Origin of the sequence: Streptomyces sp. NPDC048002 (genome assembly GCF_040653275.1) — a bacterium.
Lineage (GTDB): Bacteria > Actinomycetota > Actinomycetes > Streptomycetales > Streptomycetaceae > Streptomyces.
Window position 1 is genome coordinate 110,772 of sequence record NZ_JBEZNL010000019.1, and the last position, 40,493, is coordinate 151,264.

The window sequence follows — 40,493 nt, forward strand, 5'->3', positions numbered from 1 at the left end:
CGGCGAACAGCCTGGGGTGCGGCCCCGGCGCCGCCGGGGTGGGCAGGAAGCCGGCGAACATCGCCTGGTGCGAGGCGTAGGTGAAGCTGCCCGGCGCGTGACGCTTCTCCCAGCGGCCACCCGGCAGATGGCGGGCGAGACGGGGGATGCGGCCCTCGGCCGCCAACTCCTCGGCCACGTCGTGACGCAGGGTGTCGAGGGTGACGAGGAGGATGTCGTGGTCGCCGACGACGTCGTTCATGTCGGGCTCGGTCATGCGCTGTTCCTGTTCGGTACGGGTTCGGCCGCGGGTACGGGGGCCGCCGGGTGGCGTTCGGTGGTGCGCAGGACCGCGGCCACCTGCGCCCCGTAGGTGTCCAGGCCCTCGGCGCCGCTGCCGGGCAGGCCGGTCAGCCCCGGCAGCAGGTCGCCGAAGGCGTTGACCTCGCCGACGAACGAACGGCGCCAGCCGACGGCCGGGAGCAGGTCCACCCCGACACACAGGGTGCGCGGGAAGCACGCGGCCGCCGCCTCGCACACCTCCAGCACGTCCGACCAGCGGCCCCCCGACGCAGTTACGGCCGCTCTGGCCCCGTCGAGATCGCCGCGGCGCCCGCCCAGATGGAGGTTGGTCAGCGGCGAGCGACTGGTGCGCACCACGGCATGGGTGGCCCTGCCCGCCACCACGACCACCCGGAGATCGGCCGCGCGGCCCGCCTGGCCCGCCTTGGGCACCCAGCGTTCGAGGTGCAGCCCGTCGGGGGCGAGGGCGTCCACGACCGCCGCGACGTCCCGCTCCCGCTCGTAACGCCGCAGCTTCAGGGAGTTGTACAGGCGGCCGTCCGCGGTCAGTTCGACGGAGGTCGTCGCCCTGACCCGGCCGCCTCCCGCCTCCACGGCGAGGACCCCGGACGCCGACGACCCGTGGGCGGGCTTGACGAAGAGCCTCGACATCCGGTGCTCGCGCATCAGCGTCCGTACGTCCTCCCAGCCGCGCACCGGCGCGCCGTCCGCTCCCGAGGTCGGGGACGCGGGCACGGGAACGCCCGCCGCGTCCAGCACGGCGTGGCAGAGGCGCTTGTCGAACAGCACGGCCAGCTCACCCGGTTCGTCCAGCCGGATCCCGCCGCGCAGGGTGCCCAGCGCGGCCGTGAATCCGGCGTACCAGCGCGCCGAACCCTCCACCCGGGTGGGCTCGACGGCGCCCCGCAGCATGCGGTCCACCTCGGGCCGCTCACCGGGGGAGTCGACGCGGACGACCTCGTCGGGCGCGAAGTCGGCTCCCCGCCCGCGCAGGACGTCCGCCCACGCCACCACGCGCGGGCCGGTCAGGCCGGCCGCGCGCACCGCGTCGGCGAACAGCGACACCCGCCGGTTGCCGGGGTTCCCGACCACCGCGAAGCGCACCCCGTCCGCCGTCTGCAAACCGCCAGTCCTCACTCGCCCACGGCGACGTAGCGCCAGACCGTGCCGTCGTCCTCGGTGTCCTCCTCCGCGTCGTCACGGTCGAGGTCCACCTCCACGCCGGCCGTCTCCAGCGTCTGCCGCACCCGCTCCTCCACCGCCTGGCTCAGGTAGTGGTGGTGCAGGTCCAGCTTCTTCAGGTGGGACAGCGGCTGCCCGCCCAGCAGCGCCGCGGCGCCCTCGTCGGTCAGCACGCCCATCGACAGGTCCAGCACCTCAAGGCGGGCCACGACGGGCGCGGCGGCGACGGCAGCGGCCACCGCGTCCTGCATCTCGCTGTTCCGCAGGGCCAGGTGACGCAGGCTCGGCAGCCTGGCACCGGACAGCAGCGGCTCCAGATCGGCCGCCTCGCTGTCGCCGCCGTAGTCCGGGGTGCCCAGCCACAGGTCGAGGTGCTCAAGGGCGGGCAGATCGCTGGCGCCGATGCCCCGCACCACCTCGGCGGGCAGCCCGCCGCTCTCCACCACCAGGCGGCGCAGCGCCTCGTGGCGCAGGCCCTTGAACTCCAGGCCCGTGCCGCCGCGCACCCCGAACTCCTCCAGCCCGGGGAAAGCGGCCAGCAGCGGCGTCACATCGGTCTGGTGGATCCAGGAGATCTCGCACTCCTCCATCACCAGATCGCCCAGGAACAGCGCGCGCAGCGCGGGCAGCCGGTCCCGGGCGGCGAGCAGGGCCTCGATCACGTCCGAGGGGTCGGTGTCGTACGCCTCCTCCCAGGCGCCCACGATCAGGGCACGCACCCGGGTGGTGTCGACCACCTCGCGGAAACGGGCGAAGGCCGCCGTCCAGTTCTCGTCGGAGTCGTACACATCGGCGCCGATCCGCCAGGCCACGGACTCCGGCTCGGGCAGCTTGTCCGTCGGATCGCCGGGGCCGGGGAACGCGTACGCGGGCAGCCGGTACAGCTCTTGCAGGTGGTCACCGATGGTCATGCGGCTGCTCCTGGGGAGTTAAGGGCGTGCGGTCCGTGATGCCGCAGTTCTACCAACCGCCACTGACAGCGTCGCAGGGAGGGGCGGCTTCGGGCGTCACCCGGCGGGACGGCGTTCGGGGGCGTTGTCAGTGGCGGCCCCTACCGTCGTGTTCAGGAGGCCGGTGCGCGGTGCACCCGGCGGTGAGGGGACAGCCATGTACCGGCAGGGAGACGTACTGATCGTGCCCGTGGAGGAGGGCGCGGTCCCGGACCACGTGGCACACGCGCCCAGGGAGCGGCGCGACGGGCGCGGCCGGCTGGTGCTGGCACTCGGAGAGGTCACCGGGCACGCCCACGCGGTCGTGGGACCGGGGGAGTTGGTGCGGGAGCCCGGACCGTTCGGCCCGCTCCTGCTGCACCTTCCGCAGGGCGGCCGGGTGGTGCACGAGGAGCACGCGGCGATCGCCCTGCCCGCCGGCTGGTACCGGGTGATCAGACAACGCGAGTACGTGCCGGGCTCGGTCCGGATCGTCGCCGACTGACCGTGGAACAGCGCGACCTCATGGAGGGGCAGATGACGACCATCGAGACCGACGGCGGCACCGACGGGCTGCGCGCCTGGCGAACCCGGGCCACGGCGACCGGACCCGCCGACCGCGCCCGCGCGGAACAGGGCGTACGACGCGCCTACCGGCAGGCCGGACTGGCCGAACCGGAGGCCGTGCTGTGGGCGGACTCCCCGCGCGCGGCCGTCACCCTGATCCGGCAGCTCACCGACCGCGGCCCCGGCGTGCGGGAGGAGATCCGCAGTGCGCCCTGGGCACGCGAACGCCGCCGCCTGCACGACGAGTTGGGAGCGAAGGGCTGGTCGGCGCACTGGGCGGCGACCGGGGGACGGCTGTGGGAGTCCACCCAGGTCCTCGTGGACCGGATCAGAGCCGGAGTGATCCAGGACCTGGCCGGCCGGGACACCGGAGCCGAGGCCGCCGAGGTACGGCTCCTGCTGCTGGACGCCGTCCTCGGACAGCACGACGCGCCGTGGCTGGCCGCCTTCCCCGCCGACGCAGGACCCCTCGGCGCACTGACCGAAGTGTGCGGCAGCGCGGGCTGGTGGTGGCCCTTCACCCGCGTCGCCGTGGTGTCGGAACGCCCCGTGGAACTCCACCGGGACGAGGCCGGCCGTCTCGACCACGGTGACGGGCCCGCCCTCGCCTACCCCGACGGCTTCGCCCTCCACGCCTGGCGCGGCATGCCGGTACCGGCCGCCTTCCTCGCGGAGCTGCCCGCGCTGACCCCGGCCCGTATCCGGGAGGAGGAGAACGCCGAACTGCGGCGCGTGATGCTGGAGTACTACGGCTACGACCGCTACCTCACCGACTCCGGCGCCCGCCCCCTCCACCACGACGAGACGGGCACCCTGTGGCGGATCGACCTGCCCGCGGACGAGCCGGTCGTGATGGTCGAGGTGCTCAACTCGACCCCGGAGCCGGACGGAACCCGGCGCACCTACTGGCTCCGGGTGCCCCCGTCCACCCGCACTGCGAAGGAGGGCGTGGCTTGGACCTTCGGGATCGGCGAAGAGGTGTACGCGCCGGTGAAGGAGACCTGAGTCAGGTGGGGGTGATCAGACCTTGGCCTCGGTCCAGTGCACGCACTCCAGGTCCTGTCCGTGCAGCTCGTACTTGAGGCAGATGCGCGAGCGGATCACGAGGGGCTTCTCGTCCAGGTCGTGGAACTCCGTGACGACCCGGTCGCCCTCGATCGTCGACACGGCGTACTTCCGGGTGTAGTCGATGCCCATGATCTCTTCGAGCGCCAGGCTCGCCAGGGCGTACCTCCTGGCGGCTTCCGGGTGTTTCCGGAAGACCTCCGTGATCTCGCGGAAGAACGCGGTGTCCGACTTGGTGTCGTACTCGGTGGCAGTCACAGCCGCCATCTCCTTGAGTGGCAGTGTCGGAGAACCCCCTGTTTCCAGGCTCCTACTTCCCCCACCGGCACGCCAGTCGGGGCGGTGCGGCACCGGGTGACCGACCGCACGTCAGGACCGTACGAGCGGCTTGATAGCCTCAGCGGGCCAGTCGAGCCACACCCGAGGCCAGGGAATCCGGTGCGAATCCGGAACTGACGCGCAGCGGTGAGGGGGACGGGCGGGGCACGACGCCACTGGGAGACCGGGAAGGCGCCCCGACCGAGCGAACCCGAGTCCGAAGACCTGCTGGCACCTTCGCGCCCCGGTGCGGAGGGACTCCGTAGGCAAGGCTCCGCGTACGAGCCCCGACCCCGAGGCACCCCCATGCTCCGTACCACCCCTGCCCTTCTCCTCACGTCCGCCCTGCTGCTCACCGGCTGCGGATCCTCCTCCACCGGCGACGACGCGAAGCCGGAAGGGGCGGCCGCCGCCGGCTACCCGGTGACCCTCGACAACTGCGGTCACCAGGTCACCCTGCAGTCCGCTCCCCGGCGGGCCGTCTCCCTCAACCAGGGCACCACCGAGATCCTGCTCTCCCTGGGCCTGGCCGACCGCATGGCCGGCACGGCCACCTGGACCGACCCCGTGATGAAGGGCCTGGGCGCCGCCAACGCCACCGTGCCGCGCCTCGCCGACAACAACCCCTCCTTCGAGAAGGTCCTCGACGCCGAACCCGACTTCGTCACCGCCTCGTTCGTCTCCACCCTCGGCAAGGGCGGGGTCGCCACCCGCGAGCAGTTCGAGAAGCTGGGCGTACCCACCTACGTCTCACCCTCCGACTGCTCGGCCGGCAAGGACAACGACAGCGGTGGCGACGGATCGCGCAGCGAGCCGCTCACCCTGGAGACCGTGTACGGCGAGATACGCGACCTCGCCAAGGCCTTCGGCGTCGACGACCGGGGCGAGAAGCTGATCGCCTCGCTGGAGAAGAGGGTGAGCACGGCCACCGCCGGACTGCACGCCTCGGACGTGTCCCTCATGTACTGGTTCGCCAACTCCCAGTCGCCCTACCTCGCCGGATGCTGCGGCGCCCCCGGAGCCATCACCCGCGCCGTCGGTGCGCGGAACGCCTTCGACGACACCCACGACGAATGGCCCCAGATCGGCTGGGAGACCGTCGCCGACCGCGACCCCGACGTCATCGTCATCGGCGACCTGACGCGCAAGCAGCAGACCGCCGAGACCGCCGAGGCCAAGATCCGCTTCCTGGAGACCAACCCCGCCACCCGCAACCTCACCGCGGTGAAGAAGAAGCGCTACGTCCTGCTGAGCGGGCAGTCCATGAACCCCTCCATCCGCACCATCGAGGGCATCGAGCAGGTGGCGGCAGGTCTGCGGGACTTCGGGTTCGCGAAGTGACCGCCCGTACGCTGCTGTTGGCCGGCGGCGGACTGGCCGCACTGCTCGCCTCGGTCGCCGTGGCCGTGACCATCGGACCCGCCGACATCTCCACCGCCGACGTGTGGGCGGCCGTCGCGGCCCATCTCGGCCTGGGGGAGAGCACGCTGGCGCCGCTGCGGGACGGCATCGTGTGGAACCTGCGGATGCCGCGGACCCTGCTCGCCGCCGTGTGCGGGGCGGGCCTCGCGGTGTGCGGGGCGGTGATGCAGTCGCTGCTGCGCAATCCGCTCGCCGACCCCTTCGTGCTGGGGGTCTCCTCCGGCGCCTCCACGGGCGCCGTCGCCGTGGTCGTACTCGGCGTGGGCGGGGGAGCGGTGTCGCTGTCGACGGGCGCCTTCCTCGGAGCACTGCTCTCCTTCGGCCTGGTGCTGTTCCTCAGCCACACCCTGGGCGGCAGCACCGACCGCGTCGTCCTGTCGGGCGTGGCGGCGATGCAACTGTTCTCGGCACTCACCTCGTTCACCGTGCTGATCTCCGCGGACGCCGAAACCACTCGCGGAGTGCTGTTCTGGCTCCTGGGCTCGCTCACCGGCGCCGACTGGGGCCAGGTACTGCTGTGCGGCGCCGTACTCGCCGTGGTCCTGGCCGTGTGCCTCGGCCACGCCCGCACCCTCGACGCCTTCGCCTTCGGCGAGGAGGCCGCCGCCGGACTCGGGGTGAACGTCGCCCGGACCCGGCTGGTCCTGCTCTGCGCGACGGCACTGCTCACCGCCGCCCTGGTCAGCTGTGTCGGCGCGATCGGCTTCGTCGGCCTGGTCCTCCCGCACGCCACCCGCGTCCTCACCGGCTCCGGCCACGCCCGCCTCCTGCCGGTCACGGCGCTCACCGGCGCCGTCTTCCTGGTGTGGGTGGACACCCTCGCCCGTACCGTCCTCGAACCCCAGGAGGTCCCCGTGGGCGTGGTGACGTCCCTCATCGGCGTGCCCGCGTTCGTGGCGGTGCTCTACCGGGGAGGGAGGCGCGCATGACCGGCCTGCACGCGAACCGCGTCCAGCGCCGCATCGACGGCAGGACCGTGGTGGACGGCGTCACCCTCGCCCTGCGCCCCGGCGAGACCGTCGGCCTGCTCGGGCCCAACGGCTCAGGAAAGTCGACGCTGCTCAGACTCCTGGCGGGCGTCCTCGCACCCACCGCGGGAGTCGTGACCCTGGACGGGCGCCCACTGCCCGAGGTGGGGCGCCGGGAAACGGCACGCCGGATCGCGACGGTCGAGCAGCACGCCCACACCCAGACCGAACTGACCGTCCGCGAGGTCGTCGCCCTCGGACGCATCCCGCACCGCCGCGCCTGGACGCCCGCCACGGCCACCGATGCCGAGGCCGTCACCGAGGCCCTGACCCGCACCGGCCTCACGGACCGCGCCGGACAGTCCTGGCACACCCTCTCCGGCGGCGAACGCCAGCGCGCCCAGATCGCCCGCGCGCTCGCCCAGACACCGCGCGAACTCCTCCTCGACGAGCCGACCAACCACCTGGACATCCAGCACCAGCTGGACCTCCTCGAACTGATCGTCGGCCTGCCGGTCACCACCGTCGTCGCGCTGCACGACCTCAACCTCGCCGCGACCTACTGTGACCGACTCCTCGTCCTCCGCGACGGCCGAGTCGTCGCGGAGGGCACCCCCGCCGAGGTCCTGACCCCCACACTCATCGAACAGGTCTACGGTGTCCGCGCGGAGGTCAGCCAGGAGCCCGGCCACCCCGTGATCCGCTTCCTACGGCCGACCACCCGGAACGGCCCCACAGGCAACGGCCCCACAGGCAACGGCCCCACAGGCAACGGCCCCACGGACAACGGCTCCACAGGCACGAGAGGGAAGACGAGCGATGCCCCGACAGCGACCTGAGCGAGCCGCCGCCCCGGCCTCCTCCGCGGCGACGACCCCGTGCCGGGTCGTGGTCTGCCGGGACTGCTGCTGCGGCACCCCGAAGATCACCGGAGTGGATCACGAGCGGCAACTCGCGCGCCTCGCGGAGGAGGTGCCCGTGCGCGTCGCCGACTGCCTCGACGTGTGCGAGCACGCCAATGTGATCGTCGTCCAGCCCTCGGCCGCGGCACGGGCCGCCGGCGCCCGCCCGGTCTGGCTCGGCCTGGTCAACGACGCCGACGCCACCGAGGACATCGTCACCTGGGTCCGTGAAGGCGGCCCCGGAGTCGCGCCCTGCCCCGACATCCTCGACCTGTACGCCTTCACTCCGCCGAGGAGGCAGGGGTAAGGCAGGCCGCCCTGGGAAATCCGATGGATTCCGTCTCGCGGCCCCAGCACAATCCCCGGGGAACCGACCGGGAGAAGGGCCGCTTGCTTGGACGTGTTCGTGTGTGCCGGGTGCGGCACGGAGCTGACCGCGCCGATGTCCGGAGTCGCGCTCCCCGTCCACACCCACTTCGGCGGCTGGGAGGAACTTCATCCCCCGCTGATGGAGCCGGGGACGTACGCGGTCGAGGCCCGGCCCACCGGGCCGCCCTGGCGGCTGTGGGAGGACGTCGACGAGGAGACGGCCGCCCGGCAGGGCGTGTACACACCCGTGTACCGGGTCTCCTTCGGCGCGCGCGACCGGATCGTGGTCACACCCGGTGACTCCCGGTCCATGACGTGGATCCCCGAGCGCTGCGAGGGTTACTGCCGAGGTGTGGACGGCAGGGACGGTCCGAACCTGGCGTGCGGGACGTGCGGGCGGGCCGTGGCGACACGCATGGACGACTGCGGGCTGTGGCAGGCGGTCTGGCTGGAGCCCGACGCCGTCGTACGCCGCCCCTCGGGCCTCCCGGCCGGCCCGCCTCCCGGGTGGCGGGACGTGGAGCGTGCCGAACACCGGGTCCCGCCCCACGAAGCCGACGGGTCGTGGAGCCGACGCTGGGAGGCGGCCCTCGGGGTCATGCTGGCCCACCTCGTCGTGGCGACCATGGGCCGCCCGGTGACGCTTCCTCCGGGCCCTGTGACCGAGTTGCTGTCGCACGCCGTCGGCCGCTGCCTCCCCACCGGGCCCGCACCACGGTCCGTGGGGCTCGCAGGGCCGGGAATCGCGGTGCCCCGGCCACGCCCCGACGTCCTGCTCGTCCCCCGTCACCCCCTCACGGGCGCACCCTGGCGCCCGCCGGGTGACGAGTGCGTCGTGGTGCCGCTGGACAGCGGCGTCTGGGCGTACCTCTCCGACCCGGACGACATCTCACCGATTCCCGCGACCGGCGTCCTGCCCGAGGGCGTCCTGCGCGACGACTATCCTCTGCCGCCCCGCCCCGGGTACCCGTTGCTGCCCCACCGCCACGCCTTCGAACTCACCCTGGCCGGTCTGCCCGCCGCCCGTGAACTCCGGCTGCGCATGTCGTAGTTGTCGCTCTTCGCCACGGCGTCAATCCTCGGCGGGCACGACACGGGTCACCTTGCCCTTCAGGTCGGCTTCCAAGTAGCCGCCGGTGTAGTCGTCGGCGCGGTAGACAGCCAGTGTCAACGGAGTGTCGAAGGTGTCCCACGCGGGCCGGACGACGATGTAAATCGAAGTGGGCTGCGGCACGTTGAGATCCTTCTCGGCCCGCTTCAGCAGGGCCGGAATGACGTCCCAGTCGAAGGCGTCGAAGGTGAAGGGGTGCTTGCCGCTGCCTATCGTGCTGCTGATGATGCCCTTCTCGACGCCCCGGTCGGGGCGGTACGTGTAGGTGTCGTACTTCGTGTCGCTGCCCTTGACCATCATCTGGGCGTGCACGTACTCGGGATAGATGGTCAGGTCACCCGCCCGATTCGTGCCCGTCTCCGCCTCGATCTCCGCCAGTGCCGTGCGGATGCCGTCCGGGGTGAGCAGGCCGTTCTTCGTGTCGTTCGCGGCTGCTGAGGCGGAGCCCGTCGCGTCGGGGGCCGTGGTCGTCGGGGTCTTCGTGGCGGCCGAGGACGCACCTGTCGAGCCGGAGGCCGTGTCACGGTCCTTCTCGCCGCCGTCCGGGAGCAGGGTCCACACCAGCACGCCCACCAGCACCGTCCCCACCACGGACGAGGCGACGGCCAGGCCGCGCCTGGAGCGGCTCTCGGGCCGTTGCGGCGTAGGGCGGGTGGGACCCGCCGGGTAGGGGGTCGGGGTGCCGTACGCCGGGGGGCCGAAGCCGGTCGGTGGTGGGCCGAAGCCCGTCGGTGCTGATGCGGTCGTCGGGTTCGGCGGGGGTGCCAGATGGTACGAAGTCGTCGCGGGCGCCGAGCCCGAGGAGCCGAGCGGGGTGCCCTCGGCGGCCGCGAGCATGCGGTCGGCCTCCGCGGTGTCCGGGCGCCGGGCGGGATCCTTGACGAGCATGGCGTTCAGGAAGCCGGTCAGCGGGCCGGAGCGCTGGGGTGGGGGGAGTTCCTCGCTGAGGAGCGCCGCCAGCGTCGCGAGGGTCGTGCCCCGGCGCAGCGGGTGATGCCCCTCGACGGCGACGTACAGCATCATCGCCAGCGACCACAGATCGGAACCGGGGCCGCCCTCACCGCCGGAGATGCGTTCGGGAGCCATGAAGTCGGGTGTGCCGATGAGGGAACCGGTCGCGGTGAGGACCGTCGACTCCCTGATCGCCGCGATGCCGAAGTCGGTGAGGACGGGCCGCTGGTCGGGGCGGAGCAGGACGTTGGCGGGCTTGACGTCGCGGTGCTGGATGCCGACGTCGTGCGCGGCACGCAGCGCGGCCAGTACCTCGCGGCCGAGCCGGGCGGCGGCGACGGGCGTCAAGGGACCCTGTTCGAGGCGGTCCTGGAGGGATCCACCGGTGACGAGTTCCATGACGAGCCACGGATAGGCGTGTTCGCCGCCGTCGACCACGTGGTGGATGGTCACGACATTGGGGTGGTCGACCCGGGCCAGTGCCCTCGCCTCGCGCAGCACCCGGGCGCGGAGCATCGCCGCGGCCTGCGGATCGTATTCGGCCAGGCCCGGATCCTGTGGCCGTACCTCCTTGAGCGCGACGGCCCGGTCCAGGACCAGATCGCGCGCCCGCCACACCATGCCCATACCGCCGCCGCCGAGCCGTGCCTCCAGCTCGAAGCGTCCGTCGATGACCCGTCTGCCGGATTCCCCGTCGCTCATGGCCTGGAGCCTACGAGATGCCGGTGACACTCCCACCGCGAGGTGGTACCGCACCGCGAGCCATTTCCGGCCCGGGCTCGGCCCCGCCGCCCGATCGCGGCTATATTCCCGCACACGGCCGACCAGGATCATGCCCGGTGCTGCGCGGCCGTGTCCGCACGAGCCGCCGAGACCGTGTCACCCACCCTCAGGGAGAGTCACCGATGCCCCGATCGACCTGGGCCCACAAGTTGCGCCGTACCGGCGTCCTCGGCGCGGTGGCCTTCACCGCCGTCGTCGCCGCCTCGGGGTCGGCCGCGGCGCACGCGGAGGTCGAGGCGGAGGGCGCGCGGGCGCTCGACCAGAACGTCGAACTCACCTTCACGGCGGCGTCGGAGTCCGGTTCCGCCGGCATCAGCAAGCTGGAGGTGATCCTGCCCGAAGGCATCACGCCCGAGGACATCAGCTACGAGAGCGGGCCCGACGGCTGGGAACTGGCCCCCACGGAGCGCGGGTACACGGTCTCCGGGCCGAAGCTGAAGGTGGGTACGGACGTCGAGTACGTCGTGACCGTACGCCAGTTGCCCGACGCCGAGTCGCTGATCTTCAAGACGCTCCAGTCCTACAGCGACGGCCAGATCGACCGCTGGATCGAGGAGGAGGAAGAGAGCGGTGGTGACGGTCATGGCCACGGTCATCCCGCTCCCCGCCTGGAGCTGAAGGCCGCCGCGCCCGGCGCGGAGTCGGTGAGCCCCACCCCCACGGAGGAGCCGACGACCGCCGCGCCCTCCGCCAGTGCCGCTCCGGGCGGCACGGCGGGCGAGGAGGTGTCGGCGAGTCCGGCGGCCGAAGCCGGCGAGGAGGGCGACGACGGCATGTCCCTCGCCGTACCGATCGGGATCGGGGCCACCGTGCTTGTCCTGGCCGGGGGTTGGTGGTGGTTCCGGAGCCGCCGTGCCACGAGCGCCTGAATCCGAGTGCTACGCGTCCGGGTCCCAGGCCAGGAGTTGGTCGAAGAGGTGCGGGTCGCCCTCGGCCTTGAGGGAGTCGACGGGGATACGGCCGTAGAGGGCCAGGACCATTTCACCGGCGGTGCCGTGCAGTGAGGCGTCGGCCGTCGAGGTCGGCGTCGTGGGGGCGTCGTAGATCTGGGCGCGTAGGTGTGCACGGTGATCTCCACCGCGAGATCAGGCGCCGAGGAATCCCGGCGACTGCAGGTCGAGTTGGCGGCAGAAGTCCACGTTGAGGCCGAGGATCTCGGTCATCGGGGCCGGCGCTCGGGTCGTCGCCGCCAGGTCCTCCTGGGCCTCCGCGGACCAGAGAAACGGTAGACGGTGATTCCCTGACCGGCCTGGAGAGCGGCCGTCTCCTCCTGCCAGCCGGGCCAGCGGAGCCCTTCGTAGAACTGGGCCCGCCGCTCGGAGACGATCCATGTCAGCCAGGTGCCGTAGCCCATGCTCAGGGCTTCCCATCCAGGGAGTCCGGGGCGAAGTACGTCATTTGGCCGGGGCTGCCGGGTCGCCCTGAGCCAGCCGGGTCGTGGCCGTTCAACGCGAAGACACCGCCGAGGACGTCCCGTCCGACGACGAGCCCGACCGTGGGCCGCCAGTCGAGGTCGACCGTTTCCGGGAAGCGGTTCACCGACGCGAGGTCCGGTGGATCGCCGGCTGCGCCGGCGGACCGGCCCGCGAAGACCTGGACCCAGCCGTCGTCCAGTACGAGCCCACCGCAGTGGAGCACCAGGGCGCCGAGCGCCGATCCGGCACTGACCTGCAACTGGAGCGGGGACGCGCTGTCGCCGCCGGGGCGGACCTCCAGTCCCGGCGCGGCTCCGGCGAACGCCTCCTGGAGCATGGGCCATGCCGGTGCGTCCACATCGACCAGTTCTTCCAGCGCTCGCATCCGCACATGATCGCACCGCTCAGCCCGGCTGCTCTTGGCCGGGGAGGGCCCCACCTTCGTACGGTGGGGCCCTGGAGGAGGAGTCAGGCCGGTTGCGCCTCCGTCTCGGTGTGCTCGCGCAGCGGCGGGAGGAAGCCCGCGACGACGACTTCATCGGGGTGCAGAACTACGAGCGCGTCGTCCACGGCCCCGACGGAGAGGTGCGCGTCGACGGTGAGCTGAACGGCATGGGCACCGTCATCGCGCCGGGCTCCCTCGCCGGCGCCGTGCGCTACGCCCACGAGGTGTCCGGCGTGCCGGTCCTCGTCACCGAACACGGCATCCAGACCCCCGACGACGACCAGCGTGCGGCGTTCGTCCCCGCGGCGGTCCGTGAACTCGCCCTCGCGGTGGACGCCGGCACCCCCGTCCTCGGCTACTGCCACTGGACCCTCCTGGACAACTTCGAGTGGATCTTCGGCTACGGCGCCCAGCTCGGCCTCTGCGAGGTGGACCGCCGGACCTTCGAGCGCCGCCCGAAGCCCAGCGCGAAGGTCTACGCCGACGTGGTCCGCGCCCACCGGGGCTGAGACCCGTGTCAGCAGACCGTGAGCGGTGCCCGTGCTAGTGTGAGCCGTTTGCGGCGTCGCCGGGTCGGCGCACCGTTCGGGGTCCCCGGCCGGTGGCCGCGTCCCCGCCGCGCCTTCCTCGGTACGGTCCCTGCGGAGGAAGGTCCTCAGTGAGCGAGTCAGCACCCACCGGCGCCCCTCAGGAGCCCGGTAGCCAGTCGACGGCGACGTCCTTCGCGGAGCTGGGGCTGCCTGCCGCGATCCTGCGGGTGCTGGACGAGCACGACGTGACCGCCCCCTTCCCCATCCAGGCCGCCGCACTGCCGAACGCCCTCGCCGGACGGGACGTCCTGGGCCGGGGCCGCACCGGATCCGGCAAGACCCTCGCCTTCGGGCTGGGCATGCTGGCGCGGACGGCCGGGCGGCGCGCCCCGTCCCGGGAGCCCCTCGCGCTCGTCCTGGTGCCCACCCGCGAGCTGGCCCAGCAGGTCGCCGAGGTCCTCACCCCCTACGCCGAGGCGCTGCGGCTCCGGCTCGCGACCGTCGTCGGCGGAGTGTCGATCGCCCGGCAGGCGGCCGAACTGCGGGACGGCGCCGAGATCGTCGTCGCCACGCCCGGCCGGCTGCACGACCTCGTCGAGCGCAGGGGCTGCCGGCTGGGACGGGTCCGCATCGTGGTCCTGGACGAGGCCGACCAGATGTGCGACATGGGTTTCCTGCCGCAGGTCACCGGGATCCTGGACCAGGTGCGCCCCGAGGGCCAGCGGATGCTGTTCTCCGCCACGCTCGACGGGGACGTCGACCAACTGGTGCGGGACCACCTGCGCGACCCCGCCGTCCACTCCGTGGACCCGTCCTCCAACTCGGTCTCCGGGATCGAGCACCACCTCCTCGTCGTGCACGGCCCGGACCGGTACGCGGTGATCACGGAGATCGCCGCCCGGGACGGCCGGGTCCTGTTCTTCCTCGACACCAAGCACGGCGTCGACCAGCTCACGCGGCACCTGCGGGCCAACGGGGTGCCCGCCGCCGCCCTGCACAGCGGCAAGGCCCAGCCGCAGCGCACCAAGACGCTGGCCCAGTTCAAGAACGGCCAGGTCACCGCACTGGTGGCCACGAACGTCGCCGCCCGCGGCCTGCACATCGACGACCTCGACCTCGTCGTCAACGTCGACCCCGCCACCGACCCGAAGGACTACCTCCACCGCGCGGGCCGCACCGCCCGAGCGGGCGGTACCGGCACCGTGGTGACCCTCGTACTCTCCGGGCAGCGCCGGGAGGCCGGCCAGGTCCTCACGGACGCCGACGTCACCGCGCGCGTCACCAAGGCGCGGTCCGGTGAGGCGGAGCTGAGCCGGATCACCGGCGCCAGGACCCCCTCCGGACGCCCCCTCGACGCGGAGTCGGCCGCGGCGCGCCCCAAGAACCACAACGCGCCCTTCCGCGGCATGGGCACCACCAAGGGCACCCAGCCCGCCCAGGGCGGCTCCGGCGGCAGGGCGTCCCGCAAGAGCAGCGAGGCGCGCAAGCTCGCCGAGGCCCGCAAGGCGGCGCGCGTACGGCGCGGAGGCTGACCGCGGCGTCCGTCGTACGGGCGGATCGACGGGCGGTGTGAAGCAGTTCACAGGAACTCCGCCGGGGTGGCGGAGAGGTAGTCACCGTGAACCAGTCAGAAGACGATCTGCGCAGACGCGTACGCGCCGGTGAGCGCGAGGCGTTCGCCGAGCTGTACGAGCAATGCGCCCGGCCCGTCCATCAGCACGCCCTGTGGCTCACCGGAGACCGGCCGACCGCCGAGGACGTCATGTCGGAGACGTTCCTGATCGCGTGGCAGACCCGGGACCGGCTGCACGCCGACGGAGGCTCCCTGCGCCCCTGGCTCCTGGGCATCGCCACGCACCGGGCGGAGAACGCCCGGCGGAGTCTGCGGCGCCGCCACGCGTTCCTGTCCCGCCCGCACAGGCCGCCCGTCGTCGAGGACTTCGCCGGCCAGGTCGCCGGGCGCGTCGACGACGCCCGCAGGCTGGAAGCGGTGCAGGACGCCCTGGACCGGCTGCGGCGTCCCGAGCGCGAGGTGCTGGTCCTGTGCGTGTGGTCCGGCCTCGACTACCGCCAGGCCGCCCAGGCCCTGGACGTCCCGGTGGGAACCGTGCGTTCGCGGCTGTCGAGGGCCCGCGCCAGGCTCGCCCGGCTGACCGACCAGGCGCAGAGAAATCCGGAACCGCGTACCGCCCGCGGAGAGATGAACGGTGAAGCCGCCATCGCGGCCCTGCCCCTGCGGGAGGAAACGGCATGACCCACGACAACCGTCGAGCGGACCGGTCCGACGACCAGGGTCCCCAGGCCGACATCGAGGAGCTGGCCCGGCTGCTGCCGGCCCCGGCTCCCGAGGAACTCCCGCGCGCGCAGCACCTTCTCCGCAAGGAACAGCTCATGCGACAGATGGACCGTGCCCCCGACCGTGACGGTGCCGCCGCCCGCCGCCCCCGCCCCACCCGGCGCCTGCCCCGCCCCGCCCTGCTCCTGCCGCTCACCGCCCTCGCCCTGGCCGGGGTGATCACCGCCGGCGTCACCCTCACCCCCAGCGACGACACACCGGCCACCGCCACCGCGTCCCCGAACGCTCGGCCTGCCGTCGCACTGCTCGACCGGATCTCCCTCGCCGCCGCCGCGGAGGACGCCCCGACGGTGCGGGAGGACCAGTTCGCCTACACCCGGGCCAAGGTCCGGGGCGCCGACCTGACCAGCGGCAAGGCGGTGGTCGGCCCGCTGGTGGAGTCCGAGACCTGGCTCGCGCAGCGGCCCGGCCCGCTCCGCAAGCTCGGACTCCGCAAGGAGAACGGCGAGTCGTTCGCCCTCAACGCCGAACTCGGCGACACCGACGGCACACCCGCCGGCTTCGGCCGCCCCACCTACCAGTGGCTGGCCTCCCTCCCCACCGACCCCGACGACCTGCTCACCTACCTGTACGCCGGGACGCCCGCCGTTGACGGCCAGGAACGCGACCAGGCGGTCTTCGACCGGATCGGCGCTCTGCTGGGCGAGTTGATGCCACCGAAGACGGCCGCGGCGCTCTACCGCGCCGCCGCGCGGATCCCCGGCGTCACCGAGGCACCCGCCGCGCGCGACGCCCTCGGCCGCCACGGCGTCGGCATCGCCCGCGACGACACCACCTTCCACACCCGCACGGAGTGGGTCTTCGACCGGGACGACCTGACGTTCCTAGGCGCTCGCAGCCGGCTCACCGAGGACACGCCGTACGGGGAGAAGGGCACCCTGATGTCCGGAACCGCGATCCTGGCGCACGCGGTCGTCGACAAGGCGGGCCAGGTACCCACCGCGGCACGCGAGAGCTGACCCCGGCCGGGTCGGCCGGGCCGGGTGGAGGCCCGGCCAGCCCGGATATCCCCATCTTTTATGATCTTTGTTCTGTGTTGTGCCGAGTTCCCCTGCGGAACCGGCGTCGAGGAACGTGGGGGCAGGGTGACGCGGGTGGCGTTCGGCGCGCTGCTGCGGGAGTTGCGGCTGGCCAGGTCACTGACGATCGAAGGGCTGTCGGAGACCTCCGGGATCAGCGTGCGGGGCATCGGTGACCTGGAGCGGGACCGCAGGGCGGCGCCGCAGCGGCGCACGGTCGCCGCGCTCGCCGACGGGCTGGCCCTGGAGGAACCCGAGCGGGCGCGCCTGCTGGCCGCGGCGCGCACCGGCCGCGACACGGCCTATCGGCCGGTGGGTGTCCGGTCCTTCCCGCGCGGGGTGGACGACTTCACGGGCCGGGACAGGGAACTGGCCGCGCTCGACGAGTGGGCGCGGCAGGCGCGGACCGCACCGGTCGTCGTGGCCGTCTGTGGGACGCCCGGCGCGGGCAAGACGACCCTGGCCCTGCACGCCGCGCGCCGGGTGGCCGACCACTTCCCCGACGGCCAGCTGATGGTCGACCTCCAGGGCACGCACGAGTCCCCGCCCGGGCCGGCCGAACTCCTCGTGACCGTCATGAAGGCACTGGGCACTCCGGACCGCGAACTGTCCAAGGCCGGACCGCACGGACACGCGGCCCTCTACCGGCAGCTACTCGCCGACCGGCGGCTCCTGCTCGTCCTGGACAACGCCCGCGACGAGGCACAGGTCCGCCCTCTGCTGCCGGGAGCCGGACGGGTCCTGACCGTGGTGACCAGCCGGCGCATGCTGACCGGACTGGACGGCGTGCACCGGCAGTGGGTGGGTCAGCTCGGCCCGAAGGAGGCCGCGGGGCTCCTCGCCTCCATCGTCGGCGCCGAGCGCGCGGCGGCCGAACCCGCCGAGCTGGCCGACGTCGCCGAACGATGCGGCTGCCTGCCGCTCGCCCTGCGTGTCGCCGGGAACTGGCTGGCCACCCGCACCGGTTGGACCGTGGGCAGACTCGCGCGGCGACTGGCGCTGGAGGAGCGCAGGCTGGACGCGCTGTCCGCGGGCGACGTACACGTGGCCGCCGCCTTCGACCTGTCGTACCGGCAGCTCACCCCCCAAGGCGCGCGCATGTTCCGGCTGCTGCCCCTGATCCCCGGACCGGACACGAGCGCCGCCGGCGCGGCCGCGCTCACCGGACAGGACCTGTTCGACGCGGAGGACACCCTGGAGGAACTCGTCGAGGCCGGGCTGCTCGGCGCGGACGGCAGCCGCTACCGGCTGCACGACCTGCTGCGCCTCTACGCCCGCGCCCGGCTCGGCGCGCACGAGCCGGCGGACGACGCGGAGCGCTCACGCCGGGCGCTGTACCGGTGGCTGCTGGAGACGACCGTGGTGGCCGGCCGCTGGTACGAGCCCGATCACGGTGCCCCGCCCGCCTCCTGGCGGGGGACGGTCGACATGTCGAGCGCGGAACGGGCCCGCGCGTGGTTGCAGGAGGAAGGGGTCAACTGGCTGACCGCGCTCCGCGCCGCGTCGGCGGAGGGCCGGCACGCCACGGTGGTCGAGGTCGCCGAGGCGCTGCACTGGTTCTCCGACCAGTGGATCTTCTGGGGCCACTGGGCCGAGGTGTTCGGCCTCGCCGTACGGGCGGCCGAGGCGCTCGGCGACCCGCTGGCGGAGTCCACCCAGCTCAACTACCTGGCCTGGGCGACCCTGTTGTGCGAGGCGCGGCCCCGGGACAGCCTGGCCGTCGCCGCACGCGCCCTCGGCGCGGCCGAACGCGCCGGCGACCTGTCGCAGCAGGCGTGGTCCCATCAGTACCGCAGCTGGGCCTACCGGCTGTTGGACGAAATGGAGTCGGCCTTCGCTCATGTCGACCGGGCGGAGGGCCTGTTCGCACGCGCCGACGACATCCACGGCCTGCTCCAGACCACGGCCAACCGCGCCCTCATGCTGGAGGGGGCGGGGCGCGCCGAAGAGGCGCTGGTGGCGTTCCGGGCGACACTGTCCGCGCTGGAGGCCAACGCGGACCGCGTCGAACCGTACGTCGCCGAGATGACGCGGCTCGGCGCGCACGGGGGACTGGGAACAGCGTTCGGCCGCCTGGAGCGCTGGGACGAGTCCGTGGCGCACCGCAAAACGGCCCTGGACCTCAGCCGCGCCATGGGAAACACCGCCATCGAGAGCAGACAACTGACCCTGCTCAGCGAAGCGTTGCTGGCGGCCGGCCGGACCGAGGAGGCGCGGGAGTACCTCATGGAGTGTGTGCGCCTGGGACCGGACGCGGACCCGCAGCGGGTGACCGTCGCGCGCGAGCGCCTGGCGCTGCTCGACGCCCCCGGCACCGAGTCCGTAGAGGGCGGACGCGGCCGCTGACTCCCCCGCCCTCGCTTTCTGCCTCCTTTCTGCCTGGAGACGTCGACGACCGGCTGCTTGGCTGGTCGCAGCGGGGAGAGACGGGGCCGCCGCCGTCACCCGACCCGGGCGGCGGCACCCGTCCCAGCTCTCCGCCGCGCACAGCACGGGGAGAGGACACACATGGGCCAGGTTTCACCGACCGACTCGATCCCGTTCCACGGACTGACCCGCACCACCCAGGTGGGATACGTGCGCATCCTCGACGTCGAGGCGGACGCCCAGCTTGTGCGCGGTACGACGACCCACCTCACCGCGTCGCCCGTCTCGTTCCTCGCCTTCGCCGTCCTGGAACGCGGTTCCGCGGTCCTCGCCCAGAACGACGGGCAGGTCTCCGCCGCCGCGGGCGACCTGCTCACCTGGGACCCGGACGTGGCGTACACCCTCTCCTTCGATGAGCCGTTCGCGTTGCGCGTCCTCCGCGTGCCACGGCGCGCCCTGCTGGTGCCGGACGCCGTGCTGCGGGCCTCGACGGGCACCGTCGTCACCATCTCGGAGGGCCTCGGATCAGCCCTGCGGGCCTTGCTCGCCGCCCTGGTCGCGGCCGGTGAGCCCAGCTCGACGGCGGTCGCCGACCTGTCCGCCGACAGCCTGGTGAACCTGCTCGGGGTGCTGCTCAGCGAGTCGGGGCAGCCGTCCGAGGGGGCCGGTACGGCCGCCGGTCCGGGACGGCACGACCTGCTCGCGCGGATCCGGGCGCACATCGACGAGCACCTCGCGGACCCCGGCCTCGGACCCGGCACCGTGGCGAAGGCGCACCACATCTCGGTGCGCTATCTGCACCGCCTCTTCGAAGGCGAGGGCATCACGGTGACCCGCTTCATCCAGCAGCGCCGTCTGGACCGGTGCGCCCGCGAACTGGCCCGCAGGAGCGACTCGCCCCCGACGGTGTCGTCCGTCGCCCAGCGCTGGGGATTCGCCAACGCGGCCCACTTCAGCCGCAGTTTCCGTGCCCGCCACGGCCACTCACCCGCGGCGTGGCGCGCCCTTGGTGCCGTGAACCATGAGGGTGTCCTCGTGCGGAGGGTGGAGAACGGCGCGATCCCCACGGTGCCGAGTCGCGGCTGACGACCTGACCGGCACGGTCAGCGGGCGTGGTCCGTCGCCGCCTGTGTGTACTCGCGCGCGGCGGCGCCCACGGCGACGTGGACGGCGCGGGCGAGGCGGGCGCCCCACACGGAGCGGGGGCCCGCGAAGGCGTGCGTCTCCTCGCCGGGCACGGGGGTGCGGGCGGCGACGCAGACGGTGTCCGTGGGGGTGCCGGAGCAGTCGTACCCCGCGCGGAGGAGCGCCTGCACCTTCGCCTCCGTCGCGGTGGCCACGGCGTTGACCAGGGCGGCGTCGGTCAGGGCCACCGGGACCACCGCCACGATGTTGACGGTGCCGGCCGGCAGTGCCGTGGCCGTTCCCTCGGCCGGGGAGGCGGCCCATCCGCGTACTCCGAGCCCCGCGGTGGCCAGCGCGGACACACCGGTGTCGATGGCGTCTCCGTGCAGGCGCACGTCGGCAGCGGTCATCAGCCCCACCCCCGGGCCCTTGGCGCCGACGCCGCGCGCGAGGTCGGCGAGGTGGCGCTCGGGGTCGACGCGGCGGTAGCCGTGGGAGACCTGGGCGTTGAGGATCCACGTGCGTTCGCCGATGCCGCCGCCGAGCACCGCGTTGCTGACCGTCCGCCAGCCGTCGCCCAGCCGCCACAGCAGACTGTGCAGACGCTCGCCGCCCTCGACGCGGCTGTTCATTTGCAGGTTGGGCAGGACCGAGGGAGTGAGGAACGACGGATCGACGGCGGTCACGGGACGGTCTCCTGGGGTTGGCCGGGGAGGACCCGAGCGATGCTACGTCGTGCGGTGGGGGCATCAGGGGGCGGGGATCATCCGGGGTTTCCGGGCCAGTGCGGTGAGCGCGGCCGTCGTCATCGCCGTGGTCGCCGTGGGCAGGGCGAGGGGCAGGTGCGGGGCGAACTCCGGCGAGTGGTTGGACGGCAGGGCGGCCAGGCGTTCGGCGACGGTCGCGCCGGTGGTCGCCGCCCATTGACGCGGTCCGACGACCCCGACCATCCAGTAGCCGAGCGCGATGCCCTCGCAGCCGTGGATCTCCCGTCCCGCGTCGCCGTACAGGGCGAAGTCCTCCGTCGCCATGGACGGCGCCCAGGGCATGAGCCGCTCGGCCCCCAGCACCTCCGTGTGGGCCTCGCGCACCGCCCCGGACAGGTCGGCGTCCGGGAGGGTCACCGGCGAGCGCGAGACGACGGCGATGTCGGGGTCGGCCGGGCAGCCGGAGGCGGCCGACTCGGCCCGTACGATCCGCTCCACGGCGGCCACCAGCCGGTCCAGCCCGGCCGGGGTCAGGGAGCGCACGGTGATGCCCAGCGAGGCGCTCTCGGGCACGATGTTGCTGTGGGTGCCCGCACGCAGCGAACCCACCGTCACCGTGGCCTGCTCCGCGGGCGCGCACTCCCGGGCCACGATCTGCTGGAGCCGCAGCACGACCGCGGCGGCGGCGACCACGGGATCCACCCCGAGATGCGGCGCGCCGGCGTGCCCGCCCCTGCCGTGCAGGGTGACGTCCAGGCTCACGCTGCCCGCGAGGACCGGCTGGCCGTACCCGTGCGCCACCATCCCGGCGAGCAGGGGCGCGGTGTGCTGGGCGAGGACCGTGTCGGGGGGCCCGAACCGCGCGTACAGGCCGTCGGTGAGCAGGGCGCGCGCTCCGGTCAGGGTCTCCTCGGCGGGCTGGCCGACGACGACCACGGTGCCGCTCCAGTCCCGTCGGCAGCGCGCGAGCAGGCCGGCGGCCCCGAGGACCGCGGCCGCGTGCAGATCGTGGCCGCACGCGTGCATGTGGGGCCCCTGCGCGGCGTACGGCAGGCCGGTCCGCTCCCGCAGCGGCAGCGCGTCGAGCTCGGTGCGCAGATAGACGCGTGGTCCCGGGCCGTTCGTCAGGACGCCGACCACTCCGTGGCCTCCGACGCCACGGGTGGTCACGCAGCCCTCCGCCTCCAGCGCGTCGGCGAGGCGGGCGGCCGTGCGGCTCTCCTCGCCGGACGGCTCGGGATGCCGGTGCAGGTCCATCGCGAACAAGGTCAGGGGGCGCAGCAGTGCGTCCAGGTGCGACAGGGCTGAAGCGTGCCTGCCGGAGGGGAGGGGCGGCGCGGAATTCATCACCCCATGATTCGCCGGGCCCTCGGTCACCGGCCTTCAGTTCGCTGGCACTTCGCTGGCACATCACTGCCACGCCGGGCGCGCGGGCCGTGCCGGCCGCGCGCCCCGCTGTCATCTCCCTGCCGAGCGACGGCAGCGTCCTGTCAGCGCGCGGCGCGGGATGCGTCAGTGGCGCCCGCTCCAATGAAGAGGTCAACACCGCGGGACCGGCCCGCAGGTGTGTGTACGTCAGGAGTCACCATGGCCGACAAGTCGACCCTCGCCGCCCTCGCCGACGAGATCCTGGAGCTGGAGTCGGAGACCTTCGAGATCTCGGACTACTCGGACGCGAGCGAGGTCGTGCTCGCCGGTTCCACCAGCTGCTCCTCCACCTCGACCTGCTCCTCCACCACCAGCACCACCTCCTGCAGCGCCTGATCCCCGGGGGACCGCGCACCACGGCGCCCGACCTGAGCGGGCGCCGAACGGCCGGGCCCGGTACGCCACTTCTCGTGCGGTGGCGGACCGGGCCCGGCCGTAGGTCGTTCCGGCGGGCCTGTCCGGTCAGGGGAACGGGTGCGGGATCCGCCGGATCTCGTCCTCCGACAGCTCCGTGGCGCGCAGTCCGGCGCGGTGGGCGGCGGTCCGCAGCCGGGGCATCAGCAGCGCGCGCTGGCGTGTCCAGCCGAAGTCGATCGGCAGCAGTCCAGGCGCGAGCACACAGACGGTGCGCAGTCCCATCCACTCCTGCTCCGGAGTGGTCTGGTCGACCACGATCACATCGAGCCCGGCGCGGATCAACTCGTCACGGCACAGCGCCACGTCGTCGAGGAGATCCCCGGTGCGAGGACGGCCGGAGGACTCCCAGGACGCATAGATCCCGTCCGGGGGCAGGACGGCCCGTGGTTCGCGGTACGGCTTCACGTGCACGGCCGTCTCGGGCAGCCCGTAGAGCTGCGCGTGGTCCTTCAGATGCAGCACCTTCGTGAAGTCGGCGGCCATCGCCGTCAGTTCACCGTGCCGTTCGGCCACCTGCCCCGGCAGGTGCGGTATGTACGTCAGCACCTCCGACAGGGCTCCCTCCAGCGCCGCGACCGGGTCCAGTGAGGCGCCCGCGCCGAAGGAGTGCAGCCCGGGGCCACCGTCCCGGCGTACGGCCAGGCCGGTCACCACGGGCACGGCGAGGTCGATGCGGTTGTCGAAGGCGTGCACGTCGTAGCCCTGGAGCGCGGCCCGGTCGATCATGGCGCGGACGGTGGGGTCGCCGACCTCGGTGAGGTCGATCTCCGTCAGCGGCGTTCCGCCGTACCAGGCGAGCAGGAAGGCGTCGCGCTCGATCAGTTCGAGGAGTCCGCCGAGGACCGCCTCCTCCAGGCAACTGCCGATGGCGCAGCCGTTGGAGCACTCGAAGACGAAGTTGTCCGCGGCCAGCCCGGCGCTGTAGTGGACGAGCCGCGCGGGCACGAGCAGCGGGCGTTCGTCGCGCAGGGAGTAGCCCCACACCCAGGGGATCGGGCGGCCGGGGTCGAAGGGGTCGACGAGGGGGTCGTCGCGATAGGTCTCGGGGGAGTAGGACCCGCAGGCGGCCGGGTCGAGCGCCGCCTCCCCGAGTGAGTTGAAGGACGCCGTCAGCAGCGCGGTGCCGCGTCGCCGGTGGGTCCCGGCGTACCGTTCGAGCCCCTCCAGGAAGGCGAGGTCGCGGCTGGCGGAGAACCCGTTGGCCTGCCCGCTCCAGGTGACGTCGGTCAGTCCGGCGTAGCCGCGCATGAAGACGCTGCCCGCGACCGGCGCCGTGGTGGGTGAGGTCACGTTGAGCCAGGTCCCGGAGCCGAGCAGGCCCGTGACGGGGTTGGCCAGCGCGGCCGGCGCGAGCGGGTACGACGAGGCGGGGCGGAGGCGGTAGGTGTCGGGGGAGGGCTTCGGGCGCGGGAGCAGCGGCAGTTGGGCCGACTGACGGGTGTCCGACCCGCCTGTGCCGCAGTGCGGGCACAACGGGTCTGCGTACAGCGGGTAGGTGCGTGTGGTCAGCGTCGCCGTGTCCAGGCACGACACCTGGGGCAACGACCGGTCCGCGGCCGTCGCTCCGGGCGGCGCGCCCTCGGCGCGGTCGACGACGGCCTCGTGCAGGAGGTGCACGGCATCGGTGAGGAATGCGGGTTGGCCGGGCCAGTCGGGGCTGAGGGTTTGTGGGCTGCCGGTCTCCAGGGCGTCGCGTTCGGTGCGTGAGCGCAGCCGCTGCCAGCGCATCGCCAGGCAGGTACCGCAGGCTCGCCGCTCCGGTTCCCCGCCCCACGGGCCCACCAGAATCTGGCGTGCCGTCACATGCACGGTGGCGCACGGCCGTTCGGCCGCCCAGGGGTCACCCCCTGGTCCGCCCAGCACGTCACGTGCCCCGATCGGCACCACGGCCGGAGCCCGGCCGGGCGGGCGCCGCCCGGCCAGCTCCGTGCGCAGCACCTGCCGTGCCGCCTCCAGCGGCAGCCCCTCGGTCGACGTCGTCGTCATGTGCGGTTGCTCCAGCGGAAGGTCTTCAGGGCGACGGCCGCGCAGACCACGGTGAAGACGGCCAGGACGCCGCAGTCGACGGCGATGTCCCCGACGCTCCCCGACCCCGACAGGGAGCCGGTGAGGGCGTCGTTGAAGTAGCGCAGCGGCAGAGCCAGGGACACGGTCTGGAGCCACGACGGCATCATGTCCAGCGGCAGGAACGAACCGGACAGGAACGCCATGGGCACCATCAGGAAGTTCGCGATGGCGGCGACGGCCTCCGGGGTGTCCGCGTACGAGCCGATGATCACACCCATCGTGAGGAACGCCGTGATGCCGAGCAGCAGCACCGGCAGCGCGAGGGGCCAGCGGGAGTCCGGCTCCAGACCGAACGGCGGCAGCAGCGCCACGGCGAGGAACACCACGGCCTGCACGACACCGACGGCGAGTGCCAGGACGTAGCGCGAGGCCAGGACGGTGGGCAGACTCGTCGGGGTCATACGGATCAGCCGCAGCAGGTCGTCGCGGCGCCACTGCATCAGAGTGAAGGCGATACCGAACACGGCCGCGTTGCCGACACCCCACGACATCACGCCGGGCGCGATGTAGGAGATGTAGGGGCGGCCCGTCTCCTCCACGTCCTGGCCGCTGAAGATCAGCCCGAAGACGACCAGGAAGACCAGGGGGAAGGCGAAGGTGAAGAAGAGGGTGGCGGCGTCGCGGACCTGGGCCCGGTATCCGGCGGAGGTCAGTGCTCCGTAGGCGCTCATGCCCGGTGCTCCGTGTTCTTCGCGGGCCGGCTGTGCGAGTGCGGTTCGCCGGCGGTCGGGCTCGGGGAGGTGAGCTGGAGGTAGACGTCCTCCAGGGAGGCCGTTCGGGTCTGCACGCCGTCCAGTCCTCCCGCCGCGTCCAGGGCGGACAGCAGCGGCCCGGACCGCCGTGTCTCCAGTACGAGGCTGCCGCCGCGCAGTTCGGCCCGGTCGACGCCGGGGAGGGCGGCGGCCTCGGCGGCCGTCATACGGTCCGGGGGCAGCAGGACCGAGGTGGGCGCGCCGGCCGCGGCCACCAGCCCGCGCGGAGTGTCCAGTGCCGCGACGCGGCCCTCGACCAGGATCGCCACACGGTCGCAGAGGGCTTCCGCCTCGTCCAGGTGGTGGGTGGTGTAGACGATCGTGCGGCCCGCGGCCTTCAGGCCGCGCAGCACGTCCCACAGATCCCGTCGCGCCTGCGGGTCCAGAGCGGCCGTCGGCTCGTCCAGGAAGATGAGTTCGGGATCGTGGACCAGCGCGGAGGCGATGGCGAGCCGCTGGCGCTGGCCGCCCGAGAGGTTCTCCACCCGGGTGTCCCGCTGGTCCGTCAGCCCGACCGTCTCCAGGGTGCGCGCCACCGCGGACCGGTCCGCGCGGTACAGGGCGGCCACCGTCGCCAGGTGCTCGTGGGCCTTCTGACGGACGAAGAACGCCGAGGACTGGGTCTGGACGCCGATCCGCGGCAGCAGGTCGACATTGCGCGGCCAGGGGGCGTTCCCGAGCACACGGACGCCGCCCGAGTCGGCGCGCCGCAGACCCTCCATGATCTCCAACAGGGTGGTCTTCCCCGCCCCGTTGGGGCCGAGGACGCCGAAGAACTCGCCGCGGCCGATCCGCAGCGACACCCCGTCCAGCGCCCGCCGTGCGCCGTACCGCTTGGTCACCCCCTCGACGTCGAGGGCGGCGTCCGCCACGGGGTTGCCGGGGTCCGCCGGCACGGTTTCCGTCTCGGTCATCGAACAGCTCCTCGGGACAGGCCCGTCAGGGGGTCAGCAGGACAATCGCGGTGGTGACGGCACCGGCCGCGAGCAGACAGACCAGAACGGACGAGCCGATCCCGTATGCCAGGTACAGCACCCGCGCCCGGCGCGGGTACGCGGCGGCGGCCCGGGGGTCGCGCAGCCGCAGTCTCAGATAGCGCGCGCTCTCCGGGGCGTAGCCGGACACGCCCAGGGCGTGGGCGAGCATGGTGTAGCCGTCGAGCGGCGGCAGGGGCAGCAGGTTGACCAGCGCCTGCGCGCTGCCCAGCAGGAGTAGCCCGGACAGCACCCGGCGGGTGGGATCGTCCGTCTCCAGCGCCGCCCACCACACGGCGAAGGGCAGCAGGAACAGCAGGTTGGCGAAGGCGCCGGCGGCGCCGATCACCAACTGGTGCCTTCGGCGGGCGAGGAAGCGGTAGTTCTCCACCCGGCAGTACATGATCGCCACGGGCAGCCGCCAGCGCAGGCCGATCTCGCCGACCGTGCCGCCGTAGTGGCGGGCCGCGATGCCGTGGGCGAGTTCATGGCCCGCGGTGCTCAGCCACAGGAGGGTGAACACGCCCACCAGCGCGACCGGTTGCCGGAACAGCCACCCCGTGTCGTCCAGGAGCGTGGCCGCCGAGGCGGTGAGCGCGCCCTCCATGGTCAGGCAGAGTGCCAGCAGCGGCAGCAGCACAGCTGCGCGCAGCAGTGGGCGCAGCATGGCGTGCAGGCGCGTGGTGGTGGCCTGGGCGTCGGCGACGAGGCGCAGGCTGCCGCGCAGGAGCGTGCCCGTGAACGGCGGTCCGGGGGACGCCGCTGCCGCCTCGCCGGCCGGTGCTCCGGCCAGCAGCCGCTTGGCGCCCAACAGGCCCAGCAGCTGGCTCCAGTTGGCTTCTCCGAGCCGCCGCCCGAACGTGGCCGCGTAGTCGGCGCCGATCTCGCCCAGGTCCCGTTCGCCGTCCAGCCGGGAGATCAGGAAGTACTCCTTGGGGCCCACCTCGAAGGAGGCGCCGTCCAGGGGGTCCTTGATCAGGTGCACCGTGGCGGGACCCCGCAGCAGGGGCGGGCTGAGCAGGATCTCCGGCCGCAGCCGGGGCCGGTGCGAGTGGATCCCGGTGGCCTCGGGCGGCCTCATGAGGCGGCCTCCGCGTCCGTGCCGGCGCGCAGGACCCGCCCGAGGATGTGCGAGAGGTAGGCCTCGTCGCGGATGGTCACATGGAGCCGGTTGTTGGTCATGTGCATGTACGGGGAGAGCAGCAGGGGCAGGGCGACCGCGGGGTCTGTGACCCGTTCGTCGCGGGTGCCGTCCCAGGAGCGGAACACCAGCTCACCGGCCTCGGCCAGCCGTACCGCGCGCTCGCGCAGTTCCAGGCAGTGCGCCGCCCAGCCGCGCAGGAAGCCGGGCAGCCGGTCCAGCCGTCCGGCGGCGACGGCACCGCGGATCTCCGTGAAGCGGCGGCCCAGTTTCGGCGCGAGTTCGGCGTAGCTGCGGTCGTACTCGGTGGAGCCGATGAAGCCGGTGTCCGGGAACGCCTTGTGCCAGAACTCGTAGTAGCGGTCGAGGTAGTCGGCGAGTTCGGTCTCGTCGGGCAGGAAGCAGCCCGCCATCACCATCATCAACTGTGCGGACGTGCCGAGCAGTACGGTCCGCAGGTGCAGGTTCATCGTGCCGAACGCCTCGATGACCAGGTCACTGGAGTGCGCGAAGTGCCACTCCGCCAACTCGACGCCAGCGGGACCCCCGTACTTGCCGTACTCGGGCTCGTAGGGTTCGTACGACTGGGAGTTGTTGGGCCGCAGTCGCATCCGGCCGTCCTCGCCCAGGAAGTCCCCGCGCTCGCCCTCGGGGAACTCGATCTCGAAGAGGGCGTTGTAGAACTCGTTGAGGAACCCGGAGTCCACTTCGTACAGGGCGGGCCTGCTGCGCAGAAAGGTGCCGATCGCCGCTTCGGCGCGCCGGCGGACCTCGGCCGTCGCCTCCTCGGAGACGGGGCGCAGCCGCAGCCTGACGTGCGGGCCCTCCAGCCAGTAGTTGATGAAGAAGTGCCCGGCGAGCAGCCCGTCGTCCTTCAGCTCCGCGATCAGCGGGCCGACACAGTTCACCAGCATCGGCTGGGGGTTGGCGGCGTAGAAGACGTGGATGGCCTGCCACGCGCCGGGGGAGGGGGTCAGCTCGGACATGGGGCCTGCTCCTGGGTGCGAGGGGTCTGGGTGAAGGTCTCCACGGCCAGCTCCGCCACATGGCTGCCGCGCTCGGAGACGACGTGCAGGCCGTTCTCGGCCGGGAGCATCTCGCGCAGTTCCACCCGGTCCTCGGGGGACTTCACCAGCGCCTCGAACGCGGCCAGCGACAGGGGACTGTCGAAGTCGACGTACTGCGGCTTGGCGCCAGCGCCGCCCCGCGGGCCGCCGGCGACGGTGGCGAAGACCCGCGCCGGGAGTCCGTGGTCCCGGCGCCAGCGCCGCCAGGCCAGGAACACGTCGGTCTCGGCGGTGCCGGCGGGGAGCGTGGGCAGCGAGGCCGCGGTGGTCGACCAGCACTGCCGGGCGAGGACCAGATCGCCGTGGCGAACCCGCGGGCGGCGGGTGACGCCCCGGTGCGCGGGCCCCTGCGGCACTCCGGCCCACACGTCGAGCGGTGCCAGCGACGTGGGGGAGAGCAGCAGCAGGGTGCGTGCCGTCTCGGGCAGGGCGAGCGGCACCAGGTAGCCCAGGTAGACCGGGACGACCTCGCGGTCCAGGCGCGCGGAGCGCAGCACCAGCCGGTCTTCGCGCTCGTCGTGGCGCAGGTGGAGGTCGGCCAGCGGGATGCGCCGGTCCTCGGGGACGGAACTGGCCTCGCCCGGACACACGATCTGGTGGTCCGTCAGGCGTCCGTGGAGGTTGAGGTTGCTGGTGACGGGGCCGCCGGTGACCTCCGCGAGGACGGCGCCGGGCGGGGCGAGCCGGGCGGTCTGCTCACGGAGCGGGCCGGACAGTCCGGGACCGGCCGGCTCGTCCCAGACGTGGGTGAAGCGGCTGAAGGGGAACGACACGCCGCCGTAGGACCGGTTGAGGACCATCAGCGGTGCGCCGGCCTCCGTGGTCAGCTGGAGATGGTGGCTCTGCGGGGTGAACGGGGCGGTGAGGCCGTCCAGTTCGGCCGCGACGGCGTCGAGGTGCTCGGCCGGCAGCTCCAGGTCGCCGGTACCGGTGTGCGCCGCCCACAGCGCGCGCATCCGGTCGATGAAGGTCCGCCGTCCCCGGTCCAGCGTCCTGATCTCCGCCAGGCCCAGCCAGTTCTCCTCCGGGACGTACTCGCCCTTCGCGTCGAAGGGGACGCGCTTGGAACTGAAGGACAGGTACTGGTCGAAGAAGTCCTCGTGGAAGTCGTGCACCAGGCCCAGCAGGTCCTCGCAGCGGCCGCCTCGGCCGTAGCGGGCGAGGAAGAACCCCTTGAACGTGACGCGCTGGGCGAGGGTCAGGTCGAACGCCGGCAGGATCCGCTCCACCGAGCGCAGGGCGCCGCCGTCGGCGCCCGTCCAGGAGCCCAGGCCGATCGAGACATCGGCGCCGGCGTCGGCGTCCTCGTACACCAGGGTCTGCGGCAGGGACGTCTCGGTGGCGCCCAGGAGCCGTTGCGCCCGCTCCAGACAGGCGCGCACTCCGCTCAGCAGCGCCGTCCGCCCGGGTGTGTCCGCGTCCGGGAAGCGCTCCAGCAGCACTACGGCGTCGCCGAGTTCGGCGGCGAGCGCGTCCGCCCAGGGCCGGTCCAGCCCGCCCAGGCTCTCCCGGAAGCCGGTCAGCGGGTCCGGGGTGTGCACATCGGTGTCCAGGCACGGCACCCGGAGCATGCCCAGTTGCAGGAGCGCCGCCACGTACGACTCGCCCAACTCGGCGTCCGCGCCGTGCTCTTCGCACAGCCACTCGACCACCTCCCGGTACCGCAGCTCCCGTTCGCCCAGCAGGGCGATGAGCCGGTCCAGCGTGCCGCTGCGGCGCAGGAAGAACAGCCGGTCCTTCACCGCGTCGAAGGTGACGGCCGCGTCGTCGTCACCCGCGGTCACCCAGCGCCGCACGTACCGCACCCGACGGTCGTCGCCGCCCCAGCCGGAGGCCAGCCGCACCGGGAGGTCGGCCCGCAGCGCCGGGGCGGACAGCACCAGTTCGGCCAGACGCGCCAGCACGACCACGTTGAGCCGCACCTTGCCCCGCCACCGGTCCGCCAACCGCAGCCGCGGATCGGCGCCTTCGCCGAACTCGCCCAGCGCGACCCCGGTGAAGGTGCTGAAGGGGCTGGTCTTGCAGGCCGTGCGGTACACGTACGACAGTACCGAACGCTCCACCTTGCGCTGCCGTTTGTCGGGACGGGCGTTCGCGTCCAGCCGCAGATAGGGGCCGAGCCGCGCCTCCAGGGTCGGTGAGGCGAGCAGGAGCCCGTGCCGTAGCCGTTCCTCGCCCAGCAGGCCGCGCAAGGCCGCACGGGAACGGGCCAGTTCGGTGCTCAGCAGGTCCGGCCCGGCGCCGAGCAGTTCCGTCAGGGCACGGCGGTCCTCCACCCACTGTCCCGCCCGCCGGGCCACGGCCGGGTGCAGCTCGGTGAGCAGATCGAGGGCCGCGGCGGGATCGGCGGGCAGCCGGTTGTTGAACACGTCCCGGCGCAGCGTGAGCAGCCGGCGCCGGGCGGCCCCCTCCGCGGGGTCCGCCCGGTCGGCCGCGGGCATCAACGCGTGCAGCAGATCGCTGAGTTCACCGCCCCGGTCGGTCAGGTCCCGCTCGGCGGCCAGGACCTGCTCGGCCCACCGGGCGGTGTCGGGGCAGCGCAGGTCACGTACGGATTCCACGGGCAGGCCGGCCACCCGCAGGAGGAAGCGGCGGCCGGGCTGCCAGCTGGATGTGGGTGTCACGGCGGATTCCCCCGGTCAGACGAGCTCGGAGCGGAAGTCGGCGGGCCGCGGGCGCTCATGGCCCAGCAGCATGATCAGCAGGGGTGCCTCCCCGGTGCCTTCGAGCCCCAGCTCCTCGATGTAGGAGATGTTGTCGAAGCCGAGGGCGACACCGGCGCCGAGACCCAGGGCGGAAGCGGCGGTGTAGAAGGTCTGGGCGATGGCCCCGACGGTGGCGTTGACCAGCCGGTAGCCCCGGTCGCCGACGGCGTCGAGGACGGCGGTGGTGCGCAGCGTGGGCACCAGGACCGCACCGGCCTGTTCGAGGTTGTAGTTGGACAGGAAGTAGTTGTCCTGGAGGAAGCGGCCCGGAGGGCCCGGCACCACCGGACGCAGGGTGTGGCTGTCGGGCTCGTAGGCGTAGGCGCCCGGTTCGATGCCCTCGACATGGTTGACGAAGGCGTACAGCCGGCTCAGTGGGGGACTCCCGACGGGTTCCGCGTCGCTGTCCAGGCGGGTCGCCGCGCAGGCCGCCAGCGTCGCGGCGAGGTGCGGGGCGGTCGTCGGCACGGTCGCGTCGAAGCGGCCGAAGCTGCTGCGGCGCGAGCGCAGCGCGGCCCGCACACTGACGGCGGGGAACTCCGCGGGCGGCAGGGGCACCGCATCCCCCGCCCCCGCGAGGGCGGCGGGAGCGCTGTCGGCGAGCGCTCCGGGCGCGGGCCGGTCGGCCGCGTGCTCTGCGGTCGCCCGGTGAATGCTGCGGAGCGTCTCGAACTCCAGCACCCTGCGCGACCGTTCGACGTCCGCGCGGACCACGGCCGCGCCGCCCGCCGCACGGGTCAGCGCCTCCAGGTCGCGCGGACCGTCGGCCGGAGTCGGGTCCCAGCGCAGCGGGACGACGGCGAACAGCCCCTCCTCGTCGCCCAGTCCGAGCAGACGGCTCAGGCGCGCCTCGTCGAACCACAGGGCGGGCGCCAACGACAGGCCCCGCGCCCGCGCCCACATCCGCCACGTCTGCACCAGCGCCCCGACGTCCATGGTCACGGCGTGGAAGGAGAAACTGTTGTACTTGAACGCGTTCTGCCAGTACTTGACGCCCAGCACCAGGTACTGGTCGGTCGCCTCCCCGTGCGCCCCGAGGGCCGCGCGGACCTCGCCGCTGACGTCACCGGCGAGGAGCCGGCGCATCGCGTGCCGGGGCGGGGAGTAGTGGTGGACGCCGGGGGTGAGCGGTCCGGACGGTCCGGCGATCCAGTAGACGCTCACCGGGTACAGGCCCCCGCCGGAGGCGGTGCCCCGGGACCAGTTGGCCTGGGTGTAGTGGGGGAGGGCCCCGAGATCGGTGTTGGCCTGCACTCCGAGGCGGCGGCCGGTCAGCCCGTAGGAGTCCAGCAGCATCCCGGAGAGCAGCGGCAGCGAGAAGTGCCGGTCCGCGACCGGGGCGGCGCCGGTCAGACAGCCGGCCGCGACCGTGGCGTCGCCCGGGTAGGGCGTGTCGGGCAGCGGGAAGGTCTCGGCACCCGGGTAGTGCTTCGTCTTGCGCGGCCGGTCCGACCAGTCGGGTACGAAGTCGGCCGGCTCCATCGGGATCCGGCCGCGGTGCATGATGGCCGTCGCGTACTGATGGGCGTAGCCCACGGGACTCTCCTTCTGCTGGGCACGGGGTGCGGGCGGTCAGGGGAACGGGTGCGGGGCCGGGTTGAGGTCGTCGGCCGTCAGGTCCCGCTCGCGCAGGCCCGCCTCGCGCAGCGCGGTCCGCAACCTGGGCATGCCCAGGGCGCGTTGACGCGACCAGCCGAAGTCGATGGGGAGCAGCCCGGGGACGAGCACGCTGAACGTGTGCAGTCCCAGGCGTCGTTGCTCGGGCAGGGTCTGGTCGACGACGACCACGTCGAACCCGGCCGAGGTCACCGCCGTGACGCAGCGCTCCAGGTCCTCACGGAGGTCCGGGGAGACGTGGGCACCCCGGGCGTCGGGCCACGCCAGGTCGGCGACGGCGAGCGGCGGGCTCCCGGTCGTCGCGCGCAGCAGGAAGTCGGCGTGGACGCCCATCTCCGGAATCCCGTACACGAGCGGGTGGTCGTGGAGTGCGGTGACCTTGGAGAAGTCCTCCGCCATGGCCCGCAGCCGGACCTCGTCGCGTTCCGTGCGGCCCTGGAGGTTGACGGCGTCGGTGGCGATCTCGCAGAGCGCCGCGTCCAGGGCGGACTCCGGGTCCAGGCCGGCGCCCGCCCCGAAGCACATCCGGCCGAGCCCGCCGTCGTACCGTTCGGCGACGCCCGTGACGACGGGGATCGGAAAGCTGACGCGGGTGTCGAAGAACCGGGCCCGGTAGCCGTACATCGCCAGTCGCTCGACCATGTGCCGGGTGGCGGGGCGCGTGCTGGTCGCCGGGTCGATCTCGGGAAGTGCCTGCCGGCCGTACCAGGTGAGCAGGAAGGCGTCCCGTTCCACGACCTCCATCAGGCCGAAGTAGACGGCCTCCTCCGCGCAGCCGCCCGAGGCGCAGCCGTTGGAGCTCTCCTGCACGAACCGGTTCTCCAGACCGGGCGCGTGATAGTACGTCAGGATCTCCGGGACCAGCCGGGGTGTGCCGTCCCGCAGGGAGTGGCCCCACACCCAGGGGATCACCCGGTCCGGGGCGAAGGGCGTCACCCGCGGGTTCGCCCGGTGGAAGGCGGGCGAGTACAGCCCGACGAGCCGCGGGTCGACGGCGTCCGGCCCGAACGCGTCGAGGCTGCCGCGCACCGTGGTGAGCTTGGAGCGTGAGCGCATGCCCGCGTACCGCTCCAGTCCCTCCAGTACGCCGATGCGGGCGCTGGTGCCGAACGAGGCGGCGTGCCCGCCCCAGAACGTCTCCCGCAGGTAGTCCCCGGACCGCATGGAGAAGCAGCCGATGGTCGCCGAGGTGGAGGTGGACGACACATCGAGGACGACGGAGGGGCCGAGCGCCCCGAACACGGGGTTCGCGAAGGCGGCCACGTCGATGTCGTACGCCTCGATGGGCCGCAGCCGGAAGGAAACCACCGCGTGCTTCGGCGCCGGTGACAGAGTGAGCGCGGCACCGGCTGCCGTGTCGGGCTCGGGCGCGGCGCACTCCGGGCACTGCGGGTCCGGGACCAGCGGATAGTGACGTACCGTCAGGGATCCCAGGTCCAGCACGGCGACGTCCGGGAACGGCTCGCGCACCGGATGGCCGGCCATCCGCGCCACCAGCGCGGCGAGGGCGTCCGCGGCGAACGGGACGGCGTACGGCCACGGCCCGGACTCCCGCGTGGCGCCGCCCAGTTCGAGGGCGTCGCGCAGGGCCACGGAGCGGACCGCCTGCCAGCGCCGGGCCAGGCACCGCGGACAGGGCGAGGTTCCCGGGGTGAGCGGACCGACGATCGCCTGCCCGGCGTACAGGTGCACCGGTACCGCGCCCGCCGCGCTCTCGCCCCGCTGACCGGTGTCGGCGAACGCGTCGACGGAGCCCAGACCGCGGACCGCCACCCGGACGCCGGGGTGTCCCTGACGGTCCAGGGCCGCCCTCAGCAGGCCCGTCATGAGGCGGACCGCGCTCGGCTCGGCGACGTCCGGCGGCCGGGTACCCGGCCCGGCGTCCGGCGCGCCGACCGTGAGGCTAGCCGACACGCCCGGTCACCACGGTCAGCAGGACCCGGACCACGTGGATGCCCGCCCGCTCCAGGTCCGCCGAACCGGCGGGCACCACCAGGGCGTCGCGGCCCTGCTCAGCCAACCGGAGCAGCACCTCGGCCCACCGCGCCGACGGAGGCTGCCCGGCCGGCACGGTGCCGTCCACGGACAGCGTGCGGGGATCGAGGTCGCTGAGCACGGGATCCCCGAACACGGTCTCCGCGCCCAGGGACTGCTGCTCCGCCTGGACCCGTGCCAGCAGCTCGCGCAGGGCGCAGGAGAGCGCGGTCGTCCGCGCGAGGCCGGCGCCCAGCGCCCAGCGGGCTCCGGACCGGGCCAGCACCACCGCGACCCCGGAGCGTTCCCGCTCGCCCAGGTCGAGGAGTTCCACCTCGACGCCGAGCGTGCCGGCGGAGCGCAGCAGGAAGGTCAGTTCGGGGTCGGCGTCGTCGGGTACGTCGACCCGGCGGGCCTCGGCGCCCCGCACCGCCCGCTGGAGCGCGTCGTGGGCGAGCGCGGACAGCATGCCCCGAGCGGCGGCGTCGGCCACGCTCGCGCCGGCGCGCAGTCCGGCGCTCGTCGCCTCGAAGAGCCGCCCGCCGTTGTCGGCGCCGAAGGGCCGCACGGCCGCCGAGGGCACCAGGAAGCGTTCCTTGGTGAGCAGGGACGTCGAGGCGACCCAGCTCCGGGCGTCCTGCGCGCCGAGGCCGGTGAAGAGGGCCAGGTCGGCCGGGGCGAGACGCGCGCCCTGGTCGGCGGCGGTGACGTACGGGGTGGGCACGACGTGCTCGGCGTAGCTCTCGGCGGCCCGGTGCAGCGCGCGCAGCCGGGCCCCGGCCACGTGGTGGACGTCGGCGGCCGCGACGCGCCGGGGCCGCCCGTGTCCGAGGCCGAGTTCGACGACGCTGAGCTTGAGGGGGGTCTGGGTGATGTCCTCGTCGTCGAAGCGGGTGAACACCCCGCTGTGCGGGCGCAGCAGCAGGGAACGGCGGTTGAGTTCCTCGACGAGGTCGTCCGCCTCGCGGGCCGTGTCCACGGTGGGCAGGGCCAGGGCCGTGATGTCCGCGGCGCCGAGGTCCACCTCCGGTGGCTCCACCGCCGTGTCGTCGGCGCACCACGGGCAGCGCGGGTGCGGCAGCAGCGGTTCGGCGGTCACGTCCAGCGACTCCGTGTCCTGGACGATCACCTGCCCGGCGGTTTCGGCTGGCAGGGCGCCCGTCGCCGCGCGGAACACCTCGTAGCCGAGGAGATTGCCGAGCATCGCGGCCTGCGGCCCGCCGGGCCGGGCGCCGGACGCGTGCGGGGCGCCGCCCGGTACGGCGAGCGCGCTCCACAGGTCGGCGGCGGCAGCGGAACCGTCGTTCGCTCCCATGCGCAGCACCGCGCACACCCAACAGCCGGCCGTACGCTCCGACATCGACGGCCCCACGACCGCGAGCCGTCCGAACGACCAGGCGGGCAGGAGCGTGCGGCCCGACGGCACGCCGGTCCGCAGCAGTTCGAGCACCACGCGCGCGCCCTCGGACCCGCCCGTCACCACCACGACGTCGTATCCGTCGAGCGACGCCCAGGTCAGGGGCTCCGCATCGGTCAACTCGGCTATCTCGACGGGGCAGTCGTCCGCCGCGGCCGTGGCCGCCTCCGCGTCGATCTCCGTCCGGTCGAGGCCGGGCAGGACGCCCAGAGCGCCGCCGCCGTTGCGGATCAGGCTCAACGCGCACCAGCGAGCGGTGAGATCGGTACCGATCACCGCCACGCGGGTGTCGCGGAACCGCTGGAAGCGCCGCGCGGGGTCGTCGGCGTAGTGGTCGGTGTAGGCGATCTGCGGTGCGTAGCGGCGTGCCACCGCGGCCGACGGCTCGGACGTTCCGGCGACGTCGTCGGCGGGCCGCCCGGGAACGTCACGGGCGAACCCCCGCTCGTAGAGCGTGCCGACGAGTTCGCCGACCATGGCGCGCTGGCGGTCGCCGAAGCCCTCGCAGATCTCGGCGACGGTGTGGTCGCCGTTGAGGTGCGGGACGAGCAGGGTGGCGAAGCGGTAGGCCGACTTGGCCGTCAGCCGGAAGCCGCCGTCGGCGTTGTGGAAGAGGACGCCGTCGGGGGTCTCGGTGAACAGGACGTCACGCCGGATGCGGGGGCGCGACGCCGCGACGGCTTCGTACCGTGCGGACTGCATGCGGGGATCACCTTTCGAGAGGACGGTGGGGACGGTGGGGGAGGGGGCCGCGGACGGCCGCGGTCAGCCGGCCGACGCGGTGCGCACCTCCGGGCCCGGCAGGGCGGCGAGCTGCCGACGCGCGTAGACACTGAGCAGTGAGTGGATGCGGTACGGCTTGGGCGGACCCTCCTCGATCAGTCCGGCGTCCGCGAGTTGTTCGAGCATCTCGTCCGGCACGCTGCGTGAACTCCTGACGACGGCACCGCGCTGCTCCGCGGCCAGGCGCAGGAACGCCTCGCTCAGCTCCGGGCTCAGCCGCCGCAGGGCGCCGTCGAAGACCTTGGACACCGACATGAGGGGCGCGTCGGCCAGGGACAGCCGGGCCGGTGGATCGGTGGCCAGCCAGTCCACGCAGTCACGGATACCGAGTCCCGGCCGGGTCAGCAGCCGTGCGGCGGCGATCCGCAGTCCCAGCGGGAAGTGCCCGCAGACCCGGGCGAGGGCGCGGGCCGCGTCCGGTTCCGCGGCGACCCGCTCGGCGCCGACCGTGGCGACGAGCAGCCGGTACGACTCCTCGTCGTCGAACGCGTCCAGCCGCAGGACGAAACCGCCGTGCGTGGCGACCAGGCTGGCCAGGCCACGTCTGCTGGTGATCACGGCGACTCCCTCGGCCGCTGAGGGGAGCAGCGGCCGGACCTGCTCCGCGCTCGCCGCGTCGTCGAGGACGAGCAGCCTGCGTCCGGCTGCCGAGTCGGGCGGCGGCAGTCGGTGGCGGGCCTCGTCCGCGCCGAGGGGTTCACCGTCGGGGGTGGTCAGAACGACCGTGAAGCAGCCGCCCGGGAATGCCTCCCGGGTGAGGTGGGCGGCTTGCAGGGCGAGGGCGGTCTTGCCGATGCCCGGGGCTCCGGAGATCACTACCGGCCCCGGCTCCTGACCGGTGAAGGTCAACGTGTGGTGCAGTGCGCCGAGTTGGATGTCGCGGCCGGTGAAGCAGGGGACCGGGTGGACGGCCGGCGGCGTGGACGGGTGCGCTGCCCTCGCGGCCGGGGCTGAGGGCGCGGCCGGGTCTTCGGCGGGTGCCGGAGCGGCCTGCGGAGGCGGTGCGAGGGTGTGCGGGACGGGGGCGGGGGCGGGGGCCGGGGTCTGCGGGGCCGGGTTGAGAGCCCGTGGGGGAGGAGGCTGGGTGGTCGGCGCGGGGAGGACGGCGGCGGGGTGGGTGTGCGACGCCGGGGCCCGGGGTGCCGGCGACTCGTTCGCCGCGCTGCGCACGGTGATCGCGGTCAACGGCTGGTGGTCCGTGGGGCCGCCCAGCTCCTCGCCGCGCAGGATCGACAGTTCCAGCCGCTGCAAGGGCGCGCCCGGGTCGATCCCGAACTCCTCCTTGAGGCGTTCCTTGACGGACCTGATCTCCGCGAGCGCCTCGGTCTGGCGGCCCGTCCGGTAGAGGGCCTCGACCAACTGCTCGGCGAACCGCTCCCGTTCGGGGTGGCGCCGGGCCGCGTCCCGTACCTCCACCAGTACTTCGCGACATCGGCCGCGCGCCAGCTCGATGTCGCACAGTCGCTCCAGCACGCTCAGACGTTCCTCGGTCAGCCGAGGTCCCTCGTCGCGATGGAGCATCCGCGAGGAGACGTTCGCCAGCACGGGCCCCTGCCACAGGGCGAGCGCCTCCTGGAGCGTGTGCCGTTCGGCGTCCGCGTCCCGGGCCGCACGGGCGGAGGCGACCAGCTCACGGAAGCGGACGAGGTCGAGGGTCTCTCGGTCCATCCGCATGCGGTAGCCGCCGGGTACCGCCTCGATCGTCTCGTTGGCGATGCCGTACTTCGTGAAGATCCGGCGCAGTCGGAGCACGCAGCTCTGGAGTGCCGCCCGAGCCGTCGCGGGCGGTTCCGCGTCCCAGACGGCGCGCAGCAGGTAGTCGGTCGAGACGACCGCACTCGGGTGGATGAGGAGGGCCGCGAGCAGACTTGTCGGTTTGGACGGCTGTAGCACGACGACGTCCTCGCCGTCGCTGATGCTGAGCAGTCCTAATAACAGGAACCGCATCCTACTTATCGCTCCGTTGTGTCAACGACCGGTCCGCGGACGGTCGCTGATCGAGCGCACGTCCGGGCCCGGAGAGAGGAAGGGTGAAATCTCGCGGGACGAATACCGGTTATGGGGGACCGGTGAGCACTTGAAGGCAATGGAATGGGGGTTGCTTCACTGCGGGAGTCGTGCGGCCCCTATTGGAGGCTTTCGTGTCAAGCGGCGCTCCATACTCTAGTGGCGAGATGCAGCCACGTCGATCCCCTCCGTTTGCGGGGATTGGGTGCGAGTGGCGAACACCTACCTGTTCCATGAATGCTGGACTTGTTCTCTTTGTCCGTTTGGATATCGTTCGGGGGCGCCGGAAAAGTGGTGATGATTGGGTAAAGTGCCTGTTGGGCGGAGTTTCCGGTGCGATTAGGGGACCGGTCTCGACCATTGGAAGCGGCGTTCTCGGGGCGCCCGGAAAAGTTGAACAGTATTCCGTTCTCCAGGGGTCCTTGAGTGTTTCTCCTTTGAGTGGCGCAATTTGGCGGCTGTCGACCGGCGTCCGCCACCGTCCCATCGGCCGATGGAATGCCGCGCTCCGCTCTCGTCGAGGCCCCAACGGAATATGAAGCCGATCTTTAGGTGACGTGTCGCGCGGACCAATGCGCACGAATCACCTGCGCCGCGACCGCGGTCCACTCCCTGATGTGAAGCGAGGCGACTTCGGATTCGGGCACCCGCTATTGGTGGGTGGTGAACAAGTGCCCGCCCGTCGACAGGGGCGAGGTGCCGCGAGGGTGGTGCCCCGCCCGGCCGGAATTCACCGCACGGTATTCCTTCCGAAGTGCCCCGGGGGCCGGGTGCGAGCGGGGCGAGGATGGCCGGAACGGGCTGCCCGCCGCGTCCGCTAGGCTACTTACCCGCCAGTAAGAAGGCTGTCCGTCAGCTCCGACCGACGCTGTGAGGTACCCGTGGGCTCCACCACCGCCCGTACGCCCGACCGCGCGGCCGATCCGTCCGCCGATCCCTCGGCCGATCGGTCCGCGCTCCAGCTCGCCGGACTGCTGGCCGCTGCCGGGGCCGCGCACTTCGTTCTGCCGAAGCCCTTCGACGCGATGGTGCCCCGCGTCCTGCCCGGAAGCCCGCGGACCTGGACCCGGTTGAGCGGAGCCGCCGAAGTCGCGGTCGCGGCCGCGCTGGCCGTGCCGCGCACCCGGCGCGCGGGCGGCTGGCTGGCGGCGGGTCTGTTCCTCGCGGTGCTCCCGGCCAACGTGCAGATGGCGATGGACTGGCGGCACCGCTCGCCGGCGCTGCGCACCGCCGCGTGGGCCCGCGTGCCGTTGCAGGTGCCCCTGGTGGTGCGTCGCGTCGCTCGGCGCCTCCCGGTTCGCCCGTCAGGTCCCGCCGCGCACCCTGGTCAG

General features: G+C 73.1%; 34 protein-coding genes, 1 pseudogene and 1 riboswitch (1 of these 36 only partly in view). Of the genes and pseudogenes, 16 read left to right on the forward strand and 19 right to left on the reverse strand.

Features of this window, described 5'->3' with window-relative positions:
* The 3 genes in view from AB0E07_RS23320 to AB0E07_RS23330 are tightly spaced (at most 11 nt apart) and all read right to left on the reverse strand, a layout consistent with a single transcriptional unit that may run on beyond the window.
* Nucleotides 1-241, reverse strand: the 5' portion of a protein-coding gene (locus AB0E07_RS23320) for an STM4013/SEN3800 family hydrolase (RefSeq protein WP_362255376.1). It extends 575 nt beyond the left edge of the window; only the first 241 of its 816 coding nucleotides appear in the window; the start codon lies at nt 239-241; the stop codon falls past the left edge of the window.
* Nucleotides 242-252: 11 nt separating this feature from the next.
* Complete coding sequence (locus AB0E07_RS23325) at nt 253-1,404, reverse strand: STM4014 family protein (RefSeq protein WP_362255286.1); 1,152 nt, start codon at nt 1,402-1,404, stop codon at nt 253-255.
* Between the two features lie 11 nt (nt 1,405-1,415).
* Complete coding sequence (locus tag AB0E07_RS23330) at nt 1,416-2,375, reverse strand: STM4015 family protein (protein ID WP_362255287.1); 960 nt, start codon at nt 2,373-2,375, stop codon at nt 1,416-1,418.
* Nucleotides 2,376-2,571: 196 nt separating this feature from the next.
* Between AB0E07_RS23330 and AB0E07_RS23335 the strand changes: the two genes are divergently transcribed.
* Together AB0E07_RS23335 and AB0E07_RS23340 are read left to right on the forward strand one after the other, a co-directional pair.
* Nucleotides 2,572-2,898, forward strand: coding sequence for a hypothetical protein (locus AB0E07_RS23335; RefSeq protein ID WP_362255290.1), 327 nt, complete (start codon nt 2,572-2,574; stop codon nt 2,896-2,898).
* Nucleotides 2,899-2,930: 32 nt separating this feature from the next.
* A complete protein-coding gene (locus tag AB0E07_RS23340; RefSeq protein ID WP_362255293.1) occupies nt 2,931-3,965 on the forward strand; it encodes a DUF6745 domain-containing protein in 1,035 nt (344 codons plus the stop codon).
* 15 nt (nt 3,966-3,980) lie between these two features.
* Here the strand turns inward: AB0E07_RS23340 and AB0E07_RS23345 are convergent, their stop codons facing one another.
* A complete protein-coding gene (locus AB0E07_RS23345) occupies nt 3,981-4,292 on the reverse strand; it encodes a hypothetical protein (RefSeq protein WP_362255296.1) in 312 nt (103 codons plus the stop codon).
* 122 nt (nt 4,293-4,414) lie between these two features.
* A riboswitch (cobalamin riboswitch) is annotated at nt 4,415-4,591 on the forward strand.
* Nucleotides 4,592-4,649: 58 nt separating this feature from the next.
* On the opposite strand from AB0E07_RS23345, the gene AB0E07_RS23350 reads away from it, so the two are divergent.
* The 5 genes from AB0E07_RS23350 (at nt 4,650) to AB0E07_RS23370 (ending at nt 9,055) form a co-directional block, all read left to right on the forward strand.
* On the forward strand, nt 4,650-5,684 hold the full coding sequence (locus tag AB0E07_RS23350; protein ID WP_362255299.1) for an ABC transporter substrate-binding protein: 1,035 nt from the start codon (nt 4,650-4,652) through the stop codon (nt 5,682-5,684).
* Nucleotides 5,681-6,694 (forward strand): iron chelate uptake ABC transporter family permease subunit, encoded by a 1,014-nt coding sequence (locus AB0E07_RS23355; RefSeq protein ID WP_362255303.1) that lies wholly within the window; start codon nt 5,681-5,683, stop codon nt 6,692-6,694. The genes AB0E07_RS23350 and AB0E07_RS23355 overlap by 4 nt, the downstream gene beginning before the upstream one ends.
* Nucleotides 6,691-7,572, forward strand: a complete 882-nt coding sequence (locus AB0E07_RS23360; protein WP_362255305.1) for an ABC transporter ATP-binding protein — start codon at nt 6,691-6,693, stop codon at nt 7,570-7,572. The genes AB0E07_RS23355 and AB0E07_RS23360 overlap by 4 nt, the downstream gene beginning before the upstream one ends.
* Nucleotides 7,553-7,942: a (2Fe-2S) ferredoxin domain-containing protein gene (locus AB0E07_RS23365; protein ID WP_362255308.1), complete on the forward strand. Its 390-nt coding sequence runs from the start codon at nt 7,553-7,555 to the stop codon at nt 7,940-7,942. Before AB0E07_RS23360 ends, AB0E07_RS23365 begins: the two co-directional genes overlap by 20 nt.
* 93 nt (nt 7,943-8,035) lie before the next feature.
* The gene (locus AB0E07_RS23370; protein WP_362255379.1) at nt 8,036-9,055 is read left to right on the forward strand and encodes a hypothetical protein; all 1,020 of its coding nucleotides are present in this window, start codon (nt 8,036-8,038) and stop codon (nt 9,053-9,055) included.
* A gap of 21 nt (nt 9,056-9,076) precedes the next feature.
* Here the strand turns inward: AB0E07_RS23370 and AB0E07_RS23375 are convergent, their stop codons facing one another.
* On the reverse strand, nt 9,077-10,768 hold the full coding sequence (locus tag AB0E07_RS23375; RefSeq protein WP_362255311.1) for a serine/threonine-protein kinase: 1,692 nt from the start codon (nt 10,766-10,768) through the stop codon (nt 9,077-9,079).
* 203 nt (nt 10,769-10,971) lie between these two features.
* Between AB0E07_RS23375 and AB0E07_RS23380 the strand changes: the two genes are divergently transcribed.
* Nucleotides 10,972-11,718 (forward strand): DUF1775 domain-containing protein, encoded by a 747-nt coding sequence (locus tag AB0E07_RS23380; RefSeq protein ID WP_362255314.1) that lies wholly within the window; start codon nt 10,972-10,974, stop codon nt 11,716-11,718.
* Between the two features lie 9 nt (nt 11,719-11,727).
* Here the strand turns inward: AB0E07_RS23380 and AB0E07_RS23385 are convergent, their stop codons facing one another.
* The gene (locus tag AB0E07_RS23385; protein ID WP_362255382.1) at nt 11,728-11,895 is read right to left on the reverse strand and encodes a hypothetical protein; all 168 of its coding nucleotides are present in this window, start codon (nt 11,893-11,895) and stop codon (nt 11,728-11,730) included.
* Nucleotides 11,896-12,008: 113 nt separating this feature from the next.
* Nucleotides 12,009-12,649: pseudogene (locus AB0E07_RS23390) on the reverse strand (DUF2625 family protein).
* A gap of 92 nt (nt 12,650-12,741) precedes the next feature.
* Here AB0E07_RS23390 and AB0E07_RS23395 point away from each other — a divergent pair.
* From AB0E07_RS23395 to AB0E07_RS23420, 6 genes are all read left to right on the forward strand, one after another.
* Nucleotides 12,742-13,218, forward strand: a complete 477-nt coding sequence (locus AB0E07_RS23395) for a family 1 glycosylhydrolase (protein ID WP_362255317.1) — start codon at nt 12,742-12,744, stop codon at nt 13,216-13,218.
* 149 nt (nt 13,219-13,367) lie between these two features.
* Entirely contained in the window at nt 13,368-14,771 is a 1,404-nt protein-coding gene (locus AB0E07_RS23400) for a DEAD/DEAH box helicase (protein WP_362255320.1), read from the forward strand.
* A 107-nt stretch (nt 14,772-14,878) separates the two neighbouring features.
* Nucleotides 14,879-15,493, forward strand: a complete 615-nt coding sequence (locus AB0E07_RS23405; protein WP_362255385.1) for an RNA polymerase sigma factor — start codon at nt 14,879-14,881, stop codon at nt 15,491-15,493.
* Entirely contained in the window at nt 15,490-16,554 is a 1,065-nt protein-coding gene (locus AB0E07_RS23410) for a CU044_5270 family protein (protein WP_362255323.1), read from the forward strand. The genes AB0E07_RS23405 and AB0E07_RS23410 overlap by 4 nt, the downstream gene beginning before the upstream one ends.
* A gap of 126 nt (nt 16,555-16,680) precedes the next feature.
* On the forward strand, nt 16,681-18,960 hold the full coding sequence (locus AB0E07_RS23415) for an NB-ARC domain-containing protein (RefSeq protein ID WP_362255326.1): 2,280 nt from the start codon (nt 16,681-16,683) through the stop codon (nt 18,958-18,960).
* 162 nt (nt 18,961-19,122) lie between these two features.
* Nucleotides 19,123-20,067, forward strand: a complete 945-nt coding sequence (locus AB0E07_RS23420; protein WP_362255329.1) for a helix-turn-helix domain-containing protein — start codon at nt 19,123-19,125, stop codon at nt 20,065-20,067.
* A 17-nt stretch (nt 20,068-20,084) separates the two neighbouring features.
* Here AB0E07_RS23420 and AB0E07_RS23425 read toward each other — a convergent pair whose 3' ends face one another.
* Both AB0E07_RS23425 and AB0E07_RS23430 read right to left on the reverse strand, forming a co-directional pair.
* Complete coding sequence (locus AB0E07_RS23425) at nt 20,085-20,738, reverse strand: adenosylcobinamide amidohydrolase (RefSeq protein WP_362255389.1); 654 nt, start codon at nt 20,736-20,738, stop codon at nt 20,085-20,087.
* A 117-nt stretch (nt 20,739-20,855) separates the two neighbouring features.
* Entirely contained in the window at nt 20,856-22,160 is a 1,305-nt protein-coding gene (locus tag AB0E07_RS23430) for an amidohydrolase (protein ID WP_362255332.1), read from the reverse strand.
* 240 nt (nt 22,161-22,400) lie between these two features.
* Between AB0E07_RS23430 and AB0E07_RS23435 the strand changes: the two genes are divergently transcribed.
* On the forward strand, nt 22,401-22,577 hold the full coding sequence (locus AB0E07_RS23435; protein WP_053760578.1) for a thiazolylpeptide-type bacteriocin: 177 nt from the start codon (nt 22,401-22,403) through the stop codon (nt 22,575-22,577).
* Nucleotides 22,578-22,703: 126 nt separating this feature from the next.
* Here the strand turns inward: AB0E07_RS23435 and AB0E07_RS23440 are convergent, their stop codons facing one another.
* The 10 genes from AB0E07_RS23440 to AB0E07_RS23485 form a co-directional block, all read right to left on the reverse strand.
* On the reverse strand, nt 22,704-24,644 hold the full coding sequence (locus tag AB0E07_RS23440; RefSeq protein WP_362255337.1) for a TOMM precursor leader peptide-binding protein: 1,941 nt from the start codon (nt 24,642-24,644) through the stop codon (nt 22,704-22,706).
* Nucleotides 24,641-25,396: an ABC transporter permease gene (locus tag AB0E07_RS23445; RefSeq protein WP_362255340.1), complete on the reverse strand. Its 756-nt coding sequence runs from the start codon at nt 25,394-25,396 to the stop codon at nt 24,641-24,643. The genes AB0E07_RS23440 and AB0E07_RS23445 overlap by 4 nt, the downstream gene beginning before the upstream one ends.
* The gene (locus AB0E07_RS23450) at nt 25,393-26,391 is read right to left on the reverse strand and encodes an ABC transporter ATP-binding protein (RefSeq protein ID WP_362255343.1); all 999 of its coding nucleotides are present in this window, start codon (nt 26,389-26,391) and stop codon (nt 25,393-25,395) included. The genes AB0E07_RS23445 and AB0E07_RS23450 overlap by 4 nt, the downstream gene beginning before the upstream one ends.
* Before the next feature lie 25 nt (nt 26,392-26,416).
* Nucleotides 26,417-27,532 (reverse strand): peptidase M50, encoded by a 1,116-nt coding sequence (locus tag AB0E07_RS23455; RefSeq protein ID WP_362255346.1) that lies wholly within the window; start codon nt 27,530-27,532, stop codon nt 26,417-26,419.
* On the reverse strand, nt 27,529-28,578 hold the full coding sequence (locus tag AB0E07_RS23460; protein ID WP_362255349.1) for a lantibiotic dehydratase C-terminal domain-containing protein: 1,050 nt from the start codon (nt 28,576-28,578) through the stop codon (nt 27,529-27,531). The genes AB0E07_RS23455 and AB0E07_RS23460 overlap by 4 nt, the downstream gene beginning before the upstream one ends.
* Entirely contained in the window at nt 28,566-31,283 is a 2,718-nt protein-coding gene (locus AB0E07_RS23465) for a lantibiotic dehydratase (RefSeq protein ID WP_362255352.1), read from the reverse strand. The genes AB0E07_RS23460 and AB0E07_RS23465 overlap by 13 nt, the downstream gene beginning before the upstream one ends.
* Nucleotides 31,284-31,298: 15 nt before the next feature.
* Nucleotides 31,299-32,900 carry a nitroreductase family protein gene (locus AB0E07_RS23470; protein WP_362255355.1) on the reverse strand — a complete coding sequence of 534 codons (1,602 nt, stop codon included), beginning with the start codon at nt 32,898-32,900 and terminating at the stop codon, nt 31,299-31,301.
* Nucleotides 32,901-32,936: 36 nt separating this feature from the next.
* On the reverse strand, nt 32,937-34,808 hold the full coding sequence (locus tag AB0E07_RS23475) for a TOMM precursor leader peptide-binding protein (RefSeq protein ID WP_362255392.1): 1,872 nt from the start codon (nt 34,806-34,808) through the stop codon (nt 32,937-32,939).
* A gap of 76 nt (nt 34,809-34,884) precedes the next feature.
* Nucleotides 34,885-37,074: a TOMM precursor leader peptide-binding protein gene (locus AB0E07_RS23480; protein ID WP_362255358.1), complete on the reverse strand. Its 2,190-nt coding sequence runs from the start codon at nt 37,072-37,074 to the stop codon at nt 34,885-34,887.
* A gap of 63 nt (nt 37,075-37,137) precedes the next feature.
* Nucleotides 37,138-39,102 (reverse strand): BTAD domain-containing putative transcriptional regulator, encoded by a 1,965-nt coding sequence (locus AB0E07_RS23485; RefSeq protein WP_362255361.1) that lies wholly within the window; start codon nt 39,100-39,102, stop codon nt 37,138-37,140.
* A 941-nt stretch (nt 39,103-40,043) separates the two neighbouring features.
* Here AB0E07_RS23485 and AB0E07_RS23490 point away from each other — a divergent pair.
* On the forward strand, nt 40,044-40,493 hold a 450-nt coding region (locus tag AB0E07_RS23490), incomplete at its 3' end, for a MauE/DoxX family redox-associated membrane protein (protein WP_362255364.1).

Excerpts from the sequence above, each read along its gene's own strand:
- AB0E07_RS23330 (WP_362255287.1), bottom strand. The coding sequence starts at position 2,375 with ATGACCATCGGTGACCACCTGCAAGAGCTGTACCGGCTGCCCGCGTAC.
- AB0E07_RS23335 (WP_362255290.1), top strand. The coding sequence starts at position 2,572 with ATGTACCGGCAGGGAGACGTACTGATCGTGCCCGTGGAGGAGGGCGCG.
- AB0E07_RS23340 (WP_362255293.1), top strand. The coding sequence starts at position 2,931 with ATGACGACCATCGAGACCGACGGCGGCACCGACGGGCTGCGCGCCTGG.
- AB0E07_RS23345 (WP_362255296.1), bottom strand. The coding sequence starts at position 4,292 with ATGGCGGCTGTGACTGCCACCGAGTACGACACCAAGTCGGACACCGCG.
- AB0E07_RS23350 (WP_362255299.1), top strand. The coding sequence starts at position 4,650 with ATGCTCCGTACCACCCCTGCCCTTCTCCTCACGTCCGCCCTGCTGCTC.
- AB0E07_RS23360 (WP_362255305.1), top strand. The coding sequence starts at position 6,691 with ATGACCGGCCTGCACGCGAACCGCGTCCAGCGCCGCATCGACGGCAGG.
- AB0E07_RS23365 (WP_362255308.1), top strand. The coding sequence starts at position 7,553 with ATGCCCCGACAGCGACCTGAGCGAGCCGCCGCCCCGGCCTCCTCCGCG.
- AB0E07_RS23375 (WP_362255311.1), bottom strand. The coding sequence starts at position 10,768 with ATGAGCGACGGGGAATCCGGCAGACGGGTCATCGACGGACGCTTCGAG.
- AB0E07_RS23380 (WP_362255314.1), top strand. The coding sequence starts at position 10,972 with ATGCCCCGATCGACCTGGGCCCACAAGTTGCGCCGTACCGGCGTCCTC.
- AB0E07_RS23410 (WP_362255323.1), top strand. The coding sequence starts at position 15,490 with ATGACCCACGACAACCGTCGAGCGGACCGGTCCGACGACCAGGGTCCC.
- AB0E07_RS23420 (WP_362255329.1), top strand. The coding sequence starts at position 19,123 with ATGGGCCAGGTTTCACCGACCGACTCGATCCCGTTCCACGGACTGACC.
- AB0E07_RS23425 (WP_362255389.1), bottom strand. The coding sequence starts at position 20,738 with ATGAACAGCCGCGTCGAGGGCGGCGAGCGTCTGCACAGTCTGCTGTGG.
- AB0E07_RS23430 (WP_362255332.1), bottom strand. The coding sequence starts at position 22,160 with ATGAATTCCGCGCCGCCCCTCCCCTCCGGCAGGCACGCTTCAGCCCTG.
- AB0E07_RS23435 (WP_053760578.1), top strand. The coding sequence starts at position 22,401 with ATGGCCGACAAGTCGACCCTCGCCGCCCTCGCCGACGAGATCCTGGAG.
- AB0E07_RS23440 (WP_362255337.1), bottom strand. The coding sequence starts at position 24,644 with ATGACGACGACGTCGACCGAGGGGCTGCCGCTGGAGGCGGCACGGCAG.
- AB0E07_RS23445 (WP_362255340.1), bottom strand. The coding sequence starts at position 25,396 with ATGAGCGCCTACGGAGCACTGACCTCCGCCGGATACCGGGCCCAGGTC.
- AB0E07_RS23450 (WP_362255343.1), bottom strand. The coding sequence starts at position 26,391 with ATGACCGAGACGGAAACCGTGCCGGCGGACCCCGGCAACCCCGTGGCG.
- AB0E07_RS23455 (WP_362255346.1), bottom strand. The coding sequence starts at position 27,532 with ATGAGGCCGCCCGAGGCCACCGGGATCCACTCGCACCGGCCCCGGCTG.
- AB0E07_RS23460 (WP_362255349.1), bottom strand. The coding sequence starts at position 28,578 with ATGTCCGAGCTGACCCCCTCCCCCGGCGCGTGGCAGGCCATCCACGTC.
- AB0E07_RS23475 (WP_362255392.1), bottom strand. The coding sequence starts at position 34,808 with ATGACGGGCCTGCTGAGGGCGGCCCTGGACCGTCAGGGACACCCCGGC.
- AB0E07_RS23480 (WP_362255358.1), bottom strand. The coding sequence starts at position 37,074 with ATGCAGTCCGCACGGTACGAAGCCGTCGCGGCGTCGCGCCCCCGCATC.
- AB0E07_RS23485 (WP_362255361.1), bottom strand. The coding sequence starts at position 39,102 with ATGCGGTTCCTGTTATTAGGACTGCTCAGCATCAGCGACGGCGAGGAC.